Annotated in this window: 48 protein-coding genes (2 of these 48 cut by a window edge); 1 reads left to right on the top strand and 47 read right to left on the bottom strand. The window is 46.5% G+C overall.

The annotated features are described in order from the left end of the window. The 16 genes from argJ to ACFQI7_RS29680 form a co-directional block, all read right to left on the bottom strand. Positions 1-1,156: the 5' portion of a bifunctional glutamate N-acetyltransferase/amino-acid acetyltransferase ArgJ gene (argJ, locus tag ACFQI7_RS29755; protein ID WP_218102496.1), read on the bottom strand. Its footprint begins 68 nt before the window's first position; 1,156 of the gene's 1,224 nt are visible here — the first part of the coding sequence; the start codon lies at positions 1,154-1,156; its stop codon lies off the left edge, out of view. 31 nt (positions 1,157-1,187) lie between these two features. Then, entirely contained in the window at positions 1,188-2,237 is a 1,050-nt protein-coding gene (gene argC, locus ACFQI7_RS29750) for an N-acetyl-gamma-glutamyl-phosphate reductase (RefSeq protein WP_218102497.1), read from the bottom strand. A gap of 117 nt (positions 2,238-2,354) precedes the next feature. Next, entirely contained in the window at positions 2,355-4,253 is a 1,899-nt protein-coding gene (locus ACFQI7_RS29745) for an FAD-dependent oxidoreductase (RefSeq protein WP_218102498.1), read from the bottom strand. Between the two features lie 124 nt (positions 4,254-4,377). Continuing rightward, on the bottom strand, positions 4,378-5,286 hold the full coding sequence (locus ACFQI7_RS29740) for a YitT family protein (protein ID WP_377518085.1): 909 nt from the start codon (positions 5,284-5,286) through the stop codon (positions 4,378-4,380). 194 nt (positions 5,287-5,480) lie between these two features. Beyond that, positions 5,481-6,600, bottom strand: a protein-coding gene (gene prfB, locus ACFQI7_RS29735) for a peptide chain release factor 2 (protein WP_218102499.1) whose coding sequence is annotated in 2 segments (ribosomal slippage) — positions 5,481-6,527 and positions 6,529-6,600 — 1,119 coding nt in all. Because the reading frame shifts where the segments join, the coding sequence is not laid out codon by codon here. 89 nt (positions 6,601-6,689) lie between these two features. Next, complete coding sequence (gene secA, locus ACFQI7_RS29730; protein ID WP_218102500.1) at positions 6,690-9,194, bottom strand: preprotein translocase subunit SecA; 2,505 nt, start codon at positions 9,192-9,194, stop codon at positions 6,690-6,692. Between the two features lie 229 nt (positions 9,195-9,423). Beyond that, a complete protein-coding gene (gene hpf / locus ACFQI7_RS29725; protein WP_218102501.1) occupies positions 9,424-9,972 on the bottom strand; it encodes a ribosome hibernation-promoting factor, HPF/YfiA family in 549 nt (182 codons plus the stop codon). 194 nt (positions 9,973-10,166) lie between these two features. Then, a complete protein-coding gene (locus ACFQI7_RS29720) occupies positions 10,167-10,364 on the bottom strand; it encodes a cold shock domain-containing protein (protein ID WP_036682971.1) in 198 nt (65 codons plus the stop codon). A 283-nt stretch (positions 10,365-10,647) separates the two neighbouring features. Beyond that, complete coding sequence (locus ACFQI7_RS29715) at positions 10,648-10,992, bottom strand: flagellar protein FliT (RefSeq protein ID WP_218102502.1); 345 nt, start codon at positions 10,990-10,992, stop codon at positions 10,648-10,650. Beyond that, positions 10,976-11,365, bottom strand: a complete 390-nt coding sequence (gene fliS / locus ACFQI7_RS29710; protein WP_218102503.1) for a flagellar export chaperone FliS — start codon at positions 11,363-11,365, stop codon at positions 10,976-10,978. The genes ACFQI7_RS29715 and fliS overlap by 17 nt, the downstream gene beginning before the upstream one ends. Before the next feature lie 36 nt (positions 11,366-11,401). Further along, positions 11,402-12,907: a flagellar filament capping protein FliD gene (gene fliD / locus ACFQI7_RS29705; RefSeq protein ID WP_218102504.1), complete on the bottom strand. Its 1,506-nt coding sequence runs from the start codon at positions 12,905-12,907 to the stop codon at positions 11,402-11,404. Between the two features lie 32 nt (positions 12,908-12,939). After that, positions 12,940-13,353, bottom strand: coding sequence for a flagellar protein FlaG (locus tag ACFQI7_RS29700; RefSeq protein WP_218102505.1), 414 nt, complete (start codon positions 13,351-13,353; stop codon positions 12,940-12,942). A gap of 155 nt (positions 13,354-13,508) precedes the next feature. Next, positions 13,509-14,612: a DegT/DnrJ/EryC1/StrS family aminotransferase gene (locus tag ACFQI7_RS29695; RefSeq protein ID WP_218102506.1), complete on the bottom strand. Its 1,104-nt coding sequence runs from the start codon at positions 14,610-14,612 to the stop codon at positions 13,509-13,511. After that, entirely contained in the window at positions 14,609-15,208 is a 600-nt protein-coding gene (locus ACFQI7_RS29690) for an acyltransferase (protein ID WP_218102507.1), read from the bottom strand. The genes ACFQI7_RS29695 and ACFQI7_RS29690 overlap by 4 nt, the downstream gene beginning before the upstream one ends. Position 15,209: 1 nt before the next feature. Continuing rightward, positions 15,210-16,154, bottom strand: a complete 945-nt coding sequence (locus tag ACFQI7_RS29685; protein ID WP_218102508.1) for a Gfo/Idh/MocA family protein — start codon at positions 16,152-16,154, stop codon at positions 15,210-15,212. Between the two features lie 10 nt (positions 16,155-16,164). Continuing rightward, positions 16,165-17,466, bottom strand: a complete 1,302-nt coding sequence (locus ACFQI7_RS29680) for a nucleotide sugar dehydrogenase (protein ID WP_218102509.1) — start codon at positions 17,464-17,466, stop codon at positions 16,165-16,167. Positions 17,467-17,707: 241 nt separating this feature from the next. On the opposite strand from ACFQI7_RS29680, the gene ACFQI7_RS29675 reads away from it, so the two are divergent. Then, a complete protein-coding gene (locus ACFQI7_RS29675; protein ID WP_218102510.1) occupies positions 17,708-18,700 on the top strand; it encodes an NAD-dependent epimerase/dehydratase family protein in 993 nt (330 codons plus the stop codon). A 418-nt stretch (positions 18,701-19,118) separates the two neighbouring features. Here the strand turns inward: ACFQI7_RS29675 and ACFQI7_RS29670 are convergent, their stop codons facing one another. The 31 genes from ACFQI7_RS29670 to fabZ all read right to left on the bottom strand — a co-directional run. Next, entirely contained in the window at positions 19,119-19,988 is an 870-nt protein-coding gene (locus ACFQI7_RS29670) for an NAD-dependent epimerase/dehydratase family protein (protein ID WP_218102511.1), read from the bottom strand. A gap of 1 nt (position 19,989) precedes the next feature. Then, entirely contained in the window at positions 19,990-20,502 is a 513-nt protein-coding gene (locus tag ACFQI7_RS29665; protein WP_218102512.1) for an acyltransferase, read from the bottom strand. A 78-nt stretch (positions 20,503-20,580) separates the two neighbouring features. Then, complete coding sequence (locus tag ACFQI7_RS29660; RefSeq protein ID WP_377518066.1) at positions 20,581-22,932, bottom strand: glycosyltransferase; 2,352 nt, start codon at positions 22,930-22,932, stop codon at positions 20,581-20,583. Between the two features lie 22 nt (positions 22,933-22,954). Beyond that, positions 22,955-24,883 carry a glycosyltransferase gene (locus ACFQI7_RS29655; RefSeq protein WP_377518064.1) on the bottom strand — a complete coding sequence of 643 codons (1,929 nt, stop codon included), beginning with the start codon at positions 24,881-24,883 and terminating at the stop codon, positions 22,955-22,957. Next, the gene (locus ACFQI7_RS29650; protein ID WP_218102304.1) at positions 24,876-25,208 is read right to left on the bottom strand and encodes a hypothetical protein; all 333 of its coding nucleotides are present in this window, start codon (positions 25,206-25,208) and stop codon (positions 24,876-24,878) included. The genes ACFQI7_RS29655 and ACFQI7_RS29650 overlap by 8 nt, the downstream gene beginning before the upstream one ends. Positions 25,209-25,281: 73 nt before the next feature. Then, positions 25,282-26,409 (bottom strand): flagellin N-terminal helical domain-containing protein, encoded by a 1,128-nt coding sequence (locus ACFQI7_RS29645; protein WP_218102305.1) that lies wholly within the window; start codon positions 26,407-26,409, stop codon positions 25,282-25,284. 162 nt (positions 26,410-26,571) lie between these two features. Next, positions 26,572-26,796, bottom strand: coding sequence for a carbon storage regulator CsrA (gene csrA / locus ACFQI7_RS29640; protein ID WP_218102306.1), 225 nt, complete (start codon positions 26,794-26,796; stop codon positions 26,572-26,574). Positions 26,797-26,803: 7 nt separating this feature from the next. Continuing rightward, positions 26,804-27,262, bottom strand: a complete 459-nt coding sequence (fliW, locus tag ACFQI7_RS29635) for a flagellar assembly protein FliW (RefSeq protein WP_218102307.1) — start codon at positions 27,260-27,262, stop codon at positions 26,804-26,806. 83 nt (positions 27,263-27,345) lie between these two features. Continuing rightward, on the bottom strand, positions 27,346-27,918 hold the full coding sequence (locus ACFQI7_RS29630; protein ID WP_230415570.1) for a DUF6470 family protein: 573 nt from the start codon (positions 27,916-27,918) through the stop codon (positions 27,346-27,348). A gap of 17 nt (positions 27,919-27,935) precedes the next feature. Next, complete coding sequence (gene flgL, locus ACFQI7_RS29625; RefSeq protein WP_218102386.1) at positions 27,936-28,844, bottom strand: flagellar hook-associated protein FlgL; 909 nt, start codon at positions 28,842-28,844, stop codon at positions 27,936-27,938. Positions 28,845-28,884: 40 nt separating this feature from the next. Further along, positions 28,885-30,492, bottom strand: a complete 1,608-nt coding sequence (gene flgK / locus ACFQI7_RS29620) for a flagellar hook-associated protein FlgK (RefSeq protein WP_218102308.1) — start codon at positions 30,490-30,492, stop codon at positions 28,885-28,887. Between the two features lie 54 nt (positions 30,493-30,546). Next, positions 30,547-31,047 (bottom strand): flagellar protein FlgN, encoded by a 501-nt coding sequence (locus ACFQI7_RS29615; RefSeq protein ID WP_218102309.1) that lies wholly within the window; start codon positions 31,045-31,047, stop codon positions 30,547-30,549. Positions 31,048-31,065: 18 nt separating this feature from the next. Further along, positions 31,066-31,329: a flagellar biosynthesis anti-sigma factor FlgM gene (flgM, locus tag ACFQI7_RS29610; protein ID WP_218102310.1), complete on the bottom strand. Its 264-nt coding sequence runs from the start codon at positions 31,327-31,329 to the stop codon at positions 31,066-31,068. A gap of 106 nt (positions 31,330-31,435) precedes the next feature. After that, entirely contained in the window at positions 31,436-31,861 is a 426-nt protein-coding gene (locus tag ACFQI7_RS29605) for a flagellar protein (protein WP_218102311.1), read from the bottom strand. A 128-nt stretch (positions 31,862-31,989) separates the two neighbouring features. Continuing rightward, complete coding sequence (locus ACFQI7_RS29600; protein ID WP_218102312.1) at positions 31,990-32,763, bottom strand: ComF family protein; 774 nt, start codon at positions 32,761-32,763, stop codon at positions 31,990-31,992. Positions 32,764-32,922: 159 nt separating this feature from the next. Continuing rightward, complete coding sequence (locus ACFQI7_RS29595; protein ID WP_218102313.1) at positions 32,923-34,800, bottom strand: DEAD/DEAH box helicase; 1,878 nt, start codon at positions 34,798-34,800, stop codon at positions 32,923-32,925. 33 nt (positions 34,801-34,833) lie between these two features. Beyond that, positions 34,834-35,229, bottom strand: coding sequence for a hypothetical protein (locus ACFQI7_RS29590; RefSeq protein ID WP_218102314.1), 396 nt, complete (start codon positions 35,227-35,229; stop codon positions 34,834-34,836). A 174-nt stretch (positions 35,230-35,403) separates the two neighbouring features. Continuing rightward, on the bottom strand, positions 35,404-36,129 hold the full coding sequence (locus tag ACFQI7_RS29585; protein ID WP_218102315.1) for a response regulator: 726 nt from the start codon (positions 36,127-36,129) through the stop codon (positions 35,404-35,406). Positions 36,130-36,132: 3 nt separating this feature from the next. After that, positions 36,133-37,287: a sensor histidine kinase gene (locus tag ACFQI7_RS29580; protein WP_218102316.1), complete on the bottom strand. Its 1,155-nt coding sequence runs from the start codon at positions 37,285-37,287 to the stop codon at positions 36,133-36,135. Between the two features lie 87 nt (positions 37,288-37,374). Further along, on the bottom strand, positions 37,375-39,993 hold the full coding sequence (locus ACFQI7_RS29575; RefSeq protein ID WP_218102317.1) for a stalk domain-containing protein: 2,619 nt from the start codon (positions 39,991-39,993) through the stop codon (positions 37,375-37,377). A gap of 251 nt (positions 39,994-40,244) precedes the next feature. After that, positions 40,245-41,450, bottom strand: a complete 1,206-nt coding sequence (gene metK / locus ACFQI7_RS29570; protein WP_329958285.1) for a methionine adenosyltransferase — start codon at positions 41,448-41,450, stop codon at positions 40,245-40,247. A gap of 153 nt (positions 41,451-41,603) precedes the next feature. Further along, complete coding sequence (locus ACFQI7_RS29565; RefSeq protein ID WP_218102318.1) at positions 41,604-41,876, bottom strand: alpha/beta-type small acid-soluble spore protein; 273 nt, start codon at positions 41,874-41,876, stop codon at positions 41,604-41,606. 89 nt (positions 41,877-41,965) lie between these two features. Continuing rightward, positions 41,966-42,586: a hypothetical protein gene (locus ACFQI7_RS29560; RefSeq protein ID WP_218102319.1), complete on the bottom strand. Its 621-nt coding sequence runs from the start codon at positions 42,584-42,586 to the stop codon at positions 41,966-41,968. An 80-nt stretch (positions 42,587-42,666) separates the two neighbouring features. Next, positions 42,667-45,813: an S-layer homology domain-containing protein gene (locus tag ACFQI7_RS29555; RefSeq protein WP_230415572.1), complete on the bottom strand. Its 3,147-nt coding sequence runs from the start codon at positions 45,811-45,813 to the stop codon at positions 42,667-42,669. 542 nt (positions 45,814-46,355) lie between these two features. Further along, positions 46,356-50,117, bottom strand: coding sequence for an S-layer homology domain-containing protein (locus ACFQI7_RS29550; protein WP_218102321.1), 3,762 nt, complete (start codon positions 50,115-50,117; stop codon positions 46,356-46,358). Positions 50,118-50,420: 303 nt separating this feature from the next. Continuing rightward, on the bottom strand, positions 50,421-51,539 hold the full coding sequence (locus ACFQI7_RS29545) for a glycosyltransferase family 4 protein (RefSeq protein ID WP_218102322.1): 1,119 nt from the start codon (positions 51,537-51,539) through the stop codon (positions 50,421-50,423). Positions 51,540-51,667: 128 nt separating this feature from the next. Continuing rightward, a complete protein-coding gene (locus ACFQI7_RS29540) occupies positions 51,668-52,366 on the bottom strand; it encodes a WecB/TagA/CpsF family glycosyltransferase (RefSeq protein ID WP_230415576.1) in 699 nt (232 codons plus the stop codon). A 41-nt stretch (positions 52,367-52,407) separates the two neighbouring features. Further along, positions 52,408-53,532, bottom strand: a complete 1,125-nt coding sequence (csaB, locus tag ACFQI7_RS29535; protein ID WP_218102324.1) for a polysaccharide pyruvyl transferase CsaB — start codon at positions 53,530-53,532, stop codon at positions 52,408-52,410. Beyond that, a complete protein-coding gene (locus ACFQI7_RS29530) occupies positions 53,505-55,550 on the bottom strand; it encodes a DUF5693 family protein (RefSeq protein WP_218102388.1) in 2,046 nt (681 codons plus the stop codon). The genes csaB and ACFQI7_RS29530 overlap by 28 nt, the downstream gene beginning before the upstream one ends. Positions 55,551-55,574: 24 nt before the next feature. Then, complete coding sequence (locus ACFQI7_RS29525) at positions 55,575-57,284, bottom strand: phospho-sugar mutase (protein WP_218102325.1); 1,710 nt, start codon at positions 57,282-57,284, stop codon at positions 55,575-55,577. Positions 57,285-57,341: 57 nt separating this feature from the next. Further along, a protein-coding gene (gene fabZ / locus ACFQI7_RS29520; protein WP_218102326.1) for a 3-hydroxyacyl-ACP dehydratase FabZ crosses the window boundary here: on the bottom strand, positions 57,342-57,671 show its 3' portion. It continues 114 nt past the right edge of the window; only the last 330 of its 444 coding nucleotides appear in the window; its start codon lies beyond the right edge, outside the window — the gene reads right to left on this strand; it ends in the stop codon at positions 57,342-57,344.

Here is a 57,671-nt window from a genome sequence, read left to right as displayed (position 1 = left end):
TCGCATCGCCCATGTTCAAGTCCACGTGAATTTGCACGAGCTCGCCCTTCAAATACTCCGCCGCGCGATCTTCGTCAAACTTGACCGGACGCGACTGCTCCAGCACGGAGATATCGCCGAGGCGGATATCCACCGTCTCCGTGTTGACCGGCTGGCCGGCGCGCCCGACGGCGGCGATGATGCGGCCCCAGTTGGCGTCCGCTCCGAAGCAAGCCGATTTCACCAAGCTAGAGCCGATGACCGTTTTCGCGATGGCACGCGCCGCATCGCGCGAAGCCGCCCCTGCGACCGTCACTTCGATCAGCTTCGTCGCGCCTTCGCCGTCCCGCGCTATCGCCTTGGCCAAGTATTCGCCGACATGCGTGAATGCCGCTGCGAACGCCGCCCAGTCCGGGTGCTCCGGCGTCAAACTGTCGTTCCCCGAAAGCCCGCTTGCCATGACAACAACCATATCGTTCGTGCTCGTATCACCGTCTACGGTAATCATATTGAACGTCGAATCCGTCACTTCGTTCAACAGCTTTTGCAGCATCGCGCTGTCGATGTTCGCATCCGTTGTCATGAAGCCGAGCATCGTCGCCATGTTCGGGTGAATCATGCCCGAGCCTTTTGCCGCGCCGGCAATATGTACCGTGCGGCCGCCCACCGTCAGGCGAACGCAAATTTCCTTCTTCACCAGGTCTGTCGTTAGTATCGCCTGGCAAAAATCGTCTCCGCCGTCCGCTCGCGTCTCTGCCGGCAGTTTCTCAATGCCGCTGAGCACCTTCGGCATCGGCAGCAGTTCGCCGATCACGCCTGTGGACGTAACGCCGACCAAATGGTCCGTGACTCCGAACGCTTTGGCTGCCGCCGAACGCATGGCGCGTGCGTCGTCCTCGCCCTGTTTGCCGGTGCATGCATTGGCGTTGCCGCTGTTCACCAGCATCACCTGCAGCTTGCCGCCGGCCGCGATGCTCTCCTGCGTCACTTTCAGCGGTGCCGCCTGGAACTGGTTGAGCGTGTATACGCCCGCCGCCTGAGCCGGCACCTCGCATACAATGACGCCGAGGTCATGGCGCTGCGTCTTCTTCAGGCCGCAATGCAGCCCGCCTGCACGAAAGCCGTTCGGCGTCGTAACCGAACCTTCCGGCAATACTACATAATCGTTCACCGTCATCGTTCCCTTCTCCCTCGTTCGCACAATGCCTTTATGGATATACCGGGGTGAACGCAAGTCCTGTCGCTTCATCCCAGCCCATCATCAAATTCAAGTTTTGCACCGCTTGCCCGGCTGCGCCCTTCACCACGTTGTCAATGACCGAGATGATCGTGAGCCGACCCGTGCGCGGGTCAAGCGACAGCCCGATATCGCAGTAGTTGGAGCCCCATACTTCCTTCGTCGCCGGATATTTCCCTTTATCCCGAATGCGGACGAACGGCCGCCCTTCATAATAGCTGCGATATAGCTCGCGAATTTCGTCCTCGCTCCGCGTTTCTTTCAAATTCACATAGATCGTCGATAAAATGCCGCGCGTCATCGGCACCAGATGAGTCGTGAACGTCATGATCACTTCTTCCCCGGCGAGCCGGCTTAGCACCTGTTCGATTTCCGGCGTATGCTGGTGTTTGTTCACCTTATAAGCAAGGAAATTTTCGTTGATCTCGGAGTAGTGCACGAGCAGGCTGAGTCCGCGTCCGGCGCCGGAAACGCCCGATTTGGCGTCGGCAATGATCGATTTCAGATCGATCCAGCCGTTTGCCGCAAGCGGTGCAAGCCCAAGCAGCGTCGCCGTCGGGTAGCAGCCCGGATTCGATATGAAGCTCGCGCCCTTGACTTCTTCGCCGAACACCTCGGCAAGCCCGTATACCGCTTTTTCCACATACGCGGCATCGGCAGGCTTATGTTTATACCATGTTTCATAGACTTCACCGGACGTAAGCCGGAAGTCGCCCGATATATCGATCACCTTCAGCCCTGCGTCGTACAGCCTCGGAGCAAGCTCCGAAGCGACCCCGTGAGGCGTAGCCAGAAATACGACATCCGCCTTCTCGCGGATCAATTCCACGTCCACGGCATCCAGCTTGTCGGTCAATATTTGATTTAAATGCGGAAAGCCGTCCGCAATGGGAGCCCCCGCGCTGGAAGAAGATATAACCGATGTGATCGCCACATTCGGATGCGTAAGCAAAAGCCGAATGAGCTCGACCCCGCCGTATCCTGTCGACCCGATAATGGCCGCTCTCAATTTCGTAGACATTTCCGTTCCCTCCACATGAAAACTATGTATTATTATACATCCGAAGGTATAATAATACAACGTATTTTTTGCCTGCAGCCGCCCGCTTTTCCTCTTATCCCAGCTCGAAAAACCGCCTTAAGGCTCGAGTTGCTGTCGCTCCAGCCTCGCTTCCACCCGCTCCGGATCCCAAAGTAGCCTGTACTCGAGCAGCTTGGCGGCATCCTCCAGCCCGATCAACGCAAAGTTGTTGAGCACGTGCACCGGCACTTGCGCCGAATGCTCCGTCTGGGGCGCTTCTTTATATGCATAACGAATTTGCTTCGTATCCACATCGTATCGCACTTGGACAGCTCCAAGCAAGTGAAAAGTCTCGAGCAGCGGCGCCCACGGCTGCCCTTCGATCACGAGCGGCTTCAATCCTCCGGTGTAACGGAGAGCGGTTCCGCCGACATGGACTTTCATGAAAGGCAAATGCTTCGCCACCACATTACCGCCGAGCAGCGTCAGCTTTCCCGCGTTAAGCTCCTCCTTCTCCTGCTCGTTCAGATGCGCAATTTTGTTTTTTGCTTCCTTCGGCGCGATCCGGATTCGGTACTTTTTGTCCATGTAGCCATGAAAGTCAGCCATTTCCCGCTCCGTCACGCTCGTGAGGCTTCGCCCGTTCATTCGGCCCATCAGCACGCCGATCGATTCCGCAGCAAGCACTCCGTTCGCCTGAATGCGCGTGCTGCCGTAAGCGACAACGGACGAGCCTACAAGCTTGCCGGCCATAACGACGTTATTGTAACCTTTCGCAAGGTAGCTGCGAAGCGGCATGCCGTATTGATCCGGTTTGCCGACGGCTAGTCCTTCCCGATTGGACGGCGATCCCTGAATATCCATAAAATACCCGCCGATGCTCACATTGTCCCAAAACATTCGACCGCTCATCAGATCGGTAGCTTGAAGCACATAAGCCGCCGGGTAATGATAAAACTCCCGGATGTACAGCTCTTGAGCTTCCCCGTTCAGCTCCGCACGCTCAAAGCCGGTCAAATGCTGTCGCAGGTGCTCCAGAATGCCCGGCATTTCGTCCCGCGCCGCCTGCTTCCCGCGCTCTATCGTCTCCGGTTTACTTGGGTCGACCCCATATACTTGAAGCGCGTTGATCAAAACCTCTCCGTCCCCTTGATTGACGATATTCAGCCCTCGCAAGTTAAGCATTTGCGGGTTGCTCAAACGGTACCGGCCTACGATAGGCGGAAATCCGTACGCAATGTTCCCATCTACATAGGTGTCCGGCCCGTACAAGCTTGCCCGCTCCATTTTATCCAGTTTCCAGAAATGGCTGTACAGTCGCTGCCAATCGACATTTTTGAACCGCATCATATACGTCGCGCTCATGAATTCAGGCTGTGGTGCCGCTGCAGCGGAGTCTCCTACCTTGCGCTCCCCACGGTATAACGCCCCCAATCCTGGAAGCGGTTCCAAAAATAGTTTGCGTAAAAGCGCCGCATCGTCCGAATTGTCTACAACGTAGGTCGGGTGTACTTCATGACTTTTCCCGTCCTTCGTATACCGAATGGATCTAACGGTTCCGTCCGTCTCGGCGACACCATCGAGCGCGATCCCTTTCTCGATTGGGATTCCGTGAATGAGCCTGTGAAAATAGGAGGCGAATTGGGTTTTTTTTCGGATATTCCCCGCTTCATATTGCTCGAACAACTCCTTCATCCCGCCTTGTACGATCGACTCCCCTTTTTCGTTGTAAACCCCGTCCAGATATTGCATTTCCCCCTGGATCAATTGACCCCCAAGCCGCTGTTTCGGCTCCAGAATCAGCACACCAAGTCCTTCTTGCTTGGCTCTTCGGGCAAGGTGCATCCCCTCCAGCTCGGTGCCGATAATTACTACGTCCACGTTCCGGTTCAACGGGTTGCGCAGCAGGAAGCTCCCGTCGCTGTCCCGCGCCGTCATGCCGTATACGGTCCCCAAACTGCTTAACCCCACGGCCGCCAAGCCGGCGATAAGCATCATCCACCATCGGTTCTTCATCCCGTTTCGTCTCCCCAGCAAGCAATGTCCGCCTGACTGAAATCGTATCGAATTTAGTAAGAGAATTCAATCCCCGGCGGACCGCTTTTGCACTGAAATTTTTGCCATATCGCTACACTATATGCTAAGGAGTCAAGCCCGATCCCGATTTATTAAACCCTTCGCCCAGCACTTCATTCGTGTCGCTCAAAATGACAAAAGCTTTCGGGTCGATTCGCCGCACGAGTTCCTTCAACCGGCTGACCTCCGTCTGCCCCACTACGACCATCAGCACGGTCCGTTCTTCCCCCGTATAGCCGCCGATCGCCTGCAGCTTCGTCAGCCCGCGATCCAGCTCAAACAAGATGGCCTCGCGAATCGGTTCGGGCTCCCTTGAGATGATGAAAGCCACCTTCGAAAAGCTGAAACCGATCTGCACGACGTTAATTGTTTTGCTTGTGACGAATAGCCCGATTAAGGCGTACAGCGCTTTCTCCGGGGACAATACGAAACCGGCCGTTACGATAACGGCACCGTCCAGCATCGCCACGCAGAGTCCGAGAGCTATTCCTGTATACCGATGAATGATTTGCGCAGCCAAATCGAGCCCCCCCGTGGAGCCTCTCCCGCGAAAAACAAGTCCCAAGCCGAGACCGACCAGCATGCCGCCATAAATACTCGCCAGCAGGATGTTGTCCGTCAAAGCGGGGACCCCCCGTGTCAGCAAGATCATCAACGGCAATATGAGGGAGCCGATCGCGGTCTTCACGCCAAATTGCCCTCCCAGCAGCCAAGCGCCGACGATAAATAGCGGGATATTCAGCGCCCATTGCGTAAGGGCGGGCTCGATCCCGGTTAATGCGTTCACAATAATGCTGATCCCGGTAACGCCGCCGGAAGCCACCTGATTCGGACTCAGAAACAAGTTGAAGCTGAGCGCGATGATCAGAGAACCGCTCATAAGCAGCAAGTATTCCCATAACCTGCGTCCCCACAGACTTTCCCGCGTCGTTCGGCCCTTCCGTCTTCGTCCGCGTAAGCTGTCCGCGGCAATTGTATCGGTTTTTTTCCGGCTCCGCGGCGCCAAACCGCTCTCCCCCGGAGCTACTTTGCCTTCGTCCTCTCTATCTTCTGCCGAATTCAATTTCCCACCCTCCCCTGAACGCAAAAAATCCTACACCCGGCCCCTTCCTCAGAGGCTTCTATCTTAAGTGTAGGATGAACTGGTGCTTATTGTTTTATGTCCGGTTACGCTTCTTTTTCCGGTTTATTGATTTGCTGGCGCAAGTAGGCGTCGATGAACGCATCCAAGTCGCCGTCCATGACCGCGCCGATATTTCCGGTTTCCTCGGACGTTCGATGATCCTTGACCATGCTGTACGGATGGAATACGTAGGAGCGAATTTGGCTGCCCCAGGCAATATCCGATACTTCGCCGCGAATTTCGGCCAAATGCTTTTGCTGCTCCTCGATTTTTTTCTCGTACAGCTTGGAACGAAGCATTTTCATGGCGCGCTCGCGGTTTTTGATCTGCGAACGCTCCGTCTGGCAGCTCACGACAACCCCGGACGGCATATGGGTAATCCGCACCGCCGAATCCGTCGTATTGATGTGCTGTCCGCCCGCGCCGCTGGACCGGTATGTGTCGACCTTCAGATCTTCGGTACGGATATCGATCTCCACGTCATCGTCGATCTCCGGCATTACATCGCATGATACGAACGACGTATGCCGCCTTCCCGAAGCGTCGAACGGCGAAATGCGCACAAGCCGGTGAACGCCTTTCTCCGCCTTCAAATACCCGTATGCGTTATAGCCTTTGATCAGCAGCGTCACGCTCTTCACGCCGGCCTCGTCGCCCGGTAAATAATCGAGCACTTCGACCTTGAAATCCCGCTTCTCCGCCCAGCGGCGGTACATCCGGAGCAGCATCTCCGCCCAGTCCTGCGACTCGGTGCCGCCGGCGCCCGGATGCAGCTCGAGAATCGCATTCAGCCGGTCATACGGCTGGCTGAGCAGCAGTTGCAGCTCGAAGTCCTCGAGCTTTTTGATAATGGCCGTTATGCCTGCCGTAATATCGGCGGACATACTATCGTCCTGCTCCTCTTGCGCAAGCTCGGCAAGCACCGCAAGATCTTCATACTCCGCGGCAAGCGCCTGAAATTGATCGACGCTGCCTTTAATCCCGTTCATCTCGGCAATCAGCTTCTGCGCTTTCTCATTATCGTCCCAAAAATCCGGAGCCGACATCTTCTCCTCGTAATCGGCGATTTTCTCCAGCTTCAGATCTAAGTCAAAGAGACCCCCTGAGCTCAGCCAATCGCTTGGCCGTTTCTTGCAAATCCCGCTTTACCTCTGGTTCTAACATGACGCAACACCTCTACCCGAAAGTTTTTTCGTTATTTTTCTTAAAAAAGGAGACCGGAGTATAGACCCCGACCTCCCGCTTTCTCTAGCTTATACTCCGTGGCACTGCTTATATTTTTTGCCGCTGCCGCAAGGGCATAAGTCGTTCCGTCCGATGACATCGTTATTGACGACAGGCCGTTTTGGCGCCGGCTCTCCGTTTGTAGCCATCTCGTGCTCTTCCACTACGGCTTCGCGGACGAGGTTCGTTTCCACATGGGCTTTCATGATGTATGTGGCCACTTCCTCCTGGATGCTTTGCACCATCTCCTGGAACATTTCGTAGCCCTCGAACTGGTATTCTCGAAGCGGATCGGTTCCGCCGTAGGCGCGAAGATGGATACCCGAACGCAATTGATCCATCGCGTCAATATGATCCATCCATTTGCTGTCTACCGCGCGCAGCACAACCACTTTCTCGAATTCACGCATGAATTCTTCCCCGATTTGCTGCTCCCGTTCTTCGTAAATGCGTCTCATGAGGTCTTTAATATATTCGATGATCTCGTCTTTTTCCTTGCCCCAGAGCTCATCTTTGTTCAGCTGCCCTTCATGAAGGAACGTGCCGTTCGCGTAGTCTACGATCGCCTGCAAATCCCACTCCTCGGGAACCAGATCCGCCGGACAATGCGCTTCCACCATGCGGTCTACGACAGGCATAATCATGCCGAGCACAATATCGCGAATGTTCTCGGATTCTATCACCTCGCGGCGCTGCTTGTAAATAATTTCACGCTGCTGGTTCATCACGTCGTCGTATTGCAATACGATCTTCCGCACGTCGAAGTTGTTCCCTTCCACTCGTTTCTGAGCGGACTCGATCGCCTTCGTGATCAACTTGCTCTCGATCGGCTGGTCTTCTTCAAATCCAAGCCGGTCCATCATGCCCATGATGTTCTCGGCACCGAAACGACGCATCAGTTCATCCTCAAGCGACAAATAAAATTGCGACGATCCCGGGTCGCCCTGACGTCCGGCGCGCCCGCGGAGCTGGTTGTCGATCCGGCGGCTCTCATGCCGCTCCGTACCTATAATATGCAAGCCGCCGACTTCGGCGACACCCGTACCCAGCATAATGTCCGTACCGCGGCCGGCCATGTTGGTCGCAATCGTGACCGTACCCGGCTGCCCAGCGCGCGATACGATTTCCGCTTCCTCCGCATGGTACTTCGCATTCAGCACCTGGTGCTTGACGCCTTTTTTCTTCAGCATCTCGGACAGCCGCTCCGAGTTTTCGATCGAAATCGTACCAACCAGCACAGGCTGGTTGTTCTTGTGGCGTTCCACAATTTCGTCCACAACGGCCCGGAACTTGCTTCCGATCGACTTATAGACGACGTCCGGCATATCTTTACGAACCATCGGTCTGTTCGTCGGAACGACGATAACCTCAAGTCCGTAAATTTTCTTCAACTCTTCCTCTTCCGTCTTCGCCGTACCGGTCATCCCCGACAGCTTGCGGTACATCCGGAAGTAGTTTTGCAGCGTGATCGTCGCCAAAGTCATCGATTCGTTCTGAACTTTGATTTTCTCTTTCGCCTCGATCGCCTGATGCAAACCTTCGCTGTAGCGGCGGCCCGTCATTAACCGGCCGGTGAATTCGTCGACGATCACGATCTCTTCTTCCTGAACGACGTAATCCACATCGCGGCGCATGATGACATGCGCTTTGAGCGCCTGTTGGACGTGATGGTTCAATGTCACATGCTCGTGATCGAACAAGTTCTCGATGCCGAACGCTTTCTCGGCTTTCTCCACGCCCACTTCGGTCAGAGCGACCGAGCGGAGCTTTACATCGATCGTATAGTCTTCTTCTTCTTTCAAATTGCTCACAAAATGATCAGCCATATAGTACAAATCCGTAGATTTGGCAGCTTGTCCGGAAATAATGAGCGGCGTCCGCGCCTCGTCGACCAGAATGGAATCGACTTCGTCAATGACCGCGTAATAAAGCGGCCGCTGTACCATTTGCTCCTTATATACAACCATATTGTCACGCAAATAATCGAAGCCGAACTCGTTGTTCGTCCCATACGTTATGTCACAGGTGTAAGCGTGCTGCTTCTCCTCATGCGCCATATTCGGCAGGTTCACTCCGACCGTCATGCCAAGGAAGTCATAGATCTTTCCCATTTCGCCGCTATCGCGTTGCGCCAAGTAATCGTTGACCGTAACGACATGCACGCCTTTGCCCAGCAGCGCATTCAAATAAACCGGCAGGGTGCCGACGAGCGTCTTCCCTTCACCTGTACGCATTTCCGCGATCCGGCCTTCATGCAGCACCATACCGCCGATCAGCTGCACGTCGTAATGACGCTTGCCGAGCACGCGCTTGGACGCCTCCCGCACGACGGCAAAAGCTTCCGGCAGCAGGTCATCCAAATCCTCGCCCTTCTCCAGACGCTCGCGGAACTCGACCGTTTTATTGCGAAGCTCGTCGTCGGAAAGCGCCTCGATCGAAGGCTCCAACGAATTGATATATTCTACTGCTTTCCACATGCGCTTTAATTCGCGCTCATTCGAGTCGCCAAATATTTTTTTCACGAGTCCTAGCATGCTGCTAATCCCCTTCCTTTATCGAACAGTAATCCATAGCCTAAATTGTAGCAGTTTGCGACACGCACCGCAACAAACCACTGCAATTCCCTTATATACTAAAAAGAGCCTGCCCGACCCCCGGCAAGCGGACATCGCCCGTCTCCATCGAGACTTACGACGCAACCCCGCTGCCAGTTCCGGACAAGCTCGTTGTCATTCCACTAAGATTCCTTTCGAAGCCTTTGAATTAACGGGCCGGTTCGATCAATCCATACTTCCCGTCGTTGCGCTTATAGACCACATTCACTTGCGATGTATCGGAATTAGCAAAAACAAAGAAATTATGTCCAACCATATTCATCTGTAAGATCGCTTCGTCTACATCCATCGGCTTCAGCGTAAATTGCTTCGTCCGCACCAATTCATAGTCTTCCTCTTCATCCTGGATGTAGCTCATGCCCGATTCTACCCGGAACAAATCTTTGATGCCGCCTTCTTGGCGAATTTTCCGGTTGGCTTTCGTCTTGGCTTTGCGAATTTGTCTTTCCAACTTGTCCACCACGAGGTCGACGGAAGCATACATGTCCGTATGCCGTTCTTCCGCCCTGAGCATGAAACCTGGGAGCGGAATGGTCACCTCGATCGTTTGAAAACCTTTGGCAACACTTAAAGTAACGCTAACTTCAGATAGAGGGGGAGCTTCAAAGTACCTTTCGAGCTTACTCAGCTTTTTCTCAACATGGTCTCTCAACGCCTCAGTTACTTCGATGTTTTCACCGCGAATGTTGAATTTCATGTATAACTCCTCCTTTCATACCTACATTATACTATATTCTCCCTCCGCCTTCAAAAAAACTTTACATTGCCGCGTAAATTATTGACAAGTTGAAGCACAAAAAAAACACCCTGGATTGCTCCAGAGTGTTGTTTGTCGCCGCTGCTAAGCTTCAAACCGTTAACCATCTATAATTCGGCCGACAGGCCGGATGATTACAACTTGATTACGTTAGCTGCTTGTGGTCCGCGTGCGCCCTCTACGATATCGAACTCAACAGATTGTCCTTCTTCAAGGGTTTTGAAACCGTCTGTCTGGATTGCGGAGAAGTGTACGAATACGTCGCCCCCGTCTTCGCGCTCGATGAAACCGTAACCTTTTTCTGCGTTAAACCATTTTACTTTACCTTGCATGTAAAACATTCCCTTCGTTATCAAATAACTGCAAGCTCTTGCTCACAAATTGACTATATCACTGTCCGAACGCCCATGTCAATCAATACCAACGCTGTTAGCAAAATATTTCGAAAATTCGCGTATTAACATCCGGTGAACAATTCATTCACAGCCAAAAAGCCCGTCATATCGCGGTTTTCCGACATTTTCCGCAAAGTTATCAACAGAGTTATGCACATTGTCCACAGGCTTGTAAATAACAAATAGACCCCTGTTCGAAACAAGAGTCTAATTCTGCAGGTTACTTTTTTCGGTCGAAAAATACGCTGTCGGGGGTATAATCTATTTCGTAAGCCCCTCTTTGCACCTTACCTAAGCTCATTTTTTTTAGCCCGTCTTGAGCTTCCTCTTTTAGTTTATTCATTCTGCCTACGATCAGGTCATCCCATCGAAGTGTCACTTCCACCCGATCTTTGAAGGAGGCTCTTTCCTCAGGCGTTCGGCGCACCGATACAATTTGCTCGATCAAGGCATCCCGCTGCAAAACAAATTCCTCGACATCCTCCATTGCCGCCACGGACAACCGCTCCATAATTTCCCCTGTAAGGAACTCCAAGCGGCTGATGAGATCATCCAAGCTTTGCATTTCCGCTTTGTCCTGCCTTCACCGCTTGCATCCAAGTCTCCTTCAATTCAATCAGGTAGCCTAATACTTCCTCGGCCGACTCTGCTTTCTTTTGGATATTGGCTTCAATTAAGCGGAAATTAAAGTACTCGTACAGTCTCAATAAAGATTCGGCGATGGATGAATTTCTATCCAGTGTAATAACGAATTCGGAGATGATGTCCTGTGTCTTTGTTAAATTGATATGAGCTTCCTCATAATTGTTTTGCTTGATCGCAGCGATGGCTTGTTTACAAAAACGAATCGCCCCATCGTAAAGCATAATCAAAAGTTGGGCTGGAGTAGCGGTTTGAACGGAATTCTCCAAGTATTTGTTACGCTGCAGTTGTTGCATACCCTATTCCTCCAATGGATCGTTTTCTATACGTACTTAACTGAAATATCCCGCCAGGCTCGTCGACTGTTGGTTATATTGCTGGATCGCCTTCTCCATGGCCGAAAACTGTTTATAGTAACGGGTTTCCAGATCAGATAAACGGCTGGTGCCTGCCGTAATCTGCTTCGATAAAAGCTGCATTTGTTTGCCCAGAACCGTTTCGTCCAAAAGAATGGAGGAGTATCCGGTCTTTTTCTTGATTTGATCCATCGCTTTTTGCGCATCCGCGTATATTCGCTCTGCAATGCCCATATCCGACCGATCGGTTTTTCCAGTTCCGTTGGCTGTGAACAAGTCAAGAACCGCTTGCGGATCTTCCTCTAATGCTTTTTTTAATTTTTTTTCGTCCGACACATTCAATTTTCCGTTATCATAATAACTCGAGCTTGTAATGCCTATTGCCGAAAGCGTATTATACTTTGAGCCGTTATCCACTTTTGAGGTGACAGCCAGTCTCATATCGCTTATTAACGTTGATAAGACCGAATCGTTTTTGAGCAAGCCGCTCATGGCCTTCTCTTCCCACTGCTCGATCTCCTTCTCTTTCATCGCTTCTTTCTGCTCAGAAGTCAAAGGCGCGAAATCCCGATAACGGCTTTCATCCGCTTTATCCTGAAGCGTTTTGAGCATATCGTTATAGTCCGTTATGAAGCTCTTGATAGACTCCATAATCTTGTCTGTATCTCGGGAGATGGTAATAGTCGATGCAGTATAGACACTGGGATTATCCGGGCGTGCAGGATCAGTAGACGGACTAACTGTTTTTAAAGTAATATCCACTCCGTTAATCCTGAAAGAATTACTTTGTTGGGAAGTAAGCAAGTCATTAATATAAACTTCGGCATTGGCTGCCGCTTTAAAACTAGTCCCATCCAGCTTTAATTCCGTTGCCAAGGTACCGCTTTCTACAACAATCTTATCCCCAGTTCCTGTTCCATTAACAAGTCCCGTTTGTTTGGACATGAGGGATAGCTTCTTCCCATCAAAGAAAGCAGTTACGTTCGTTTCTTTATTAATCTTACTTATGACTGTATTTAATGAATCCTTCGTGGGGTCAAAAGTAACTTCTTTTCCGTTAATCTTAATGGAACCTGTGGTAGCCGATCCAAAGCTACTAAATTGGGAAGCTAATGACTTCGTTGGATCAACCGTTACATCACTTGAACTATTCATGCTCGCTGCAGTCGCCAGACTTTTCACCTTCACAACCAAGTTCCCCGCTACGGCATCCCCCGTCGCTTTAGCGCTAACGGCATCCTGATTTCCCGAGATCCCTACTTTCGAAGCGGCAAGCGTGCCTTCAAGCTTAAAATTATAAACCTTGTTATTGCGGAAATCATTAATCTTCGTATTCATATCCAGGTATGCTTGGCGCTGCCATTCTACCGTTTGCTTTTTTTGCGTTAATTTGTCTACTTTTGACTGCTGTCCTGTGAGCATCGCTTTGACTAGACTATCAATATCCATGCCTGAAGCCATACCTGTTATCCGTTGAACCAAACATAATACCCCCTGTCTATTTGCGGTATAAACTACCTTTTCTCATCGACAAATATGCCGGCCTGCTTCCAAATGCTTGCGATAAAATCTAACGTTTTCTCCGGAGGCACCTCACGAATCAATTTCCCCGTATCCTTTTCCAACACCTTGACCATAATTTGCTTCGTTGGTTTGTGGAAAGAGAATTCCAGTTGGGTCGCCGGTCCTTGCACAGCCTTAACGGCTTTTTCAATGGCTTTAATCAGCTGCTCTTCACTAATGCCAATCTTCTCTCCTTGCAGTTGTAGCTGTTTGATTTGGTCCGCCGATTGAACCGATTGGAGAATGGAACTATTATTGAATCCCGGGTCTATAGCTTGATCTCCTTGGGCTTTTCTTACGGACTCGTCGCTTCCTTGGCGCTCATATGAAGAAAACGGGTTGGCTCCTATCGAAGAAAAATCCATTCAAGAAATCCTCCATCACGATTTGTTACCCTATATATCGGAATTTCCAGGCTGTTCTGTTAGGAATATTTAATGGAATTCCAATATTTTCATCGGTAACCAATTAAAAAGAAGAGACTCCAGCCACTGCCGGAATCCCATTCTTTCATCTAAAATTATACAAAATACTCTTGAATTGCCTTAACGACCTCTGCTTGAACCTTTTCCGGCATCAATGGCCACATGGGAAGACTGAGCACTTCCTCTGCTGCTTTCTCAGCAAATTCAAAGGTCCAGTTTGAACCTTGATAAACAGGCAGTTTATGCAGCGGAACCGGATAATAAACCATAGATCCGATTCCTTTGTCTGCTAAGTACTGCTTTAACGAATCACGTTTACCCTCTAATACACGGATCGTATATTGATGAAAAACGTGTGAGGTTCCATCTTGTTCACTCGGCAAACTAATTCCATTGATCCCCGCAAATTCTGTATGATACCGCGCAGCAATGTCCCTTCTTTTTTGGTTCCAGTCATCCACCTTAGGCAATTTCACTCGTAATATAGAAGCATGCAGTTCATCCAAGCGTGAATTGTAACCAAACATTTCATTGTGGTATTTTTTCTCCGAACCATGCGCTCGCAGCATCCGTATAAGTCTAGCTGTTTCTTCGTCATTGGTTGTAATTAATCCACCATCGCCATATGCACCGAGATTCTTCGTCGGGAAGAAAGAAAAACAGCCCACATCGCCGATACTTCCTAATTTTTTTCCTTTATATTCTCCTCCAAAGCCTTGAGCTACATCCTCGATGATTTTAAGGTTATGCTTTTGGGCGAGTACCAGCAATGGATCCATATCGCACGCTTGACCAAACAAATGAACGGGCAGAATGGCCTTCGTATCCGGAGTAATCACTTCTTCAAGCTTGTTAACGTCCATATTAAACGTCTTCGGATCAATATCGACAAAGATAGGCTCCGCCCCTACCTGATGAATAGCTTCAGACGTAGCGAAAAACGTGAACGGCGTCGTAATGACTTTGTCTCCGCTGCCGATTCCTGCTGCACGCAGCCCAATGACAAGCGCGTCCGTACCGGAATTGACGCCATATGCATACTTTACCCCTAAATAAGCGGCCAACTCTTGTTCCAACTTGTTCACGTTCGGACCTAAGATGAATTGACCGGAAAATAATACATCCTTTATCGATTCCAGTACTTCTTCATGAATGCTTACTACTTCTGCCGAAGCATCAAAGATCGGAATGTTAATCATGTCTGACTGACTCCTTTTCCAACTCGCTCTTGTAGATGTCCGTTCTGCAAATCATACTGGCGATCACACCGAGGGCAGCTGGAGTGAGCTTCAGCGATCTTTAATACTTCACCGCAAGCACAAACCCAGCCCATCTGCTTTGCCGGTACTCCGGCAAACAACGCATAGGCGGGGACATCTTTTGTAACGACGGCGCCCGCGGCAACCATGGCACACTCCCCAATCGTTACGCCGCAGACAATCGTCGCGTTTGCTCCAATGGACGCCCCTTTTTTTACCCTTGTTATGTTATAATCGTCACTTGTATTTCTAGGAAAAGCCGAACGAGGGGTTTTCACATTCGTAAATACCATGCTTGGACCGCAAAACACATCGTCTTCCAGCACAACGCCTTCATACACAGACACGTTGTTCTGGATTTTTACATTATTTCCGATAACCACACCATTCGCAATAAATACGTTTTGCCCAAGATTGCAGCGCTCCCCAATTTTTGCTCCGGGCATGACGTGAGAAAAATGCCAAATTTTCGTTCCCTTTCCGATCTGCGAGCCTTCATCTATATAGGATGATTCATGTATATATATGTCGGACATGTTATACTCCCTCTTTATTAGACGCACGCTCTAAAATTTTCAAAACCGCCACACCATTTGCCCCATCGGACATAGGCGTTGTTCTGGTCTCCATGCAGTGAAGGAAATGCTCACACTCTATTTTCAAAGGTTGATTTTCCCCTTGAAAGATAATTTCGCTTCCATCACCCCAGATAGACAGATCCTTACGGACACCTTTCTTGTGAAGCGCAACCGACTGGGCTAGCTCATCATAGACAAGCATGCCTTCCGTACCGATAATGGTCAGCTTGCGTACCACCTCCGGATATAACCAGGAAGTATGCAAATGCGCCTTTACGCCATTCGGAAACGTCAAATGCAAGTAAACGTCATCTTCGATAGAAGGTTGTATAATATTTTGCCCCGTACAATTCATATCGACAGGCTCTTCGCCAACGAGATATAAGAAAACGGCCAGATCATGAACACCGAAGCTCCATAATACATTCTCGACGGAACGAACGATCCCCAGCTTCAACCGTTGTTGATGCAACGTGACAACTCGTCCGATTCCTCCGGCATCTATGACTCGTTTCATCTCCTGAATGGCCGGTTGATACATAAGAAGGTGACCCACCATTAAAATCCGTTGATTTTCTCGAGCCGTGTTTACGAGCTCCTCTCCGTCTTTACCGGAAAGCGTCATCGGTTTTTCGATAAAAACATCTTTGCCCGAAAGTAAGCACTGTTTAGCAAGGTCATAATGCGTGAAAGCAGGCGTTGCGATCACGATACCGTCAATGGAATGACTCTCTTTAACGACGTCAACCGAGTCAAACACAGGGACATTCGGATACTGCTGCTTTACGATCTCCCGAAGCGTCTCACTTGCCTCTACTACTGCGCCGAGAGCTCCTAATTCATAAAAGGTTCGAACTAAGTTTTTCCCCCAATGTCCGGCTCCGACAACCGCTACTTTTTTCATAATACACCTTCTATAATCGATAGAGTTTGTTGCTCACAGGTACATCTTTCATTGCATTTCTTGTGTCAAAGATAAGCTTGGCATTTTGCCCGATCATTTCGTAATCAAAACTTGAATGATCCGTCGTAATCACGACAATGTCCGCCGCGGATATCGCTTCATCCGTTAAGGATATCCCTTCAAACCTTTTGCCGCGGTACGAAAAGCCCGGGATATGTGGATCGCTGAATCGGACACAGGCGCCTTTTCTCTCCAGAATCTCCATAATGTCCAATATCGGCGATTCGCGGTAATCGTCAATATCCTTTTTGTAAGCGACGCCGAGCAGCAGTACCTTGGAATGTTTAATCGGCTTGGCTTCTTCATTCAACATATGCCCAATTCTCTCTACAACGAATTCCGGCATACTGTTATTGATTTCACCTGCAATTTCGATGAGTCTAGTATGGTAGTTATATTCCCTAGCCTTCCACGTCAAATACCACGGATCCACAGGTATACAGTGCCCGCCCAACCCGGGCCCCGGATAAAAGGCCATAAATCCATAGGGCTTCGTTTTCGCCGCGTCAATGACTTCCCATACATCGATCCCCATACGGTCACATAAAATCGCCATTTCATTAGCAAGCGCGATATTGATATTACGAAACGTATTTTCAAGTATTTTTTCCATCTCGGCCACAGCAGGGCTAGACACTGTATGGACTTTCCCTTCCAACACCTGCTCGTATAACGCAGCTGCAACTTCAGTACAACCCGCTGTAATGCCTCCGACTACCTTCGGCGTATTTTTCGTATTAAAGTGCTTATTTCCCGGGTCCACACGCTCAGGAGAATACGCCAGATGAAAGTCTTGGCCGCATACAAGGCCAGTGCTTTCCAAGATCGGCTTAACAACTTCCTCCGTCGTCCCCGGATAGGTTGTACTCTCGAGCACTACCAACATCCCTGGACGTAATTGTAGCGCAATCGATTCGGCGGATGTCTTGACATAGCTTATATCCGGCTGTTGGTAATCGTCTAGGGGCGTCGGCACGCATATAGCAACCACGTCCACATCTGCCATCAAGCTATAATCTGTTGTAGCCTGAATCCGCTTCTCTTGTACAAGCGTTCGCAGTTCATCTTCTACCACGTCGCCGATATAATTAATCCCCTGGTTCACGAGATCAACACGTTTTTGCTGAATATCAAAACCGATAACATGAAACCCTACCTTAGCTTTCTCTACCGCTAAAGGCAGCCCGACATAACCGAGCCCGATGACACCGATTTTAGCATGTTTAGATTGAATTTTGTCAATTAAGCTCATGTTATCAGATCGCTTTCTTTGGATGATTTATATCATTAGTATCGGTTAATGAGTGATTATAGTTTAGAGTTATATGAAAGGAACCACCTACTTGTACATTGGAATAAGAATTAGATTGTTAATTTTTTACGGGGATAATTCTACTACCTTTGTCTACAAAAAAACATGGAATTTGCCGATATACTATACTAAGTAACCAATAATTAACTTGATGGTACTCCTAAGGGAAAGGTTGTTCATAATGAAGCATATTGCAGATAACATAACTAATGAAACCATTTTTATTACAGGTGGAGCAGGTTTCATAGGATCGACACTGGCAGGATTATTAGTAAACAACAATAAAGTAATCATTTATGATAATTTTTCCCGTAACTCTATCAAGGATAAGCCTTTTTATAATCATCGTAATCTTATACTTATTGAAGGAAACATATTGGATTTGCCTCATTTGAAAGAAAGTATACGGGGTGCAACCTATGTCATTCATTGTGCCGGCATAGCAGGAATTGACACCGTGGTCAAAAGCCCCATTACAACTATGCAAGTGAATATGGTCGGATCAGCTAATTTATTAGAGGCTGCCAGTGAATTATATAATTGCAAACGCGTGGTTTGCTTCAGCACAAGCGAAGTATTTGGGCAAATCGCTTTTCAGTCCAACGAAACGAGCCCAGCAGTATTAGGGGCTGTCGGCGAAGCTAGATGGACCTATGCTGTTAGTAAGCTAGCTGAAGAACATTTAGCGTATGCTTACTTTAAAGAAAAGGGATTGCCCACGGTGACCGTACGTCCATTCAATGTTTATGGTCCAGGTCAAATTGGGGAGGGTGCTTTAAAGACATTTATTATACAAGCATTAAAAAATGAGGACATTACCATCCATGGTGACGGAACACAAATCAGAGCATGGTGTTATGTGAATGATATGGTAGACGGAGTGATTCATTGTCTAGCTTCACCTAACGCTGTGGGGGAATCATTCAATATAGGTAATTCAAGAACGGTTACAACGATATATGGATTAGCCAACACTGTTATTCGTGTATTGAACTCCAGATCGAAAATTAAGTTTATACCAAAGCTTTCTGCTGATATAGAATTAAGAATTCCAAGTACTGCAAAGGCACTAGAATTGTTAGGGTTCGAGGCAAAAGTAGATTTAGAGGAGGGGATATTAAAAACAGCAGACTTCTTTGGCACTTCGCCATTTACAGTGAAAATGGCAAAGTAGTGCTAGATGCAGAAGCTGTTACTGTTACGGTCACCTAGAATTTATTTCTGCTAAATCGTATGTTTTGAAGCCGTGGGAGCAGGGCCTTGCAGAGTTGTCACACGGCGCTCTTCAAAAGCTGTCTTTGGGTGTTTGCTTAAGTTTCTCTTCTAATTGCTTTACTGGGACTCCAGTTTCTCACTGGTGCTACTGAGTTGGTCCATGGTATCTTGAGTGTACAAAAGAAACCCTCCTTTTTTAATGGTTGCTCGACTCCCATTTACCAAGGATTGGTTTCTTTTTGTTTTACAGAAACAAGAACAAGGGCTAATCCCTTTGCCTTTATTCATGGCTTTTGGGACAGCCCCTTTAGTTTTAATTAAGTTACTCAAAAGAAACTTGTATAAAGTCTAGTTCGAGTAATTTATTTACATTACATTCAAACGCTTCGGTTTGACACTGTTTTTATGAGCGCTTCATCAAACGGTGTACTAAACAGCATATTATTGACACTTAGGGTTTTATCAATGGATCCCACTAGTGCCATATCTTCTTGATTTGAAAAAAAGATTCGAGGATTTCTATTTAATAGATTAGAGAGTTTTTCCACTAACTCAATTAAAGATATTTCCTCTCTACCCGCTATGTTATAAGTCCCTTTATTACCAGCCATTATTAATCGGTAAACCGCTTCTGTTGCATCGTTAATATAAACCGGATTAAATCTAAGCCCAGATCGCTCCCCGTTTATCTCTATCTCGTCATTAACCAATATTTTATTTATTATGTTGGGGAATAATCTAGGTCTCTTCTGACCTTCACCAAACGGAAAAAAATAGCGAAGTATTAGGTGATTATTCGGCCACAAGTTAATTATTAGTTTTTCAATATCTCTTTTATACTTCGAGTAGATCTCTGAAGGATTAACAGAGCTTTCTTCGCAATTGCTTCTCAATGAAAAACCATATACTCCACCAGTAGAAGCGTATACTATATCTGTAATACCACTATCATAGCACTTTTCTAGAAATCTCTTTTCATTCTCCATGAAAAGAGTATACTCTTGATTGTTGTTATTCGGCAAAAGCGCTGAATAATGAATCAAGATATTCTCCCCTTCCATACTTGGAATGGAAGGTAACTCCTGCATAAAGTCTAAATGTATCCATCTATTATAGGTACCAATACAATTTCTACCCATTAGAGTAATTTTGTTATTGATACTCTGCTTTAGCATCAAGTATTTTAGGATATCCTGGCCTAAAAAGCCCGAATAACCAGTAAAAAAGATATTATCAAACTTATCCATATCAATCTCTTTTCTTAATAACCTTAGCAGGAACCCCCACAGCTGTGACGTTATCCGGAATGGACCTATTAACAACTGCATTAGCTCCAATCTTAACATTTTCCCCCACCCGTACACCTGGCAAAATTACTGCCCCTATACCAATATTGCACCCATCACTTATAATTATTTCCTTGAATTCTAAGGGGCTAAACAATATAGTTTCGGTACTTTCTATATGGGAAGCAGCATGTATTTTTACACCTGGCCCGATTCCGACATTTTTCCCTATCTTTACCCCGCCAGCACCATGAATAAAGCACATTTGCCCGATCCATGTATTATCTTCAATAATAAGGTCGTGTTTGTAATAACCTTTTAAAATGGTATCGTGCCCTATGTATACATTGTTACCTATAGACACTCTTTCAGGATGAAATATTCTAACCCCATCCTCAATAATAACATTTTCTCCGCAACTCTTTAGTTTATTTTCAAAATCTCGTCCTGTTCCTTCACTTTGCCAATACTTCATAATGTTTGTCCCCGTAAATTTTAATTAGAAAACTAAGTGTGTTAAGAATTGATCATAAATAGTGCCGATAATTATTGTTTAATGTAAGTATACTTCTATATTTTCTAATAAACGCTTACTGTTCTCATAATAAGGATTTTGGGGATCTAACGATTGTTTTATATATTTTTCACTCAGCTCTAGCAATGGGTTTAAACTATCAAGAATATTTTTTTTATCATAAGACATTTCTTGACCTGCAAGTTTAAATCCGTTTGAATGATAATATTCAAACCATTTGTAATAATTTAATCCAATTTGATAGTCCTTAATAAGGTTGCATATTGAACTATCTATACTATCCCAATCAACCTCGGATAAATAAATTCGTTCACTAAAGTTATTTACTATATACTCTAATGAAATAACCAAAGAATTAATTCTTTTCTTCAAACCATTTGTACTCATATTTTTTTCATGTCTACGATAACTATATAGGGTTTTATTAATGTACTTCGTTTTCCAACCCCTTTTTGCATTTACAAGCGAATTGTAGGTATCTGCTCCAACCAAATCTTCCTCATTATGGATCCAATTAGCTTTATTAGATTTATAAAAACGTGATCTATATATTCCTGCAGTCATTGGTATTACACCTGAACCGCCTCTTTCAAAAACTAACTTTACAATTTCATCAGACAAATAATCATTATACTCCCAAAGCTCGATCGGTTTTTTTTCTTCATCGACTACTTGTAAGTTACCATATACATAGTCAATTTCGGGATTTTTTAATAACTCATTAACATATTCCTCAATTGCAGTTCTTTTTGCAAAGAAGTCATCAGCACTTACCATTAAGATAAAATCTCCAACTGAATATTCAATAATCTCCTGAATAGCTTTGATCGCATGTCCAACATTTTTTTCATGAAAAATTGTTCTAACATTGGAATGTTTTTTTTGAAGTTCATTAATCGTTCCAATAGATCCGTCAGTTGAACAGTCATCAATAATTAATATATCTAAGTTATGATAGGTCTGATTCAAAATAGAATTTAAACAATCATCAAGAAAATGTTTATAGTTGTAATTAATTACACCAACTGTAACCAACGGCAATACTCGCGGAATTTTTTTTTGGGTTATTTGCTTCATCAAATGCAACAACGTATGTAGTTGACTATTGGAATTATAATTAATATTAATAAATTCATGATAACTTCTAGGGTCATAACTTTGTTCAAGAATTTTTATCAGATCGACAGTGGTATTCCACACATAGCTTTCATGATATACCTTCTTGGCACCAACAAAATTATGAACTAATGGCTTAATTCCTTTTGCCATCGCTTCCATTATAGAAAGATGCTGACTTTCTAATACACTGGTTGAAATAATATAATGCTTATCCTCTAGCCATTGGTTAATATCATTTTGCCATCCATCGAAATATATATTATGTTGAAGACCCATTTCCTCAATCATTTGTTTAAAATAAAGGACATATCTGGGATCCTGGAATTCTCCGGCTATATACAATTTATACCGTGAGTCATGATCATAGATAGCTTTGAAAGCTTGGAGCAGTAACATTGGGCCTTTTTTATAATTAATATATCCTACGTAGGCAATATTGTAGCCCTTCTCACGCTCTTTATAAGTGAATTTATTAATATTAATTCCGTTAGGTATTACTATTGATTGATTCTCCTGTAAAGATGGTTCCTGTCCAAGAACATATTGCTTTATATGTTCTGCGACGAAAATAACTTTATCGACGTTAGGCCAATTCACCTGTTTTATATAAGGTGAAAAAGCTTCATAACTATGGAGACGACAAATGATTTTCTGATTCAAACTTTTCTCTTTTTTACTGCCGTAAATAACAAGTTCATCGCACCATTCAAACCAGCAAATATCTGCCCATTCCATTCCTTGATCGATTTGATCGTAGGAGTTAACTAAGATCTTTCTTACTCTATAATCGGTTGCTAATTCAGCAACGATATCATCTATAAAGTTATCTAACCCTGGCTTTACAAATATAGCAATTTTTTGTTTACTAATCAGATCGTAACATATTGATTTTAACTTTTTAGCTGCTTGCCTTGCATTTTCCTTTTCTGCAGGGCTTAATACAAATTCAGCGTCTAAATAATAATCATATGCTAATTGATAATCCTGTTTCTGCTCGTATAAATAGGCCAAATTGAATAAAGTATCAGCATTAAATGGATACTTTATAATCGCACTTTTCAATATTCTTTCCGCTGACTCTATTTCTCCATTTAACATATAAATAACTGACTTCGTAGCAAGAAACCATTTGTTTTCCTCAAAGAGATGTTCGTATTTATTTAATACATCGCTTGCTTCCTTGATAAATCCTTGATTAATAAGCTTTTCTATCTTCTGCCTCATTAGATCTAATTCTGAGTTGTCATTCATACGATTTCTCCCAATAGTTAGTTTACGTTTTTCCAATTATATTAAGTTCTAAAATATTAGAAACATAGACTTTGAGCATTTTCGATAAATACGGATACACATTGGTTGCTTCTAAAATATACTTTTGATAATTTCGAACATCTCCATTTTGGAGACTACTATTAGCCATATACAATATAGCAAAGAACTGTTCTTCTTTATTTGTTAATGTACTATAAATCAAACGAATTCGTTCTATGTTATAAACGTATTGGATATACTCGATCCCTTTATTGATGTAGTCATTAAATATATCCATTAATTCATTATTTATGTTTATCTTATTTCCTTCATTTTCAATGATAGATAAAAGTATGACGCTTGCTACGGCTACAAACACCCTATTATTTTGAAAATCATTAAACTTATAATCTATGCGCAAACTTTCTAAAAAATAATCATTTTTATCTTCTTTATCAATTAATACTTTAACAATTTTCTTAATTGTTATACTGTCTAACCTCTTGAAAAATCGAATCAATAAATTACTTTCTATTAAGTACTTTGTAAATTCTATTATCACTTCATCGACAAAGTCAGTAATTTTATACTGATTGATAAATTCTACAAGTAATTTACTCCTAGCTTCATTCAGACGAATACGATTTAATAGTCCATATGCATCCTCGTTGTTAGAGAATGCAAGTTCTACAACCTTCTTTTCCTCTTCTTCTAGATCGTTTTTTAGAGACTCTAAAAAATTAATAAATGGAAAACGATCTTTTTCATCTACATCGTGATATAAATCCAATAATTTATTATAGTCATTTATAATAAAAAACAATTGGGCTGACAACTTCTGTATCATTGTTTTGTTCTGGAGCTTATTTAGCCATCGTTGATAGCTATCGCTGTTTCGAACTAATGATTTGTCTTTATAAAAAGTGGAGATAACTCGATCTAATGTATTTTGGTAAGCATACTCATCTAATGTATACATTTCAACGGCTGTAAAATTCGATAAATCTAATTCATTTTTGTTATATTTATCGTAGAAATGAAAGTATTGCTCTAAATGACCGATACCTTCTTCGCGCTGCTCTAAAGATAAATGGGCATATCCCATATAATAGTATAAATCAAGGTAATTCTGATTATAAGCTAACCCTTCCTTACAAATTTCAATCACTTGTTCATATTTTTTGACGCTCAGTGACATACGTGCATATTCACCGAAAACATAGTATCTCTGAATCAACAGCTCTTTAGACTGTTTTTTCATCGATTCGTATGCCTTTGTAATTTCCTCCAAAGCCAATACTTCGTCCCCGTGCATCATATACGAACGCGCTAATTGAAAGCGGTAATAAACATGTTCAGAATCTTGTTCAAGCTCCTTCTTGAGCATGCTGGCTGTACGTTTAAACTTTTTTTCCATCAAATCCTTATCTTCATTAATATATCCATAATGCATTAGCCATATCTCTTCTGTTAATACCGGATGTTTATATACTGGCTGATTGTGGATAGTACCTTTATATTTAAACGCTCCATCATTACGAAATAATCGTTCTTGAACATGGAAAACGTATTTATTCAATTTTAGTGATAGTAAATTTTTTTCTCTGATTCTGATGGTATTATATTGTTTTAACTTTGGATTATTTAGTAGAGAAATAAGTTCACTCGGTGTTTCCAACTCTTCATCAGCATCCATGATGAAAATCCATTCTCCTGTGGCATAAGAAATAGAAATATTCCTCATATCGGAGAAGTTTCCATTCCACTGATGTAAATATACATTTTCTGTATAATCTCTTGCGATATCAACCGTACTATCCGTTGAACCTGTATCGACAATTATCAGTTCTGTATAATCTTGTTCAAGCAAAGACTGTAAGCTGTCTAAACATCTCCGTAGATTCTTTTCCTCGTCTTTAACGATCATACAAATACTTATTTTTTTAATCATTTGTTATACACTCATCCCAGTATGATAATAGTGGCTTTAACTCATGCCTTAAGAGATCGGAAATAAACAAAAGATCTTTTTGCTCCACTTTATCAAGCAACATTTCTGCCTTTTCATTAAACAGTTCAATATCTAAATCAATAATATCATTTTTAATCAAAATCATGACCGTTTCCGTAAAAACTGATAAATCCTCCAACCAAAAGGTTAATCGCTCTATCCCGCTCCCGTATTCTAAATCCAGACATATCGGCTCTATACGAGAAATTAAATTTTGCGTTAAAGTTTTAAATGAAACCTTTAGTTCAATTAAATCGGAAAACATAAAATCTCCCCTTTAAAAAAGGCCGACTAATTGGATTAGCCGGCCTCATTATTTTATTTTACCTGATCTTCAATTAACGAAGTAATTGAAGCACGCCTTGTGGTTGTTGGTTTGCTTGAGCAAGCATCGCTTGTGCAGCTTGGGAAAGAATACCATTTTTTGTCGATTCCATCATTTCTTTCGCCATGTCTACGTCGCGAACGCGGGACTCAGCAGCTGACAAGTTTTCGGACGATGCACCCAAGTTATTGATAGTATGCTCCAAACGGTTCTGGAACGCACCCAGCTTAGAACGTTGTGCAGAGACATCTTCAATAGCCTTGTTAACCGCGGAAATGGCAGCCTCTGCTGCTTGTGAACTACTAATATTGACACCATCCACATGAAGGGCAGCTGCGTCCATTTTCTCAATCGCTACATGCATCGTTTGCGAAGAGTTAGCACCAATTTGATAAGTTAAAGAGTTATCGGAAAGCGATGCTACAGCTTGGCGCGTTGTGAGAGTTGCTTCCGCACCGATGGAACCAGTGCTCAAGGTACCAAGAGTAATAGAAGCATCACCAATAGTGACTGCACCACCGCCACTAGTTGTTACAGTAGCAGTTACGCCCGAAGCGTCAGTGTAAGATAGTGTATAAACGCCACCAGTGGTTGCAGACGTGATCTTCACGTTGTAAGTATTATCTTCAGTAATAGTAGTACCAGCTGAAATAGCACTAAAGATAGCCTTATCTGAAACTTCATTGAATGTCGCAGATTCCGCGATATCGCTTACGCCTTTCAAATCGCCATTCAACAATTTCTTGGTGTTGAACTCAGTAGTATTAGCAATCCGATCGATTTCTTGAACCAACTGATCTACTTCTTTTTGAAGCTCTTTACGATCTGTATCCGTGTTCGTATCGCTTGAAGATTGAACTGCCAGCTCACGCATACGTTGCAGGATGGAGTGAGTTTCGTTCAACGCACCTTCAGCTGTTTGGATCAAAGAGATGCCGTCTTGAGCATTCTTGGAAGCCATGTCCAAACCGCGGATTTGGCCGCGCATTTTTTCGGAGATTGCGAGACCTGCAGCATCATCGCCTGCACGGTTAATACGAAGACCGGAAGACAGCTTCTCCATGGATTTGGATTGTGCGCCAGTTGCACCATTCAATTGGCGGTGTGTGTTCATAGCAGCAATATTGTGGTTAATTCTCATTGTTATTCTTCCTCCTTGAAGGTACATTCCACATCCGTGTGGAATTTAATTTTTTTGGGGTCTCGAGGCCTTAGGTCGGCCGCCCTAGGCCTCTCAACCTCACAATATATATATCGTCGGGCCTTCGGAGAAAGTTAATAGCAATATCGATAAATTTCGATTCTATTTCTTGAACAAATTTTTGAGATCCTCGGGTTTGACAGCGGTTTTGGATGCCTCTTCGTTCGATTGCTTCAGCAGTTCGTATATTTCTTTTCGATAAATTTGCATATGCTTAGGAGCGTTCAACCCCAGACGAACGACGTCCTTCTCTACACTAATCACAACCAGTTCGATCTGATCACCGATCATAATGGATTCACCGGCTTTTCTGGACAGGACCAACATAGGCGCCTCACCCCTTCTCTTTCGTATCGGATGGTTGAATTATTTCGGAAAACAAATGACGGGTCGTATACCCCGACTGATGCAGAATCATCTGTTTGCCCTTACGATGCTTTGAACTAATGATGACGGGAGCCAATAAATTCACAGTTGCCGTCTCTAGAGAATCCCGGATGGTCATAATACACCAAACCTCTACATCCTCTGGACTTTGAATATCGAGTTCCTTCAATGTTTCTTCGTCGATCTGTATATCGTAGCCGGGAAAGACCGCAAAAGGATTGACAATGACGAAGTGGACCAACTCTTCATCGACCGATTGCAAATAAACAAAGGGTAGCTCCGGGTCAATCGACATAAGTGTAAAGCGACGATAATCAGCAAAGCCGGGAATGCCTTCCGGGAAAGTAATAATATGCTCTTCGGAGACTTCAATCTCTCCTAGGCTTGTCGTATTTAGTTTAATCATGCAGAACGCTCCTTATGGGTTAAATAGGGTTATAAAACCAAAAGCTATAGACATTATAATCTATAGCTCCATAGCGGCTGTTATTATATTTTTATATCCAATTGAGGAGGAATAATTTCAACCTTTGGAAACTGTGCTAAATAAATATCGCGTTTACCTAAATGGTATTGAACCTCCGCCCGGTTCATCTGAATATTTTTCTCGACTCGCCCTTCCTCTACCTGGATATCCACCGGCCTCGACTCATAACGAATGTCGATATTGTCGTAGGACGCATTGCCTAAGTACATGAACTGAAAGTTATCGACATCATTCATGCTTTCCTTAGCCAAATCAGCAAAGACATTCGCTCCTGTTTGGATCGCCGCCATACGGTTACCTTCCTGCACTCTCCTGGCAACGCCCTGAATCGCAATTTCTTTGCAGGTCGAGTAAATCCGGCTCATGGATTCCAAATGATGACCCAGTCCAATCGCATCCTGCCATCGACTGTTATCAATAGATAACTGCCCTTCCTCAGAATGAATGTGAAGCTTGGGAGCTACGGTACGTAATTCGAACGTCGCCTTCGGCTGCCTCATCTCCAATTGTCCGAGATCAGTGTCAATGCTTAACTGAGCCTGCTGTTGTCTAATTTGAATTTGGGGAATTTGCATAGTTTCTCCCCTCTACATTATCTCAAAAAGTCTACCAGAGTGGCGCTAATAATTTTCGCACCGACGGAAAGAGAAGATTGATACACGTTCTCATCCATTTTTAAATTCGTGATAACGCCCGCTACATCCGCATCCTCTGTTTTGGACTGCAAGGTTTGGAGGTTCACACCTACGTCCCCCAAGCGTGATTGCGCCAGCTCCATCCGATTCATCTTGGCTCCAACGTCCGCTCTCGCTTCGAGAAATTTATCGTTACATTGGTCCAATCGGCCTATAATGTTGCTAACCTCTGTCGTATCCCCAGCTTCTAAAGCTGCCGATAAATCTTTCATTACTCTGAAAATATTATCATTGGTGCCTGGATTGGCCGGATCATCGGCTTCGCCAAATACGGTATTTCCCGTTTTATTCGCTGCGATCCGTACCCCCACCCCAATATTCGTTAAGAACTCACCGGTATCGACCGGATCGGTAGCAGCTGTTGCCTCCGTATAAGGTGCTTTGTCGGTCTTCTGTCCATTAAAGATATAGCGGCCGTTAAATTGACTGTTGCCAATGCTCACCATTTGAGAGTACAACTGATCTACTTCACTCTTAATGGAATCGAGGGCTTGCCGCGGGTTCGTATCATTAGCTCCGAGAACGGACAACTCTCGTACCCGCTGAATAACCGAGTTGGCTTGTCCCATCATTGTATCGGTATAGTCAAGTAAGGACATGGCCGAATTCAGGTTACTCTCATATTGTTCATTCTCCGACAACTCACTGCGATAGCGAAGGGAAAAAGCCATGCCTACCGGATCATCCGAAGGTCTGTTGATCCTTCGTCCTGTCGATAGTTGTTCCTGATTATTCTGCATCCTTGTTAAGTTCGTATTCACATTACGGAGTAGCTGGCTATTCAGCATCCCTTGCGTGACACGCATCGACATCTGCGACGCCCCCTGTCCTTTCTACTAACTAAATTTACCTTCCGACTACACCCATACTGTTAATTACTTTATCCAGCATTTCATCGAATGTTGTCAAGGAGCGTGCCGCGGCATTGTAAGCATGTTGAAATTTAATCATATTTGCCATCTCTTCGTCCAAAGAAACGCCGCTAACCGCTTGTCTTTGGGATTCGACTTGATCAACAAGTATTTGCTGGTTGGTTGCTTGACGGTTGGCCTCTTGTGCCTGGACGCCTAGCTCACCGACAATGGAACGAAAAAATTCATCAAACGTTCCGTCTGTAAGAACCGGCCGGCCTGTCGAGTCAGGGTCGAAGCTTACCCTCTTATTACGGACGCTTGCCAGAAGAAGTGCCATATCATTGTTACCTTTAACAATCTTCTCCTTACCGTCAGTGTCCAAATAGGTACGCGTTGATGTAGAAATGTTGGCAACATTGCTCACGATATCCGGATTAACAGTCACGCTGGCTGCTGTAAATTCGGTCGACCCCGGTTTGAGGTTAAAAAACGATACGCCGGATTTAATCGGTTCCGAAGAAGAATACCCAAGCTGGTGAAGACCATTAAATCCTTTAACGACCACTTCCGTCCCGCCACCCAACGTACGCTCCGTAATCGTCCCATTAAATCTTTTAACTTGCGTCGTTCCGTCTGCATTAACCAGAGTTAATTCTGTTCCTTCCGGTACCACCATGCCTTCCGGCAACGTCACCTTCATGTCCCCGGTCACCAACGTTTTTAGCATGGAATCGAGCTGATACTGATAGTTCGCCACGTAATGATCTCTGGATTGAATCATGCCATAAATCTCGCCGCTATTCAATGTGCCAGCCTCGGCAGCTGTTTGCATCAGTTCCGAAGTAAGTATCGTTCCAACCGTGTTTCCCGACACCAGTTGGGTAGTGCCCATATTCACCGTATACCCTCGATCATCTTCTGTATAGGTGATATTCATGATCTTTGAAAGATCATCCAGTAAGAGATCGCGTTGATCCCGTAGGTCATTCGCATCGTTACCTAGACCTTCCACTCGGAAAATTTCTTCATTCAGTTTGGCAATTTGCGAGATTTTCAGATTGGCGTCGGTTACTTTGACCCCGATGTTTTCGGTTAAGTCTCCCGATAAATCGGAAAGCTGCCGCGAAGTCTGGTTGAACGCGTCGGTCATGGCGAGCGCCCGTTCTTTGACCAACACACGTGCCGTAGTATTCTCAGGGGATTTGCTAAGCTCTTCCCAAGCATTCCAAAACCCTTCGATCGTTTGCCGAATCCCCGTATCCGATGGTTCGTTAATAATCGCTTCCAGCTTATCGAGCGTATCTTTACGAACCGACCAATCGCCTAAATTTTTATTCTCATTGTGAAACTGGTCATCCAGAAATCTCTCGCGAATTCTCGTGATGGAGTCAAACTCAACGCCTTGCCCCATCTGTCCGGGAATAGTGCTTCGCTGCAAACCCGGATACTCAATTGGCTTGGCTGCCACCATATTGACGACTTGCCGAGAATACCCTTTGGTATTGGCGTTGGCAATGTTATGCCCGGTCGTGGTCAAAGCGGCCGTCTGCGTAAACAAACTGCGCTTCGCGATCTCTATTCCTCCAAAAGTCGAACGCATGTAAGTGATCTCCTCTTCTTCTCCTTTATAGAACCGCCGCACTCGCCGTTGAAATCATGCTCTTGTGTCAAAAAGCCCTTGCCACTTTGTACCATACCCCTGAGACTTCGATTTATGATAAGTTACCTCGTCTTCAGGCGGGCCAACAATTAAATCCAATGAATAATCGATAAACGCTAGCGATTGTTCGATTAGCTGCTGATTCACTGCATTCACTTCTCGCAGCCTTCGAATCGTGGACAGCAACTGCTTCTGCGAATCGATTAACGATTTCTTTTCCTCTATGTTAAAAATGATCTTTGTGAGATCACTAATCGTTACTCTTGGATTAGGCTTATAACCTTTCTCAATCATAAAATCACCGATGACGCCTACCCGCTGTTGCTCAAGATCCGTGACTTGCTTAATCAGCCTATTCTCTTTTTTTAATATTTCCAACAGTTGGTCAACTTGATTTTTAATAAGGATTTGCTTTTTCTGTTGGGCCAACTCCAGCAGGTTCGCATGAATATCGTTCAATGCCGTCATCAGTTGTGTTAAAGCCAAGAATGACATTCATCCTCACCTCCATCTTTATTTCAAAAAAGGAAACAGTTTCTCAGCAATTTTTCGTCCGTCCACACGATACGTTCCATCAGCTACTGATTTTTTTAATGTTTCAATTTTGTCTTGCCTTGTATCATTCGTTCCGTGAGTGCCTAGCAGTTCTTTGGCTTCAGTAGATATTTCTACATGATCTTTCTTGTTCCCCGACTTCTTGGAAACGAGTTGTTGAGAATCATATGCCTTCTTATATTGATTTACCGATCCAACCCGATTCGTCCCATCTATTTTCATTTGAATCACCTCATCTTTATAAAAATAAAAACCCACCGCATAAAAGCTTTACTACTTTTATCGGTGGGTTTACATGAAAAGTTTATATTGTTGATTTAATAATAGCTCATTTTAATCTGTCTTTCAATCGATCCTTTATGTTGTAACTGACGTTGTTTTCATTTTCCTGTTGGACAAGCCGACGCTTTTCGTCTTCCTGGATGTGGCTCGCATCCTTGGCAAGCCGTGCTCTGCAAGGCTCGCAAATCGCCCCCTCGCGAATATTCGTGCCGCAAACCTCGCAGTGGTATACGATGTTCGGATTGTTCCGGATGGATATACGGCCTTCCCGAATAAACTTCGTAATTTGATTTACCGGAACTCCAGTTGCATCGCTCAGCTCCTGTAGGCTGCACTGTTTATTTTCGCGAAGGTATTTCGTGCATTTTTCATACTGTAGCTCCAGATCTTTTATGCAGCTAGGGCACATATTATAGCTGTTCTTCACATGTATTTTTCCGCAGCGGTAACAATTCACTACATTCAGACTCATTCTTGATCCCCCTTATCTCAAGGCTTTGCCGTCAGATACTACGATATACCTATTATATCGGCAAATCGGTGTCGATATAAGATAAATTCATCAGAAACGTATAAGATTTTATGAAAAAAGTCTGACAGTTACCGCGCCCAACTAATACCGTAGACCTCTACGTCAAGCTTTTGTCTTAGCGTTCTGGCGCATTCATTCAGCGTACTGCCTGTCGTATATACGTCGTCGATCAAATATACGCGATGCTTTCCCAGCTTGACGGCCATTGCGTTCATGTATGCCAGTCCGTCCCCGTCCACTTCAAAGACATCCTTCAAGTCATCGAGCCGGGCAGCCCTGGCTTTGAAGCTCTGCTTGTCCGTATGGCGTGTGCGCCGCAGCAATGAGATGACAGGCAAACCCGTTAGCTTGCCGAGCTCTTCTGCAAGCTGCCTCGCCTGGTTAAATCCTCTTTCCTGCAGCCGCTCCTCACTTAACGGCACAAAACTGATCCATTGCACGGTCGCTTCCCGTTCCGTTGAATCAACCGGATTATGGCGATGCAGATGGTAGGCATGCAGCAGCATGGGGCCGAGTACTTGCCGTAATCTTTCTTTGCCGCGGTATTTATGTAGCGCAAGCCATTCTTTCATATTGTCATCGTACCTGACAGCGCTCCGGTTTTGCGTGTAATAGGTGTTCTCGCGCCGGATGCAGTCGGTGCAAACCTCGTATCTGCCGCATCGGCTGCACATCACTTCTCCGATCCATGGTATCGCCGCCCAGCAGTCTGAGCAAACAGGCAAAGGCTTTGAGCGATCATATCCCGCTCCGCACGACAGGCAAATCTGCTTGCTGCTCGACAGAAGCTTCTCCAACTGAACGAACCATTCCGAACAACGGTGCATAATCGAACCTAGCATGATTGCATGATTCCCCTCTCAATGCGTGATACGTGCAATTTAGACTACGTCAGTAGTAGCTGAACGGAAGTGTGCGGATGTCATCCGAAATTATACAACTTCATCGAGCTCCTAAGTCCGAGTCCAAGCAGCTTAGCTTAAAAACTTAATTCGGTATGTTTAATCGATATGCCCTCTTTTTCTGGCTAAAGCGTTCATCTCTTTAATCTGACCTATCGCGTTCACCTGGGAACGATTTTTCTCCCGTGCCGCAAAATACACCATTCCCCGTGGATCCTGCGCCGATCTTCCGGCGCGACCGGCCATTTGCACAAGAGCCGCCGCATCAAACATCGACGAGTCGCTCTCCAAGATGAACACATCGGATTTAGGAATCGTCACCCCACGCTCCAAAATCGTTGTTGTCACGAGCATTCGAATGTCGCTTGCCCGAAAGTCGCTTACTTTTTGCGCTCGATGTTCATCCTTGGAAGATGTCCCTTCGATCCGGATGTCGGGATAATTTTGACGCAGCAATTTTACAAGCGGCTCCACGAGTGCGATTTTAGGGACAAAAACAAAAACTTGCGCTCCCCGATGAACCGATTCCTGAAGCTTCTGAAATAGGCGTGCATGCAGTTTCGATTGCTGAAGCATTTGGGTAATAGAGGGTATAACCATGAGCTGAGGCACCGGCAGAGGATGCCGATGGTACCTTGCGGCCACCCGGGCATGAGGAAGACGGCCGCGCTTCACCGCTCGCTGCTGCGCTTCGGGAGGCGTTGCCGATAGTAAGATGTAGGCGCCGCCCGATTTGCAGACTTGGCTTGCTGTGTATTGCAGGATCGGATTATTGTGATAAGGAAACGCGTCAATTTCATCAATAATGACCAGATCGAACGCATGGCGAAAACGCATCAGTTGGTGGGTCGTGGCGATCGTCAGCTCTCCGCGTTCCCAACGCTGCTCGCTCCCTCCATATAGCGTGACCACCCGTATATCGGGAAATGCTTTCGCAAGACGCGGCTTGAGCTCCAGCACGACATCGCGCCGCGGTGTTGCTACGGCGACGCGCCCGCCATGATTTAAAGAATACTGAATCATCGGGAAAATCATTTCCGTTTTGCCTGCACCCGTTACAGCCCAAATCAGGAATTGGGTTTTGGGTTTTTCTTTTTCATTATTAACCCTTATATGGGTTTCATTTGCTTTCAAGAATTCCAAAACCGAACGGGATGCATCTGTCTGAACGCTACTTAATCCCCAGGGGGCAAGCAACGAATCCATTTCATCAGCGGTGCTTTGGATTCGATTACTTGGTTGCGGATGCTGATACTCAACACCGCTGATCAATAGCGAACAATATCTTGCCCTTCCCATCGTCAGGCAAGCCTCGCAGCATGGACACGGGCCTCCACAGCTCGGGCAATCCGTCCACGAAATCGGCTCGCTTGTAACGGCGGTCCCGCTCTCTTCGCGGCTCTGTTCGTTCCCGCATCGTCTGCAGCGACATACGGTTTGTTTCCGCAGCGGCATTGGCATTTTTCGCACATTCCGGTTTACTTGAACGGCGCTCTCGATCGCAAGCTTTCCTTTAAGCCATGCCAGTTGCAGGAAGTAATTCGGATTGGCTGCAATCTCCTCTTGTCCTTCATGATCCATCAGAGACTTGAATTCGTCGAGCATTAAACTGCGTCCCGCCATCAGCTCGCCGACAGACGATACGAGACGCATCCGACCATCGATCGCCGTAACCATGGAATGGGGTTTCCAGTCCCACAGCTTCCATTGCTCGATTGACATATCCGGTTGTCCAGTAGCCCGGGCTGCATGACGTAAAAGAGACAGCTGTTTCTTCACGGACATTCCTTGATCCCTTTGATTCATGAAATAGACCAGCTCGCAAGCTTGTCCAAACGATAAAGACGGCTCCATCACACGCATCTTGAACGCTTGCCCGTACTGCCGGGCCCAATGGTCCCGATCAGCGCGCATATCCAAGGAGACGTGCCAGGAGCAGCTATTTTGGCTTATTATCGCATAAACCCATGACTTCATATATCACCCGCATCATATAGTTGTCGAACACAATTACAAATATTTGAAAGCGGTTTCCATTTCGTTATGGCTAATCCGGACTGCCACCACCTGCTCCTCTTCATGCTGCCGAATCCATTCATCCCAATCCAGCGAAGCATCCGTGTATATATCGAGGTGGTGCTCGCGGCTTAACCTTTGCGCAATGGCGATCGTATCATCTGTTGATCCTTCGTCCGCAATCGTTATGCGTATCGTTCTTCCTTTGATCCACGAAAAGAATGACAGTGACCTTATATACCATTCCAATTGCAGCTGATTATTGAACGTTCGAAGCACATAATGAACCGTTCGTTTTGATCTTTTTTTCATCCATTGCCAGTGGAGCAAGTGAAGGATCACGACCCCCGCGGTGTAGCAGCCAACAATCCAAACCAAGCCTAACATCATAGCGGCTCCCTCCCTTAAAAACAATATATGCCGCTATGAGTAAGTTGGTTCCTTCATTCGCAGTAGGCTTCTCCCATGACCAGAACCGGAGTTCATCTTTCTTGTCCTTGGTGAAAGGCTCATCCAAACCACGATGATATTTATCATTGGAAGGGCTTCAATCGGAAGTTAAACTTATAATGTAACCCAGCCGTTTTTGATGGCGACAATAACCGCTTGCGTACGATCGTCCACTTCCATTTTTTGCAAAATGCTGCTGACGTGATTTTTGACGGTCTTTTCGCTAATATACAAAAATTCTCCGATCATCTTATTGCTCTTGCCCTCGGCCATCAGCCGCAATACTTCCGCTTCTCTGCGCGTTAACGGACTGTTGTCCATATGCACGTACTTGACGCCGGCTTCTTTGGAGACCGCTCCCGAACCGGCCACGCCTTGTTCGTCAAGATATGTCATGCGGCGCAGTTGATTGATGAGCTTCCCGGTTACTTTCGGGTGAATGTACGCATGTCCTGCAACAACGGAACGTATCGCATTAATAAGCGACTCCGCTTCCATGTCCTTCAGCAGGTACCCCATTGCGCCCTTGCGCAGCGTTTCGAATACGTAGCTCTCATCGTCGTGAATCGATAAAATAATAACCTTGATATCCGGAAAAATATCTTTGAGCTTCTCCGTCGCGACTACGCCGTTCTCAATCGGCATATTAATGTCCATCAGAACAATATCGGGATGGAGCGCATTGCACAGCTCTATGACCTGGATGCCGTCACCGCACTCGCCGACAACCTCCAGATCGCTCTCCATATTCAGTATCCGTTTGACCCCTTCGCGAAAAAGCTGATGATCGTCGGCTAAAACCAATTTGATTGGACGTTTATTGCTGCCTGCAGTCTCCATAATTTACTCCTCCTTCGATTCTGCCTTGATCGGTATGACCATCGATAGTTTCGTTCCGGCGCCTACATTCGATTCAATATCCATTCGGCCCTCGAGCAGATCTACACGTTCCCTCATACCCATTAACCCGTAACGGTTGGCTCTCTCGCTCCGCTTGTCGATATGGTCCACAATGAACCCTACACCGTTGTCGGCCACTACGATTTTCACCATTTGCTGCTGAACGGTTAATTCCAGCGTTACATGCGACGCTTGCGCATGCTTCATTACGTTAGAAAAAGCCTCCTGCACCAAACGATAGACGGCAACCTCCATGCCGGAAGGAAGCCTCATATCTTTGCCGATCAGCTCGAATTTGGTTCTTATTTTCGATTTTTCTTCATAATCCTGCACGAATTTGCGAAGGGTGGGCACAAGGCCCAAATCATCCAATGCCATGGGCCGAAGGTTGAAAATGATTTTGCGAACCTCTTCAATGCCTCCGCGAACTTGCCCTTTCAAATCATACAGCTCTTCTTTTACCGCATTGTAAGCTTGCTTCGCCAACATGCGTTCCATGATTTCCGTGCGTAGCACGACATTCGCCATGGTTTGAGCAAGACCGTCATGAATCTCTCGGGCAATGCGCTTCCGTTCTTCCTCTTGGGCCAAAATAATTTTCAAACCGAGCAGCTGCCGGTTTTTCGCCGACTCCAGAAGCCTTGTTACCTGGTTCAAATCGCCCGCCAAATACTCCAGCACTACATTCAATTGGGATACTAGCGTCTCCGCTCGTTCCAACTGCTTGTCTACGCTTTTCAGCCGCTTCTGCAGGTCATCCCGCCGCAATTTCAAATGAAGCTCTTTCTCGCGATAAATGGCGAGCTGAGCCTGAAGCTGCGTTGCCGCCTCATAGGCCGTGCGGATATCCTCTTCATTGAATCGTTTGAAATCTCTGCTAACTTCGGTTAATCGAACACGGGACCGTCGGTATTCGACTTCAAAACGGTCCACCGTGTCGATTGTTTTTGTCGTTTCGTCAATAACTTGCTGCAATTCGTTATTTAACGCCTCACGCTCTGCCCGTACGCTTTCACAAATCTCGAAAAGCTGGTACTTGCTGTTTTCCATGACATCTATAGCGTTTTTGATGACGCGATCAATTGCATCGACGGACATCCGGACAAAGCTCCTTCGCCAATTTTCTCATCGTACTAGCAATATAGTACCACATTTACATCAGATTGTGAGAGCTTATAGAACTAATTATTGCAGCGTGATCTGTTGCGTCTTCCCATCCCAGGTGACTTTCCAGCCCAGATTTTCCGACAAAATGCGCAGCGGCACCATCGTAAGATCCTTCATAATCGTCGGTGCTACCTCTGCCGTTACCCTTTGCCCGTTCACGATCAAGTCGGGATTATCGACCCACAAATCGATCATTTTATCCCCGCGGATGACGGTCACTTTACGCTCGGCGTCGTCCCATCGAACGGTGCCCCCCAAGGCATCGGTTACAAAACGAATCGGGATTAGCGTATTGTCCTTCACAATGACCGGCGCCTGCTCCAATGTCATCGATTTTCCGTTCACGGTCACTTCTTTTTTATTAACGGTTAGTTTAATCGCGTTATTCGACTGCTGAGGCACGGGGCCGCGATATGTAAACATGATATCGTCGATTCCGATTTTTCCGACAGCCTTCCGCTCGTCTTGTCCGATCTCTTCATTAACAACATAAACGCTTTTTACTCGAATCGGATAAGACATCTTATATTCTGTCAAATCGGCCATCAGCAGCTTCCAGCCTGTCCAGTTAATGCTTCTCGCCAGATCGACATAATGCACTTTGCCGCTGTTATCCAAAATTTCGGCGCGCAGCCAGTTCAAGCTTTCGTCGCCGTTTACTTTCAACTTCATATACTGCGGCTCGCCCTCGATCAAAACGCCAGTATCCAGCGTAGCGTAAGCCCACTTGTTGCCCTTCCCGTTCGTGAAATTGTAGTTCAGCTCCAAATACTTGTTCCCAGTCTCCGAGGGCCGAACATATACGGCTGCCGTAACTTCTTGAGGCTTCGCATCCGATAACGTCATGACCGCTTTGTCATCAAGGTTATACCACATTTTGTCGATGCCAACCGGGATGGTAGTGATCGTGCTGAAACCGTCATATTTTGCAATCAACTGCGCCGCGGAGCTACCTGCCATGCTCTTCACCGTTAAGACGCCGTTCTTCACTTCGCCCTGAATACCGAGAACTTCCCACTGAACAAGCTCTGGCGGAACTTCTCTCGATTTACCGGACTTTGTCGTCGCCACGACCGGCACTTTATACGATTCGCCTTCGGTAAGCGCAAGCTGGTTCGCCGATATTTTCAAACCGCTTAATTGATCCCGTCCCGCTACTTCAATATCCGCTGAAGAGCTGCCTTTTCCCGACACTGCCGTTATTTTAGCCGTACCTGCTTTGGCAGGGGAGAATACATTGTCTTTAAAGGTACCCATGTTATCGGCTACAGTCCATTGCGCGGCTACTTTATCCGCTTCCACCACCGGGTTATAGTATTCGTCGTACGCTTTGAAGCTGAGCGACGCCTGTTCTCCAATGTAAAGAACGCGTGGCGTCTGGATAAATAGGCCTTTCACTTCACCCTTCGGCGCGAGCGAATATACGCCTACTCCGTTTACTACTTTCCGTTGAATGCCGGTTTCCGTCTTGTTGATGAGCACCGGTTTCGTTTCGCCAAGCGGACGGGCTACCATCTGCGTGGAACCGCCGCCATCCAGGTTGAGTCCCTTCCATACGCCGACTTTGATCATGAACTGCTGCAGCTCCGCCATGCTTAGGCCCTTGCTCTCGCCGCTGTAGTCCGCTGTGATGATATAAGCAGTCTTCTCGTCCTTCGAGTAGCCGAGTGCCGTTCTGGAGCGAGTGCAGCACAAACTGGCTACCTCGCGCGAAAATTCCGCCGGCTGCCCATCATCCACAAGAATCGTATGTCCACCAATCATCATTTTGAACGATTTGGCGTCATACGTTTTGCTCGGATCTTGCGGCAGCACTTGGTAGTCCGCGACCAGCGGCTCCCCTACTTTCAAATGCGCTCTGACAAAATCCGCCGCTTTTCCCGATGCCCGCAATATGTAGCCATCTTTTGGCGCAATCATATCGATAATGCCATTATCCGCAATTTTCGTTACGACACCATTCTGCACTAATATTTCCGTCGGTACCGTTACCCCGTCATTGGAACGGTCGACCTGGCCCCATGCACTGGTATACATAAACATGCCGTCGATATGACTGTGCTCCCCGCCCGGTTCAAACCAGTAATAGGTTTTGTTAATTCCCCCTAGAGGATACGTGGCACCGTCTTTTGCAACGATCGATCCTTTAAACGTAAACAGATCCACGATCGGTTTATTGTCCTTATCTATCGCAAACGTATAAAATCCCGGCAAATACGGCGGCGTCGCCATCAGCTGTCCGTTCGAGATTTGGGGGCCCATCGGTACCCCTTCCGCCTGCGTATTGTAAAAGTCGCCATTGACACCTGCCACGGCTTTTGTTTCCGTTGCCATGCCCAGCACCGTCTGTTTCCGAGTAAACTGATTTTCCGTACCGGTCATGACATCGATTTTCACATAAGGATTCGTTAAATCGACTTCAATGACATTCGCGTTTACTTTAATCTCTTTGTTATTCCTCGTTGTGTTCCAAACGTACTTCTTCAGTACCGCGCCCGATGTGAGCGTCTCCTCACTGCTGACAGTTAAAGTGTCACCCGCTGCTTTAACCGTGCTCATACCGGACCATGGGGATACCAGCATCGCCGCGGCCAGCATGATGCACGACATTTTTCGCCATTTTCTGTGCAAAATCACGCTTTTGTTCTCCTCTCTCGATTCCACTCTCCTCTATAATAGACTCTATTAAACTACAAAAAGTTACGATATGAATCTGTGAAAAATATATGAAACCATTCTGATCGGAGTTCTTCTTACATCTAAACCATTTATATAAATTTCTAGAAAAATAAGTATTATCATTTGACTTCATGTTCAGATAAAAGCAAAAAAGACGATCCGATGGATTCGGATCGTCTTTCTTAGACAGATCAAGTGTTTATAAGGAATTAACCCAAAGCGTCTGCTTTCAGGAGCTCCGCTTTGTCTGTACGCTCCCATGGCAAATCGATATCGGTACGACCGAAATGTCCGTAAGCAGCCGTTTGCTTGTAGATCGGACGGCGAAGGTCGAGCATCTTGATAATGCCTGCCGGGCGAAGATCGAAGTTTTTGCGAATAACTTCGACAAGCTTCTCTTCGCTTACTTTGCCTGTACCAAATGTGTCAACCGCAATGGAAACCGGCTTGGCAACACCGATGGCATATGCCAATTGGATTTCACATTTGTCTGCCAGACCAGCGGCTACGATATTTTTTGCAACATAACGGGCTGCATACGCACCGGAACGGTCGACTTTTGTCGGGTCTTTACCGGAGAATGCACCGCCGCCATGACGCGCATAACCCCCATACGTATCAACGATAATTTTACGACCAGTCAAGCCGGCATCCCCTTGCGGTCCGCCAATAACGAAACGGCCAGTAGGGTTGATAAAATATTTTGTATCGGAATCAAGGAACTTCTCAGGCACGACCGGTCTGATGACATGTTCCTTAATATCCGCTTGAATTTGCTCCAAAGAAACTTCTTCTCCGTGCTGCGTCGAAACAACGATCGTATCAATACGTACCGGCTTGTCCCCTTCGTATTCGACGGATACTTGTGTCTTGCCGTCTGGGCGCAAGTATGGCAAAGTGCCGTTTTTGCGAACTTCGGTCAAGCGGCGTGCCAATTGGTGCGAAATGGAGATCGGCAGCGGCATCAATTCCGGTGTTTCGTTCACGGCAAAACCGAACATAAGACCTTGGTCGCCTGCACCGATCGCTTCGATTTGGTCGTCGGTCATTTGACCTTCACGGGCTTCAAGTGCTTTGTTAACGCCTTGCGCAATATCAGGCGATTGCTCATTCAGGGATACAAGTACTGCGCATGTTTGGGAGTCAAAACCGAACTTGGCGCGGGTATAACCAATATCTTTAATAGCTTGACGAGCGATGGATTGAATATCGACATATTCCGATTGGCTTGTAATTTCCCCGATCACAAGAACAAGTCCTGTAGCGACCGATACTTCACATGCTACACGGGCATTAGGGTCATTTTTAAGGAATGCATCTAATACTGCGTCGGAAATTTGGTCACAAATTTTATCCGGATGCCCTTCAGTAACAGACTCCGAAGTAAATAAACGGCGACCGATTGGATTGGACATGTAAACGACCTCCTACTGTTACTAGTATTGATAATCGAATAAGTACCCATACAAAAAATCAACCTTTTCCAATTGGAAAAGGTTTCTTTAACTGTTACCTTCTTTATAGTATGTTACTGGATTTGTCGATGACTGTCAATAATTATATGAGAGCTATAGATTTAACATCATTTCTTCTGCTCTTTTGATCAAACGGGATGTAATTGTGCCGCCTACCGCACCTGCATCGCGTGATGCGATATGGCCCCAGTAGTCTTCTTTCATCGTTTGGGCAGGGATCGAACCAAGCTCCGTTGCAAATTCGACATTCGCTCCCGCTAGTCCTTGTTTCCCAACCGGTAAACCCAGCTCAGCAGCAATCTCATACTTTAAGGCATCGAGTGCTTTACTGCTTTCCGGAACGACTTTTTTATTGTTTTTCGCCATGTCTGACTACCTCCCTAAGTGGAATGTAATCATAGTATTTCCGCGGCCGGTATGGCCACTCGTATTAACTATTGGTTTTATGGGTAAAATTATGGTGTGGCTTTGGAACCGTCTGCATTCACAAGCAAATAATTGCCGCGAACCATCACGAATATTTCTTGATTGTTTTTAGGAGCGGGCTTGATGCCACGACCCTCTCTTGGAACGATCAACAAATGGTTTGTTTCTACAGCAGCACCGGCTGCAATATCTTTACCGATTGTAACATCCGGGATGCCATTTTCATCGGAGCTAAATACAGAGGTTAAGCCTGTGCGAACGATCAGTTCGGTTCCTTCTCCGCCGTAAAGTATTTGCCCGGCTCCCAGTTTGACAATCGTCATATTTGAGTTAGAGCCGGTTGAAGAAGAACTCGAGGGAGGAGTAGTTACGGTAGATCCATTTCCGTTACTGCCACTGCTACTGGCACCAGCCCTGGCTAACTCAGCTGCAACAAGCTGCCTGATTTTTTCTTCATTTACAGTTTGCTTGGCAAGCTCCTCAGCAACTTGCTTCTGAATGTTTTGCTCGAAGTAGCTCTTGGTTATAACAGGGTCATCTACGGAACCAGGCTGTGTAGTTGTTGTAGCTGAATCGGCATAAGCAAAGCTTAAAGCAGATATGGATAGTATCGCAGCGGTTAGTGTTATTTTTTTGACGCGGGAATTCATATCTTCACACTCCGTTGGGTTATGTAAAAAAAGAAGACCCGAAGGTCTTCTTTTTGTGGAGATTTAATGAAACTAAGAGATTACTCTTTAGATGTGACAACTTGCGTTGTTACGGACAGACCACTTGGTGCACTAGCCGTCAAGTCGAAAGCTTTAACGTTAGCACCGATTCTAACTTTACCACGGTCATCGATAGAAACACTGTTATCATCAGCCGTTGGATTTGCCATAGAACCTGTGGAAACATTATTTGCTGTAAACGCTAAGCCGTATACAAAGTTGTAATCAACAACTTCTGTTCCTTCAAAAACTTGACCGTACTGATCAGTTACTTTCAAATCCATCAAACCTTTAGAAACAGTACCAGTATATGCATCAGAAATGTTGTAAGTGTTGCCCGCATTAACCAGTACTTTCGACTTGCCTGCTGTCAAAGAAACTACTTTCATACGCTCGTTTTTAACTGTCACAGGTACAGTTGCAGTCTTATATTCGCCTTTTCTGTTTACATAGTTTACAGTAACAGTCGCAGACCCTGTTTTGTATCCAAGAGCGTAGAATTTACCAGTAGTAGCATCCTTAGCAGTTTGTACCGACACTGTATCAGAAGACGATACGCTCGATACAGCATTTCTCGGTATGGCTACTTTATCTCCAGAGGAGTTCGTTACATTGAGTACAACTTCTTTACTCAACGGGGAGTATACCACATTGTAAATCGCTGAACTCAGGGCTGTACCCGCGCCTCTGCCGCCAGTCGAAACGTTACCGGAAGGTACGTTGTTAGACAAACCGCTATCTCTAGTATTAAACATAGTATCAAGAGGAGCTACACTGTAGTTCAGATCCGCATTGTTAGGTACGATACTGAGACTTTTCTCTGTCTTAGTAAGCACTTGAGTACCCTTACGGATTTCAATACGCAGTGTTGCTTTATCATCAACATTTGCTGCACTACCCGCTACGATTCTGAACCCTTCATTGAAGGTTTTATAGGAATTCGGATCCCATTCATCGTTAGCGTTGAATTGACTTACATTGAGTGCAGTTCCTTCTTGCGAATCATCATCTTTTGTTAATTTGAAGTTGCTGCTGCCCTCAAGAGTCATATATACATCTTGAGTTACGCCAGTCGACTGGTATTTCATTTCTTTGCCATATTGGTCAAGAATGACATACTTGAAGCTCGAAGAAGAACCTTGAATATATTGTTTTGCCGGTGCAACCACTTCTTTGATCTTATCCGGGTAACGAGCATCGCTTACCGTAAACGTTCTTGTAGCGGTGCTTTGCGCATTTGGCGTCGCGATCATTACCGTAACCGAAATTGCACTGTTTTTGCTTACGCCGTCAAGGTTTTTCAAGTGAATTGAACCTTTGTTCGCACCCGAATTCATGATCTTCGGTTCGGCAAAAGAGCTGGTGATTTGGATACGATCGCGGTTCGTATCGCTGGTCAAATCTTCAATGCTCAATTGGTTGCCTTGCGCATCGTACGCAATGACCGGGATGTAAACGTCCTTGTCGCCAACAGCGACCACATCGCTGAAGTCACCGATCTCAATCTTTGTCGCCACTTTCGCCGATTGAACCTTCACTTTACCGGTTGCCGTAGCCGCTTGCGTCGTTACAGTGAAGTTATAATCAGCAGACTTGTCGATATTCTGAGTCAGAGTAAGCTTCATTCTTGGAATATTATTGCCATTGTCTTCGAAGGTCGGCTCGATTACCGTTTTGCCTGTCGAGTCGCCAACGTAGTCATTCCAAATTACATTGACAATATCTTTCCACTCATTTGCATTACTATTGATTTCTGTCAGGCTGGAATCATAACCGAACATGCCGCCGTATTGATCGAAAAGATTCAGTTCGTACGAAGCCGATTCGCCCTTAGAAGTGATTGCTTTTGCTTCCGTGTTGGAGTATTGCGCTTCGCCCAGCTCCAGCTTGGACAGGATCGGAGCCGTACCCAACTTAAAGCTCTTGGACACCGTAAGATATTGATCGTTGTTCACGATCGTAATCGGAATAATCGTCACACCTTGCTGATAGTTACCTTGCTTTGTATTAAGCTTAAGCAACAATGTGTTGTCATCTGCTTTTGTAATTCTTGCGTTATCAACACCATACACGCTGTAACCGCCGGCGGAGAAAGAAGCTTTCTCACCATATTGGTTTTTAGCAGCCAGCTTGAGTACTACGCTATCGGAGTAAGCGATCGTGTCGTTCGCGCTCAGGAAGTCGATACTCTTCAGAACTTCGTTCTCAGCCGTGAATTTCGCAACCGTTTTGTCAAGGTCTTTCGCATCCAAGCCGCCCAGAGTTACAGAATACTCACCGGCAGTGATTTTAGAGTCAGTCAATGTCAACGTTGCAGTGGAGTTGTTGCTGTCCCACTTAACTGTAGTTGCAATATCCGAAGAGCCCTTTTTCAGCGTCAAAGTAGCTTTCTTCGTATCAACGTCTCTATCCAATTTTACTTGAACCGTTTGAACACCAGTTGCTTTTGCTTCGGAAACGGAAGCTTTAACTGGTTTGTTCAGGTTTTTGAATTGAATTTGAGCTTCGTATGCCGAAGTAACAAGCAGGTCGCGAGTTGCTGCGGAAGCACCACCAAATGTGCCGTCAGTACCGCTGCTCAGAAGCTTCAGTTGAATTGCAAGCGCAACATAACCTTTAGCCCAGTCGGATACTGTTTTGTCAGCAACGCCTGGAGTTGCTTGAGCGTCTTTATCTTTTTTCAGACCGCGAATCAAGAAAGTAGCGAGTTGCTCTTTCGTTACTTCGCCAGCTGGGTTGAATTGTCCAGGAGCGTAACCGTCAGTGATACCGGCTGCTTTAACTGCTTCGATGTAAGGAAGCGCGTATCCGTTAGCTGGATCGTCTGCTTTAACATCTGTGAAGCTGGAAGTTTTCAAGGAAGAGTCAACTTTCAGACCGAAGATCAGAGCCGCAACTTTTGCGAATTGTGCGCGGTTCATTTTTTCTTTCAGACCGAACGTGCCTTCTTTAACGCCGTCAAAGATACCAGCGGAAATCATTGCATCGAATTTTGCTTTTGTTGCTGCATCGAGATCTTTCAGATCGCTGAAATTAGCAGATGTTTTTGTTGCATCAGCATTTCCAGCTTCAGTTGTGGTATTGTCACCCTCAGCGGCCAATGCTACGGAAGAAAACATTGAGAACGCCATAGCCAGGGACAAAATAGCAGATAAACTTTTCTTCATAACCTTTTTTTCTCCTCCTCGAATATCTTTCGGTTGTTGAGAGTTCTTTGTAGAATTAAAATTATAGCTCGATTCCCTCATTAGCCGATTCACCCCCTTCCCAGAGTTGAGCGTAATTCATTTAGAATAGTTAAGTCTGCAATGTATAAAATTGCAGAAACTAGTAAACAATAAATACAGGTCAATAGAGACTTGCATGCCATTTAACATTATACACTGACATGCAACCAAGGTAAAGAGCTAATTTTGAGAAAATTACCCAGTATATTCAGCTCTTGATCTTGTTTTGTTTGTGTTTCATAAGATTAAACGCAGAGCTTTTTAAAAAGTTGCGCTCTTTGAAAAAAACTTTTTTTGTTTTTTTCGAGGAGGCTTGTGCTCTGTTTTACCGAGCGTATATCATATCATCTATCGTCTCGATGTATCACTCGCTTACGAAACTTAGTATACAACGATCTATCAGCATCGTCATCAATAAGTATTTTCCAAATCCAATGGTATCAAAAAACCGCCGTATCCGTGGATATGGCGGCTTTGAGTGCTTATTTCGGAAACTTTTTTTGTTTTTTCAATATACGTTCGAGCACTGCTGCAGCTTGCACCCGGGAGAATGGTTCTGTCGGGTCAAATCGGTATGTTTTGTTCTTTTGCCCGCTGAGCAGCACGTTCTCGATTCCTTCAATATATCCTTCCTTCGCAACCGCTTCGACAGAAGCTTTGGCATACGGATCTATACTTCCTGCGTCCGTAAATAATTTGGCAAGGTTCGCGTCTACTTTCTTGGAATCGGTACCGACCTTCAGCTCCGCGGCTCTCGCGATCATTACGGCCGCATCCTGCCTTGTAATCCCGTCATTCGGGCTGAACCTGCCTCCCTGCGTTCCTCTAACAATCCCTACGCGAGCGGCTGTCTCGATATACTTGTAATCGTATAATTTATTCGAGCCAAAACGCTGAACGTCGCTGAACGTTCCTGTCCCGCTGTAGTTGAGTGGAATATCAAATGTTTTCACCAGCAGCGTTGCGAACTCTCCGCGGCTGATGTCTTCATTCGGCATAAAGTAACCGTCAAGCATATTTGTCATATACCCTTTAGCGTACATCGTATCAAGAATATCCCGTCCCCAGGCGTGGGAAGTAATATCCGTGAAGCTGTCGTTCAAGTACATCACTTGAAAATAACCAAAGTGATCGATCGGGACCGTAATCGTATTATTGGTCTTATCTACCACACCGCCGATGTTCTTCCAGGCGATGGTCGTCATGCCGCGGTAATTCTCATAAATATCCATCTGATACACAGTAACATACTTCCAGGCATCCGCACGAATACTCGGATCGTAATTTAATGTAAGTTCTCCGCGTTTGGTCGGAATAACCATGTTCTTTAATTCGGCTTCATTTTGCTTTTGATAAAATTTAACATTGCCGGCCGTCGTTTCAACGTCGTACGGATCGCGGCCCGAACCTGTCAAAGCAACCTGGAGCTTGTCGTTATCCTGGTAATCGTTTTCTCCGATATAACCGCCATTAATCCAATACAGCTTGCTCGCTGGCCTGAATCTATTCTCCGGGTCCTTCAAGAAGAAGGATGCAGTTGCGTCGGAAGCATAATTTTTACTGACCCGCCCGTCCTGAACGTTCGCAATGCCGAATAACAGCTTCCGGTCACTGGTTAGATACTGGTAAGCAGCCGTCGGATCATTTCGCATCAATTTCGTGTCTTTCGGGAATTTTAACTGTAAATCCCCTTCGAAAAGCTTGTAACTGCTCTTCAATGTTTCAAGCCATTGAGCGCCTTCTACTGATGTATTCACATTATTCACGATGAAGCTTCCGCTTGTCTTTTCGGTACCGCGGTACACGGTAAGTTTGATTGTCGTTTTACCTGCCTTTAACCCCTCATACCGGTAGTTAAAATACGGTTTATTATTGGTTTTGTCAATTTCAGGAAATACGGTGTCTTTGCCAAACTGAACCGATGTTGCATTTTCAGCCGACAATCGAATGTCTACGAAGTTTCCGTTAACCGTAGCCATTTCCTCGCCTTTCGCATCCTTAATGGTCGTGGGGTAAATGATCTCATACGGTACCGGCTCGCGGCTGATCGTGATTGTTTTAATTTCGGTTACGCCGCTTTTGTTGGATGCCGCAAATTCGAACACGACGTCGCCGTGATATGGCAGTGTAAAGTCGGCAGTCGTGAAGTTAGCATTCGTTTCGACGATATTGGTTATTCTCAAATAATCGTACTGCCCCTTATCCGAATAGCTTGCCGATGCGTTCCTTGTATCTGTCGTGATTAATGCTTTCCCGTCGCTATCCTTCGCCCGTACGGTCATCTTAATCGTTTCCGTATATACGAAAGCTCCGGTAAACGAAACGGTTTGAGAATGCGTTACGAACTTGTCCGGCGTCTGGGCTTCCGTAAATTTGTCCAGTGGTATCGGGGAGATCTTCGTAAATCCCGGAGTAGGAATCGTAAAATAAAAGATTTCATACTGAACCGACGTCACCGTAGTGTTGTTTAGCTTTAAGTTGAATTTAATCGTATTTCGGCCTTGCTTCAGATGAGTTTCTTTCGCTGGATCTTGGATCGGCGGACTCCATCGGGCATCGCCCGGATTCAGATCGACCATGAATATAGAAGGATCGGTTCCTTTAAAATCGCTCGTACTTAACAATGTTCTCCGGTCATTTACAATAACCTCAACATCGTCATACTCTGCGGTCGGCAAATTCATAATTTTTGCTTCAATACAAGGGTAAGAGCCCGCAACTGAACACTTGGGAGTCTCGGTTTCCTTTTTAATGATCAGGCCGTTGTAGAAATTGATCGGGATTATGTAAGGCGTACTTGTAATGACGAGCGGAATTTCTAGTTTACCGATGCTTTTTTCTACGGAATTGACTACCGGAACGACTTCAAGCTTCGTGATTCCATCACGAATGCCGTCTACCGTAATGTTCCAAACGCCGTTACCAACATACTGCTTGTTAAGTGTCTTATCTCCAACGGTTGCCTTTATATCGCCACCTTGGGATTGATCCAGGTTTTTTGTGTTAACGATAAGCGTAACTGGAAGTTCGCTGAGCTCATTATTGCCGTTGGGATTCAAAGGAACCTCAATGTTCTGTCCGTTGGAGTCCTGGCCAATCACCCGACTTACCGAAGAAATATAGGGCTGCGAAGCATCAACATATTTAAAATGAAACGTTTGCTTCGGTGGCGCCCCGACTAAACCGCTGTCGGTATAAAAGGTAATGATCAGCGTTTGATCGCGGTTATCCGGCATGCCCAAGTCCGTATCGAGATTGATTGAACCAAGATCAAATACTTTATAGGTATTTGTGCTTTCCCCCGGAATTTCGGTTAACTTTGCTGCATTATCGCGAAAATAAACCCTTTTGGGGATATTTCCGTGAACCAGCTGTATATCGGCATATACATATTTGGTTACGGAGGGAGAGGCTGCAGATATGTCAACTTTTAATTTACCCGTCAAACTGACGTTTTTGCTTGAAAGCTCAAGTGTATTTTGATCCACAACATTGTTTCCGGCGATTTGAGCGTTGAACAAGTAAGGTTGTCCATTGTTAAATACGAACCGGGTTTCCGTCATATTGGTTATCGTATCGTTGCTGGCTACGATTTTAAAATAGTTGTCACCGCCTTGCATGACCAGATCGGTTCGGTTAGGGATAAAAGTAAATGCCCCGTTGCTGTTACGATAAGCGGTTACCGGGTTGGCTTGATCGCCTAAATATCCCTGTACAATTTTCGCATTTGCAGCCATCCCCGTAATCGTATAGGTCGTTTGTGTCGGATCCTTCGGATAGGTGCCTCCGGTAAGCAGCGGCTCTTCATTAAACTCCAAATCTGTTATATTGGAAGTCGGAGTAAATATGATGTATACCGGATCGGACGAAAATTTGGTCAAATCCCCTGATATAACGGTAAGCTTGTTCGTGCCGGAACTGAGCTTAATATTATTGAATACGACTTCGGAAGCGGACGTTTTCACCGCTTTATTGGTTTTTACCTCGACAGGCTCACTACCTAAGGATACGTTTTGTATTTCATAGTAAATCGAACCGATTTCGGTGTCATCAATGTTCTCCGTCGCAACCGTTACATTAATATACTCGCTTGTTACTGCCGATGGTTTCGCAGGGTCCGTGCTGAACCCCTTGATTCTCAGCGCTGAGCTTCCGGCTCCCAACACCGTAACAGGCATCAGCAGCGAAAGCAGCATAGCCATTATTAACAGCCCGCTTATGTATCTGTTGCTTGTTCGTTTCAAGATGCGTTCCTCCTTGTAGGAAATTATGATTTTGCATGCATGATTCTGCGGCTTTCCACCTGAGCTCCGTATTGAATAATGACCTCCCCTGACTCCAGCACTATTTCCTTTGATTCAGAAATCATGCAAAACAAAGTGTACTTATTTTATCGGCTTCATGAGATGAAATATTTAGAAGCGTACGGCAAAAATATAACATGAAAAAGGCCGCCCCTTCAGTCTTATTGACCTCTTGGGACAGCCCCTTATAACAACGAAAAAGTATAATTGCTTATCAAACAACGCCGTTCAGGCTTTCAAAAATCATTTCGACATACGGGAACGTGTACTGAGCTGCGATGTTTTCACACGTACTTTATTAATAAAATGAAGCACCGGCTTTTTTGTTTTGCTAATAATCCCGATCGCTTCCGCGCCGACCACAAGAACCAGAAGCAATACTGCGATCAATATGATCGCTCCCCACAGTGCTTGCTGCTCCGAAATGTACGAGAGTAACACAGCCGAACAACCGAACGCCGCAGCAATGGCATATATGATTAATACGGTCGTTCGATGGCTGAACCCCATACTCAGCAAGCAATGATGAAGGTGGCTTTTGTCCGCGGCCGAAATCGGCAGATTGTTCACCCAGCGCCGCATAATCGCGAAGAATGTATCCGACAGCGGCACGCCTAAAATCATGATCGGAACAAGCAGCGAAACGACGGTCGCTTGTTTAAAGCCTAACACCGACAACGTCGCAAGGCAAAAGCCGAGAAACAATGCGCCCGAGTCGCCCATGAAAATTTTGGCCGGATGGAAGTTGTAAAACAGGAACCCGCCGATACTACCTAGTAGCACGACACACAGCAGTATTACCGTCACGTTGCCCATCATCAAGGCAAGAATTAATATCGTCGTCGTAGCGATGGCGGACACCCCTGCCGAAAGGCCGTCCAGTCCGTCGATCAAATTAATCGCATTCGTTACGCCCACAATCCAGAAAATCGTTAGCGGTACGGCCAGCCATGTAAGCGAAACGACGCCCTCGCCAAAAGGCACATTGACCAAGTCGATAACGACGCCGGAATAGACGACAACGCACGCCGCCAAAATTTGTCCCAGGAGCTTGATTTTGGGCGACAAATCGAATCGGTCATCGAGCGCGCCGATCAGGACGATAATCGCTCCCCCGACCAGCAAGCCAAATACAACATCCATTTTTAATGTATCGATAGCAGGTGACACGATGAAGAAAGCACCGACAAAAGCAATAAAAATAGCTAATCCGCCAAGACGAGGCATAATACGGCTATGTACTTTGCGATGATTCGGCGCATCCACAGCCCCGACCCAGAAAGCAAAGCGCTTCACCAAAGGTGTCATCAGCACCGCAATAAGCAATGCAGCAGCAAAGCCGATTCCGTATAACAAGTTCATGTGTAATTTCACAGCCCCTTTTTTCTATGAAAACCCCCAAACACTACGATTATACTCCGAAGGATGGAGAAATACCATCGTGATTTTTTTGCAATTTGGACGGTTTTCAGGTTGTTTCACAGCTCTTGTCAAGGTTTCTGCACATTTTCTTTTTCACGGATGACTTTCATTGCGAATTTCGGCAAAACAAGCATTCTTTTATAACGCCATGGCTCCTGCAAAAGCCGATAAAACCATTCGAGTCGCAGTTTCTGGAATAAACTCGGCGCGCGTTTCAATTTGCCCGACAATACGTCGAAGCTGCCCCCGATGCCCATGACAACCGGTACGCCGAGCTCTTCTTTATGCTGTGCAATCCATGGCTCTTGAGTTGCAGCTGACCGGCCGACAAGCAAAATATCCGGCTCCGTTTCGCGAATCGCACGAATAACATCGCTGTCTTCTTTTTCACCAAAAAATCCGTCCCTGAAACCGACAAGCTTCAGCTCGGGATACAGCTGATTCAATCGATCCGCCGCCGCTTCAATGACCTCGGAAGACGCGCCGACCAAATAGACACGCCATCCGCGATGCTGGCCGGTTTTCATAAGCTCGTGCAGCAAATCGTACCCGGCCACTCTTTCCTGCACCGGATTGCCGACATACCCTGCAGCCCATACCACGCCTGCGCCATCCGGGACGATCAGCTCCGCCTGTTTCATCATTCGCATGTAGGCCGGATCTTGAAGAGCGGCCATGATCATGATTGGATTGGCCGTAATCACTTGATGCGGCCGTCGCTCTTGGATGACTTTTGTTAAATACTCGAGAGTTTGGCTCATATTCATCTTTGAAATCGGCACGCCGAATATCGTTACAGTTGGAAAGCTCACGATAAATCCCGTCCTTTGGCATAAAATGAAGCGATCAACTCGGCGGGACGATGCGCTTCGTTTTTTAACCGCTCGATCGCGGGATGCTTCTCTTCTTTCCATCTCTTGCTGCCGGACAATAATTCAAGCGATTGCTTGGCAATATCGGCAGCGCTGGCCGATTGGGTCGACGTCGCAGCTTTCATGCCCAGCCGGTTCAAAAATTGATCGATCTTCGGATCATAGGAAACGCCTACCATCGGGACGAATTGACCGGCTGCATAAATGAGCGAGTGCAGCCGCATCCCGATCAACAGGCTGCATTGCGCTACTTCGGCAAGCATATCCTGCGGATGTACGATGCCTTCGGCAAACGAAGCTCGTTGCTTGTAGCTTCCCCCCATCTGTTCAAGCACATACAACGAGGCTTCATGATCGGACGGCAGATGGAACGGGAGAAACCGTATGCGTGCATCCGTCTCGTCCAATATTGTGCTCAACGCCTGGGCAATTGCTTGCAGCTCGGAGCGATCTTCTTTCCAGAAACGTACGGAAACCCCAATCATAGACTTCGTCTCGGCCGCATGGTTTTGCGGCGGTTGGCCGCGCAGCGGCATGCCCATGACCGGATCGGGCACGACTTGAACGCGTTCCGCCGGCAACCCCGTACGCGTCAACAACGCCTTCGATTCCTCATCGCGGACCGTTATAAACACGCAGCGCTGAAATGCGGATCGAATCCACCCGTGAAACATCGGTCTGTGCACGGGGCCGATCCCCTGGGAGTAAATAAAGACCGGCTTCTTCAGCCATTGCGCCAGGCGGATGACTGCCAAATAATATGGGATCGTTTTCCACCCGGTTTCGTCCTGCAGCAAGCTTCCGCCGCCGCTGATCAGACCATCCGCACCGCGCAGCGCAGCCCATACTTCGCCCGGCTTCATTCGGTGAACGGACTCGACGCCATATGTTCGGCTTGTCTCACCGGGATTGACGGACAGAACGACAGGGACGAATGATACGCCCTGTCGTTCCCCTTGCTCTTGCAGCGCCAGCAAAATCGACTGCAGCACCGCTTCGTCGCCGCTATTATTGAAGCCGTAATAGCCCGATATTACGATTCTTTTAGTCGGGGTACCCATCGCTGCCAACTCCTTGAAACAATTTCCCAAACGGCAATCAACACAAGTCCGATCAATGTACCGAACACGAGACCGTACACAATCCGAATCGAAGAAATGACGAGCGGCGTGTGCAGATGCGCAAACGTGTCCACGATGGAAGCTTGTCCGATGACGCCGATCAAAAGCAAAATCATCGCGCTTCGATATTTAAAGGCCAAGTACCCGCCGAGCAGAAACAGCGGATGCGAAATGAGGAATTCCTTCGTTCTTGGGCGAACGCCGAGCGTGTTTTCCAGGAACGAACGGAAATATCGTTCCACCGCCGACGCTTGTCCCTCATTGCCCGTACGCGATAAATAGTAAAATCCTGCAGCCGCAATGACAGCGGCCGCAATAACCCATAACACGCTGATGTGGGACGCCAATAGTTGACGTGCACGGGCTATTCTGTCTCCATATGACATCTTCTCGTTAAAGAGCAACCAGTACACGACCACGATCACGATCGGCGCAAGATGAAGCACGCTGACGCCGCGGAACTGATCGAGCACGTACATGTACTGGATCTGATTCAGCAGGCCGACGATGAACAGAATGCCGACGACGGAAATAAGCGACGTGCGAATCAAAAGCGACAACGCAAAACCGATCCTCGATCCCGTCGGCCGCTCCAATTTTCTTTTCCCTGCGCGCAATGCATACATGATCGCAAGGGTAGGAGCGCAAGTTCCGGCTGCCAGCGCCAAAATTTTGCCGAATAGGCTCGAGTTCAGCACCAGCATACCGGCTGAGCCGATAATGCCCAGCACGAACGCAGCCAGCGTAATCTCCGGGATGAAGTACGATATCGTTAAAGCAATCAACGCGATGGCCCCTAGCCAGAGCAATCCTTTCGCTACACTTTGCCAGCCGGAGTGCACATAATCAAAGTCGTGGGCCGTCCCCAGCACATAGCCCGCTTGCTTTATTCGCGGTATAGCTCCGTCCGGTCCGTCCAGCGAATCGTAAATCGCGTCCAGCGGGTTGAGAATGACGCCCTTGTCGACGTTTTTGACCGCTCTTGCATTCAGGAACACCATCCGGATGTTGCGGTCCTTAACCGCCAGCACGAGACGGTCCGCCACGCCTTGAACCCGTTCGCGCAGCTCTTCTTCCGTCAAGTTCTCCGTCAGCTTCTGTCCGTCCGCTTCCGTGAAGGAGTGCAATCGAACCACATTATAGTGGGTTCGTTTGGCAAGCGTATTGAAACCTTTTTGCTGTACTTTTTGCAGCTCAATATTGGCGAGCCCGATATGATACTTTTCCATCAACTCGGCCATTTCTGCCAGACTGCTTGTATCCTTCTCGCTTGTAAAGCCCGGCACCGTGGCACCGTCAATAATAAATCGCGATACCCCCATGCTGCGCAATTGTCCCAGCAGGGTGTCCATTTGAGAGGCTACAAACGGCCTGCGGTTCGACATACGCACAACGATGTTGAAGCCCTGATCCTTCAGCATCTGCATGCTGATCGGATCCGGATCCATCGTGCGGAGCATCGCCTGATCCATGGCCATCTCAATGATAAGGCCGGGCTGGTTTTTATAGCTCCACGGCCGCGTCTTTACGTTCAATGAATTGAACGTTTGGTTAATGAGCGGCAGCAGCCGCTGCTCCGAATCCTTCTCCGCAAAAATCAGATACGTAAAGTTTTCGTTTGCCGAAATCGGCGTTTGCGTTAGTGCCGTTGCCTCGTGGGAGGAGAACAACTCGATTCTGCGGCTCAGTTTTAGTTCGTTTAACGTCGATTCGTATACGGCTACCGACCCGATACCGTGTTTCTTCATCTGCTGCAGCTGTTCGTTAACAAAACGCCGCGGGTCCGTTTGCGTATCCGAAATCTCGAGCAAATCGCGATAGTCGAACACAAACTCGACTTTGCGGCTGCTCTGCTCCGACAGATGCCGTTCATAGGCAACGGGAATGGCAGCCAGCATTCCCAGAATGACCAGCCACCAAAGTCCCTTCAGCAGCCATTTATTCCACTTGCTATACATGCTCAAAGCTGTCAGCTCCTAAGCTTATTGATGTTGGTCTACGCGGGCCATGACGGTTTCCGCCAGGCGGCTGATGGCATGCGATGCTTCCTGCGAAGAGCTGCCTCGTACCGCAAAGTAAACTTTAATCTTCGGTTCCGTGCCGGATGGTCTGAGGCAGAACCAGGAATCGTCCTCAAGCGTGTATTTCAATACATTTTCCACTGGCAGCCCGTAGAGCCCTTGAGAGAAATCATCGACTTTCGTCACTCGAAGGCCGTTCAATTCGGCCGGAGCGTGATTGCGCCAATCCTGCATAATGCCTTGGATTTGTTCGACGCCGTCCTTGCCTTTTAATGTACGTGACTCAAGCTTCTCCAAAAAGTATCCATGGCGTTCATAAAGCTCTTGCAGCACGTCGTACAGCGTTTTTCCTTGGCTCTTATAATACGCCGCCGCCTCGCAAATCAACATCGATGCGATAACGGCATCTTTATCGCGCGCATAATCGCCGGCCAAGTAACCGTAGCTTTCCTCGTAACCGAACAAAAACCGCGCTTCGCCCGTTTTTTCGAACTGCGTCATTTTTTCCCCTATGTATTTAAAACCGGTTAACGTGTTGAGCACTTTGGCTCCGTAATGTTCCGCAATCACGGCGCCCATTTCGCTGGTTACAATCGTTTTTACGACAACTCCGTTATCCGGAAGTTCGCCCTGCTCCTTCATGCTGCCAAGCAGATAGTCAACCATGATCGCTCCGGACTGGTTGCCCGTCAACACAAAGTACTCTCCGGCATCATCTTTCACGACCGCACCCATCCGATCACAGTCCGGATCCGTTCCGATGATGATATCCGCATTGGTGTTCTTCGCCTGCGCAATCGCCAGCGAGAAGGCTTCCCGTTCTTCCGGGTTCGGAGATTTCACCGTAGAAAATTTGGCATCCGGCAGCTCCTGCGCCGCAACGACATCTACTTGACTAAAACCGATCGCATCCAGCGCGGCCCGAACGGATAAATTGCCCGCTCCATGCAGCGGCGTATAGATGATGCGGAAGTTATCGCTCATTTTACGAACAAGCTTCGGATTGCGGCTTACCGCCGTTACCGCTTCAATATATGCCTCGTCCATTTCCTTGCCGATCCATTGAAGCAGTCCTTTCGTTTCGCTATCAGCCCGTGAACTCCGCTTCACGTCGGAGAACGATTGAACGCTCTGTATTTCGCCAATCACTTGTTCCGCCTGATCCGGCACAAGCTGCCCGCCGTCGCCTCCGTATACTTTATATCCGTTATATTCGGGCGGGTTGTGGCTGGCCGTAATGACAACACCGGCGTCCGCTTTCAAATAACGCACGGCAAACGACAGTTCCGGGGTCGGGCGAAGGGATTCGAACACATAGGCCTTGATCCCGTTGCCGGCAAACACCTTCGCGGTTTCGAGAGCAAACTCGGGGGACTGATTGCGAGAATCATACGCGATGACGGCGGAAAGCGACGGTTTCCCCGAGCGCAGCAAATATTGCGCCAACCCTTGCGTCGCCCGCGCCACGGTATAAGCGTTAATGCGGTTCGTACCCGCTCCAATGACCCCGCGAAGACCCCCTGTCCCAAACTCGAGATCGCGATAAAACCGGTCTTCCACTTCTTTCGGTTGATCGGCTATGCTGCGCAGCTCCTGCTTGGTCGCCTCGTCAATGGCCGGGTCCTGCAGCCATAGATCATACTGTTCCTGTACTCGCGATTGCGTACTCATTTCTCCATCTCCTCGCCCATTTGGTTTTGCTTGTTTGCGTCTTCTCTTTATCGCGGATTATGATCCGCTCTTTTCTCTGTCGCTCAGCGCGAACATCAATTCGCCTTCGGCCACGACTTTGTCCCCTACTTTCGCCGTCGCCTGTCCTTTGCCGATCGGTCCCTTCAAGCGGGTAATTTCAACCGATAGCGTAAGTACATCGCCCGGAGTGACTTGTCCGCGAAATCTGAAATTATCGATTCCCGCAAAAAAACCGAGCTTCCCCCGGTTCGCTTCGACCATCAGCATGGCGACCGAGCCCACTTGGGCAAGTGCTTCTACAATCAATACCCCTGGCATGACCGGATACCCCGGAAAATGGCCTGTAAAAAAAGGCTCGTTCATCGT

This window comes from Paenibacillus allorhizosphaerae, assembly GCF_042659105.1.
GTDB lineage: Bacteria > Bacillota > Bacilli > Paenibacillales > NBRC-103111 > Paenibacillus_G > Paenibacillus_G allorhizosphaerae.
Note: the sequence above shows the minus strand (reverse complement) of the source record. Positions and strands in the feature narration are given on the sequence as shown.

Coding starts and splice junctions, on each gene's coding strand:
- argC (WP_218102497.1), bottom strand. CDS start 2,237: ATGTCTACGAAATTGAGAGCGGCCATTATCGGGTCGACAGGATACGGC.
- ACFQI7_RS29745 (WP_218102498.1), bottom strand. CDS start 4,253: ATGAAGAACCGATGGTGGATGATGCTTATCGCCGGCTTGGCGGCCGTG.
- secA (WP_218102500.1), bottom strand. CDS start 9,194: ATGCTAGGACTCGTGAAAAAAATATTTGGCGACTCGAATGAGCGCGAA.
- hpf (WP_218102501.1), bottom strand. CDS start 9,972: ATGAAATTCAACATTCGCGGTGAAAACATCGAAGTAACTGAGGCGTTG.
- ACFQI7_RS29720 (WP_036682971.1), bottom strand. CDS start 10,364: ATGCAAGGTAAAGTAAAATGGTTTAACGCAGAAAAAGGTTACGGTTTC.
- ACFQI7_RS29715 (WP_218102502.1), bottom strand. CDS start 10,992: ATGCAAAGCTTGGATGATCTCATCAGCCGCTTGGAGTTCCTTACAGGG.
- fliS (WP_218102503.1), bottom strand. CDS start 11,365: ATGCAACAACTGCAGCGTAACAAATACTTGGAGAATTCCGTTCAAACC.
- ACFQI7_RS29700 (WP_218102505.1), bottom strand. CDS start 13,353: ATGGATTTTTCTTCGATAGGAGCCAACCCGTTTTCTTCATATGAGCGC.
- ACFQI7_RS29695 (WP_218102506.1), bottom strand. CDS start 14,612: ATGATTAACATTCCGATCTTTGATGCTTCGGCAGAAGTAGTAAGCATT.
- ACFQI7_RS29690 (WP_218102507.1), bottom strand. CDS start 15,208: ATGTCCGACATATATATACATGAATCATCCTATATAGATGAAGGCTCG.
- ACFQI7_RS29685 (WP_218102508.1), bottom strand. CDS start 16,154: ATGAAAAAAGTAGCGGTTGTCGGAGCCGGACATTGGGGGAAAAACTTA.
- ACFQI7_RS29680 (WP_218102509.1), bottom strand. CDS start 17,466: ATGAGCTTAATTGACAAAATTCAATCTAAACATGCTAAAATCGGTGTC.
- ACFQI7_RS29675 (WP_218102510.1), top strand. CDS start 17,708: ATGAAGCATATTGCAGATAACATAACTAATGAAACCATTTTTATTACA.
- ACFQI7_RS29670 (WP_218102511.1), bottom strand. CDS start 19,988: ATGGATAAGTTTGATAATATCTTTTTTACTGGTTATTCGGGCTTTTTA.
- ACFQI7_RS29665 (WP_218102512.1), bottom strand. CDS start 20,502: ATGAAGTATTGGCAAAGTGAAGGAACAGGACGAGATTTTGAAAATAAA.
- ACFQI7_RS29660 (WP_377518066.1), bottom strand. CDS start 22,932: ATGAATGACAACTCAGAATTAGATCTAATGAGGCAGAAGATAGAAAAG.
- ACFQI7_RS29655 (WP_377518064.1), bottom strand. CDS start 24,883: ATGATTAAAAAAATAAGTATTTGTATGATCGTTAAAGACGAGGAAAAG.
- ACFQI7_RS29650 (WP_218102304.1), bottom strand. CDS start 25,208: ATGTTTTCCGATTTAATTGAACTAAAGGTTTCATTTAAAACTTTAACG.
- ACFQI7_RS29645 (WP_218102305.1), bottom strand. CDS start 26,409: ATGAGAATTAACCACAATATTGCTGCTATGAACACACACCGCCAATTG.
- csrA (WP_218102306.1), bottom strand. CDS start 26,796: ATGTTGGTCCTGTCCAGAAAAGCCGGTGAATCCATTATGATCGGTGAT.
- fliW (WP_218102307.1), bottom strand. CDS start 27,262: ATGATTAAACTAAATACGACAAGCCTAGGAGAGATTGAAGTCTCCGAA.
- ACFQI7_RS29630 (WP_230415570.1), bottom strand. CDS start 27,918: ATGCAAATTCCCCAAATTCAAATTAGACAACAGCAGGCTCAGTTAAGC.
- flgL (WP_218102386.1), bottom strand. CDS start 28,844: ATGCGTGTCACGCAAGGGATGCTGAATAGCCAGCTACTCCGTAATGTG.
- flgK (WP_218102308.1), bottom strand. CDS start 30,492: ATGCGTTCGACTTTTGGAGGAATAGAGATCGCGAAGCGCAGTTTGTTT.
- ACFQI7_RS29615 (WP_218102309.1), bottom strand. CDS start 31,047: ATGTCATTCTTGGCTTTAACACAACTGATGACGGCATTGAACGATATT.
- flgM (WP_218102310.1), bottom strand. CDS start 31,329: ATGAAAATAGATGGGACGAATCGGGTTGGATCGGTAAATCAATATAAG.
- ACFQI7_RS29605 (WP_218102311.1), bottom strand. CDS start 31,861: ATGAGTCTGAATGTAGTGAATTGTTACCGCTGCGGAAAAATACATGTG.
- ACFQI7_RS29600 (WP_218102312.1), bottom strand. CDS start 32,763: ATGCTAGGTTCGATTATGCACCGTTGTTCGGAATGGTTCGTTCAGTTG.
- ACFQI7_RS29595 (WP_218102313.1), bottom strand. CDS start 34,800: ATGAAGTCATGGGTTTATGCGATAATAAGCCAAAATAGCTGCTCCTGG.
- ACFQI7_RS29590 (WP_218102314.1), bottom strand. CDS start 35,229: ATGATGTTAGGCTTGGTTTGGATTGTTGGCTGCTACACCGCGGGGGTC.
- ACFQI7_RS29585 (WP_218102315.1), bottom strand. CDS start 36,129: ATGGAGACTGCAGGCAGCAATAAACGTCCAATCAAATTGGTTTTAGCC.
- ACFQI7_RS29580 (WP_218102316.1), bottom strand. CDS start 37,287: ATGTCCGTCGATGCAATTGATCGCGTCATCAAAAACGCTATAGATGTC.
- metK (WP_329958285.1), bottom strand. CDS start 41,450: ATGTCCAATCCAATCGGTCGCCGTTTATTTACTTCGGAGTCTGTTACT.
- ACFQI7_RS29565 (WP_218102318.1), bottom strand. CDS start 41,876: ATGGCGAAAAACAATAAAAAAGTCGTTCCGGAAAGCAGTAAAGCACTC.
- ACFQI7_RS29560 (WP_218102319.1), bottom strand. CDS start 42,586: ATGAATTCCCGCGTCAAAAAAATAACACTAACCGCTGCGATACTATCC.
- ACFQI7_RS29555 (WP_230415572.1), bottom strand. CDS start 45,813: ATGAAGAAAAGTTTATCTGCTATTTTGTCCCTGGCTATGGCGTTCTCA.
- ACFQI7_RS29545 (WP_218102322.1), bottom strand. CDS start 51,539: ATGAACTTGTTATACGGAATCGGCTTTGCTGCTGCATTGCTTATTGCG.
- ACFQI7_RS29540 (WP_230415576.1), bottom strand. CDS start 52,366: ATGAATATGAGCCAAACTCTCGAGTATTTAACAAAAGTCATCCAAGAG.
- csaB (WP_218102324.1), bottom strand. CDS start 53,532: ATGGGTACCCCGACTAAAAGAATCGTAATATCGGGCTATTACGGCTTC.
- ACFQI7_RS29530 (WP_218102388.1), bottom strand. CDS start 55,550: ATGTATAGCAAGTGGAATAAATGGCTGCTGAAGGGACTTTGGTGGCTG.
- ACFQI7_RS29525 (WP_218102325.1), bottom strand. CDS start 57,284: ATGAGTACGCAATCGCGAGTACAGGAACAGTATGATCTATGGCTGCAG.